This is a genomic window from Methylobacterium sp. V23, assembly GCF_002917135.1.
GTDB lineage: Bacteria > Pseudomonadota > Alphaproteobacteria > Rhizobiales > Beijerinckiaceae > Methylobacterium.
The window spans coordinates 57,672-115,342 of the sequence record NZ_PDHT01000002.1 but is presented as its reverse complement, the minus strand read 5'-3'; the positions used below and the strand labels follow the sequence as shown (position 1 = coordinate 115,342).

Below are 57,671 nucleotides of genomic sequence, written 5' to 3'. Positions count from 1 at the left end.
GTCTCGATGCGCTCGGCCAGGGCCGAGCCGTGCTGGTCGAGACCGTTGGCGAGGCCTTCCACCGAGCGGAGGAGGTCGTCGCGCACGCCGCCGGCGCGGTTGCCGAAGGTCTCCACGATGGCGCTGGCGGCGAGCGCCAGGGCGGCCTGGGCCTCGCGGCCCGACGCGTCGATGCGCTCGGAGACCGATCCGCCATGGACGTCGATCGTCTCCCGCAGGCGGTTGGCCGCGGCCTCGATGCGCTCGGCCAGGGTGCCGCCGCGCTCGTCGAGGCGGGTGGTCGCGTCCTCGACCGAGCCGATCAGGGTCTCGCGGAGGGCGTCCGCGCGGGCGCCGAAGCTCTCGATGATCGCGCTGGCGGCCAGGGCCAGACCGGCCTGGGTGTCGCGGCCGCGGGCCTCGAACAGGTTCGAGACCTCCGCGCCGTGGACCGTGATGGTCTCGTGCAGGTGGGCCGCGGCGGTCTCGATGCGCTCGGCCAGGGCGCCGCCCTGGGTGTCGAGGCCGGAGGCGATGCCGTCCACCGAGCGGATGAGATCCTCCCGCACGCCGTCGGCGCGGGCCGTGAAGGTCTCGATGATGCTGCCGGCGGCGGCGGCGAGACCGGTCTGGGCCTCGCGGGCCCGGGCCTCGATGAGGGCGGACACGCCGGAGCCGGCGGTCTCGATCTCGCTGCGCAGCGTATCGCCGCGGGCGGAGATGTCGTGGGTGAGGGCGGCGCCGGTCTCGGCGAAGTGGGCGCGCAGGGCGTCGCCCGTCTCGGCGAAGTGGGCACGCAGGGCGTCGCCCGTCTCGGCGAAGCGCGCGGTGATCTCGCCGCCCGTGGAGGAGAACTGGGCCGTCAGCTCGGAGCCGCGGGCCAGGAAGGCCTCTTCCAGGCCGCGCGTGGACTGCTCGAAGGTCTGGCGGACGTCGCCGCCCTGGCGGTTCAGGGCCTCGATGACCTCGGAGCCGGTCTGGGCCAGGGTGCGCGCCACCTGCCCGGCATTCTCCGCCAGGGTGGTGGTGAGGATGCCGCCGGTGCGCTCGAAGGCCCGGGTGACCTCGTCGGCCCGGGTCTCCAGGGACAGCGTGAGGGCGCTGCCGACCTCCGCCAGACTGCCGCGGACTCCCTCGCTGGTGGAGGCGAGGCGCTGCACCAGGTCGTCGCCGCGGCCGGAAACCAGCTCGACGACGCGGTCGCCGGCCTCGCCGAGGGCGGCGGTGATCGCGTCGCCGCGGTCGCCGAGGGCCGACGTGATGGCCTCGCCGCGGGCGTCGAGGGCGCTGGTGACCCGGTCGCCGGCGCCGTTCACCGCCGAGACGATGCGCTCGGCGGCGCCGTCGAGCTCGGCCGTCAGGCTCTGATGGGTGCCCGTGATGGCACCGCGGACCCGCTCCGCATTGGCGATGATCGACTCGCGCTGGGCGACGAGCTCCTCGACGAGGGAGCGGATGCGGATCTCGTTGTCGGAATAGGCCCGCTCCAGGGTCGCGATCTCGCCGCGCACCAGGGTCTCGAGTTCGCCTGCCCGGGCCAGCGCCCGCTCGACGCCGTCGCCGACGGCCGCGACCTCGCGCCGGACGGTCTGCGACATGGTGAGCACCGCGTCGGTGGAGAAGTTCTCGGGCTCGGCCAGGCGGATCGCCACCTCGCCCACGGCGCGGGCGACGAGGCGCATCTCCTGGGCACGCACGGCGAGCATCCCCATGATGGCGAACAGCACCACGGGGCCCACGAGGGCGGTCGCCGCCACGGCGCCCTGGATCGCGCTCAGGCCCTGGAAGAAGCCGCGCAGGTCGCCGGAGGACTGCACCCAGGCCAGGGCGAGGAGGCCGGCGATCCAGAGGCCGCCGGCTGCGGCGGCGATGAGGTAGGGCGTGCGCGAGGGGCGGACGCGCAGGGTCTGCTGCAGGATGCCGATGTTCTGGCGGTCGTCGTTGGCCACCATGGAGCGGTCGGGCGGCAGGAGGCCACCCTCGCGACGCGGGCGGTTGCGGTCCGGCGGCGGCAGGTCCGAGGCGAGGGGCTGGTCGAGATCGAGGCGCGGCGGCGCGAGGCGACCGCTGGGATCGCGGAGGGGATCGCCGTCGCCGACATCCGGAAGGCGGGGTTCCGCCCGCAAGGCCTCGTCGCCCTGAGCGAACGCATCGAGGTTGAGAGCCTGCTCGATCGCCGACAGAGCCGCCTCGGCCGGATCCTTGAGCTTCTTTTCCGTGGCCATACAACGCCTCGTTACGCGTATCCCGATCGTCGGCCGCGCCCGCCGATCAAGGTTACTTTTACCAATTTACCAAGGAACTTTAGACTTCGGCACGAGGCTCCGATACCCGAGCCCGCCGCAGCGCCCAAAAAACCTTAACGGAATGGTTACCAAGCCGAGGGCCGGTGCCGCTCCGTCGTCTTTCTGCATGATGCCTCAACGCGTAGACGGAAGCGAACGATGGCGGGGCTCAGCTGTGGATAGCCAGGATGGCCGTGGCCCCAGGCGCGAGGATGTTTTGCCAGATCCCGATTCCCGAGACCCGTCGGAGGCGGTGCTGTTCGACGCCGACCACCTCTCGCGCCAGACGTTCGGCGACGCCGCACTCGCCGCGGAGCTGCTCGGACTCTTCGCCGACCAGTGCCGCCGCCTCCTGCCGGGGATCGTCGATCCGGACCTGGCTCCCGCCGCTCGGGCGGACCTCGCCCACACCCTGAAGGGGTCCGCACTCGGGATCGGTGCGGTCCGCGTCGCGCGAATCTCCGCTGCGATGGAGGACGGACTTCGTACGGGCGGCACGGCCGCCCCGGCTGAAACGCTCACCGTCGCCGTCGCCGAAACCCTCGCGACCTTGACACGACCTCTCTGAAATACCGGGCTCGGACGTCGCGTCGCGGTTCGTCGATGGAACGGCACGGCCGCTGCGGCGTAAGCGCAGGAAACATCGCCCGGTCGGCGAGCGCGCTTGCATTCGGAGGCCTGCCCCTTCAAGGCAGGCTTTGCGCCGCACAACCGGCCGTTCTACGCGTTGTCCGAGCCCGGAGTCCCCGATGCCCAAGATCACCTACGTCGACCACGCCGGAACGGCCAGGACCGTGGAGGGCGACGTAGGATCGACCGTGATGGAAGCGGCGATCCGCAACAACGTGCCGGGGATCGATGCGGAATGCGGCGGCGCCTGCGCCTGCGCGACCTGTCACGTCTACGTCGATGCGGCCTGGGCCGAAGTCGTCGGGCCCGCCGAGGCCATGGAGCAGGACATGCTCGATTTCGCGTCCGACGTGCGTGCGACCTCGCGGCTCTGCTGCCAGATCCGCATCACGCCCGAGCTGGATGGGCTCAGCGTCACGACCCCGGCGCGTCAGGGCTGAGCAGGTCGCGCTCGGGGCCCCGGATGGCGCGAGGCGCCTGAGAGACCGGCCCCCGAACGTCGAGGGCGCTGGCGAAGCCTACCGGACGAGCGCCCGCATGGCGCCATCGATGCCTTCCAGGTTGAGCGGGAACATCCGCTCCCCCATCAGCCGGCGGACCATCCCGATCGACTGGGTGTAGGCCCAGTGGTCCGCTGGAACGGGGTTCAGCCAGACCGCTTTCGGAAACCGCTCGAGGATCCGCGTCAGCCAAGCCTCGCCCGGCTCCTCGTTCCAATGCTCCACCGATCCGCCCGCCATGGCGATCTCGTAGGGGCTCATGGAGGCGTCCCCCACGAACACCACGCGATAGTCCGGCGGGTAGGTCCGCAGCACGTCGAGAAGCGGCAGCGTCGCGTCGTGCCGGCGCCGGTTCTCGCGCCAGACGTGCTCGTAGGGGCAGTTGTGGAAGTAGAAGTGTTCGAAGTGCTTGAACTCCGAGCGCGCAGCGGAGAACAGCTCCTCGGCCAGCGCCACGTGGAAGTCCATCGAGCCGCCGACGTCGAGGAACAGCAGCACTTTCACGGCGTTTCGCCGCTCCGGCCGGAGTTTGACGTCGAGATAGCCCTTCGCCGCCGTCTCCCGGATGGTGCCGTCGAGGTCGAGTTCCTCCGCCGCGCCCGTGCGAGCGAAGCGGCGCAGGCGGCGCAGAGCTACCCGCATGTTGCGGGTGCCGAGTTCGACCGAGTCGTCGAGATCGCGAAACTCGCGCTTGTCCCAGACTTTTACCGCGCGGAAGTTGCGGTTGCCGTCCTGGCCGATCCGGATGCCCTCCGGGTTGTAGCCGTAGGCCCCGAACGGTGAGGTGCCGCCGGTGCCGATCCACTTGTTGCCGCCCTGATGGCGCTCGCGCTGCTCGGCAAGGCGCTGTTTCAGGGTTTCGAAGAGCTTGTCCCAGCCGAGCGCCTGCAACTCCGCCTTCTCGGCATCGGTGAGGTACTTCTCGACGAGCTTGCGCAGCCATTCCTCCGGGATCGCCGTCGGCGCGGAGGCCTCGCCCAGGGTCTCGATGCCCTTGAACACGGCACCGAACACGCGGTCGAACCGGTCGAGGTTTCGCTCGTCCTTCACCAGGGCCGTGCGGGCGAGGAGGTAGAACTCCTCGATCCGCTTCCCCGCGAGATCGCGGTCGAGCGCACCCAGGAGCGTCAGGAATTCCCGCAGCGTGACGGGGATTTTGGCCTCGCGCAGGGCGGTGAAGAACTGGAGCAGCATGGCGCGACAACGCGGGAAGCCGGTGCCGGGGTCAAGGCCCGTCCTGGCCCCGACGCTCGGCAGAGTCACATACGTTAATCTGGGTATAACCCTGGATTTCTGTTGATATCGCCACTCCACCATTATTCGGGCGGACAGGACTTGTCATCTGAATCGAACATCTTAGCCGCACGGTCTCGTGCAAGTCAGGACAAGTCGTCAGGGCGCATGGTCTTCGGGTTGAGTTAGGAGTGACCAACATGGCGCTCGCGTTGCGCTCGTTGAGCGATTTCAAGCGGTTCCTCTCTGAGCCGGGCGCGACGATTCAGGTGGTGCGCAACACCTTCATCGACCGTCAACCCGCCTCCTTCGCGGACGCCTACCGAGCCAAGGGGATGTACGAGCCGCGCACCATTCGTGCGGTCTCGAAGAAGGCAGCGATCTTCTCGATCCAGGGGCATCCCACAACGATCTGGCTGTACTGGGACAAGGGCACACGCAAATGGCGCTTCAACGACGATACGGTGACGATCCCGCTCGACACCGGCCTCGGTCCGCCGGACGAGATCGTCTACCGCTGTAGCTACGCGCCCGGCATGGATCCGGCCGCCCATTCCTCCATCCGCCGGGCCAAACCTCGAACGCCAAAGCCGCCCGATGCGCTCAAGCCAGTATCGTCGAAGCCGCCACCGGGGCTGAAGGCTGGGCGAGGCGGTACGGTCCCCGTTTCCTCCAAATCATCCGCCTCGAGCTCTCTCGCTGCGCCCGTGATGCCGGCCCGCGGCCAGGGCCGGCTACTCTGACGCGGTCTAGTACGTTCCTCAGGCGGTCTTGCTGACCGGTTTGGACTCGTCTCCTGGCGTCGCGTCCCGAATTTCGACGCCTTTGCCGACGGTGCGGCGAGCACGAAAGGCCGGCCGAACTTCGGTCTCCTTCTTCTTCAGCATCGCACGATACTCGTCGCGCCGCTCGTGGATCGAGGCGATGACGAGGCCCATCGGCACTCCGACATCGACCAGGACGGCCTCCGAGAGCTGGAGCGATGCCTCGATGGTTTCAGGAACCGCATCATCGACGCCCATCTCGTAGAGCGCAGTGGCGTGACGGGCATCGCGCGCCCGCGCCACGATGGTGATGTCGCGCCGTTCGGCACGGGCCGCTTCCACCACCGCCTCGACCGCCCTGGGATTGTCCAGAGTGACGACCAAGGCCCGGGCGTTGGCAATATCGCAGCGGCGCAGCAACTCGGGATTGGCCGAGTCTCCGAAATAGACAGGATTTCCGAGCCGGCGATGTTCCGAGACCCGGGCTGCATCCGCGTCGAGCGCGAGATACGGGATCTTGTGGCGAACCAGCATCTCGCCCACGAGTCGTCCGACGCGGCCGTACCCTGCGATGATCACCCGGTTCTGTTGACGGTCCGGCCCCGGCTCCGCCCGCGCGCGGCCGAGTTGGGCGCTGGAGAACCGCTTGCCGAGGCGTCGTGCCAGCACGGCGAGGGCTGGGATCGCGATCATGGTCACGGTAGTGACGATCAGGGCGGCCTGCCCGACCTCTTCGGGGACGAGGCCGCCTGCCAGGGCGCCGCCGATCAGCACGAAGGCGAATTCACCGCCGGGGCCCAGCAAAAGCGCCGCCTCGATGGCCACTGATCGCGAGAGCTTCAAGAAGCGCGCGGCGATGACGATGACGGTGCCCTTGATGAGGATTAGGATCAGGGCGAGGCCCAGCACTGCGCCCGGTGCCGACATGAGGTGGGCCGGATCGAGGTTCATGCCCACGGAGACGAAGAACACGCCGAGCAGCAGGCCCTTGAACGGGTCGATCGTCGCCTCGATGGCACGGCGATACTCGGTCTCCGCCAGCAGCAGCCCGGCCACGAAAGCGCCGAGGGTCATCGAGAGGCCGGCGGCGGCAGCCGTCACAGCGGTGCCGATGATGACCAGGAGGCAGGCCGCCATGAACAGCTCGGGCGAGCGCGTCCGGGCTACCAGTTGGAACAGCGGGCGCAGTGCGACGCGTCCGACCACGACGATCACCACGATGGCGACCGCCGCCTGACCGAGGGCCAGGGCCAGGGCGCCCCCCACATCGGAGCCGTCGTTCCGGCCGAGCACCGCGATGGCGAAGAGGACCGGGGCTACCGCAAGGTCCTGGAACAGCAGGACCGCGAAGCTGGCGCGCCCCGCCGGGGTATTCAACCGTTTCTGATCCGCCAGGACCGGCAGCACGATCGCGGTCGAAGAGAGGGCGAGGGCCAGTCCGACGATGATCGCGGCGGCGAGTGGCACCGAGAGAGACAGGAGGATCAGGCCGATGACGACCGAGGAGGCGAGGACCTGGATCGAGCCGAGTCCGAAGACGAGGCGACGGAGCGTTCGCAGACGCTCCCATGAGAGCTCGACGCCGATCATGAACATGAGGAAGATGACGCCGAACTCGGCGAGGTGCGCGATCTCCGCGCGATTGGCGATGGTGAAGGTTGAGACCCAGTGGTGCGTCTCGGCGAAGCGCCCGAGACCGAAGGGACCGAGCAGTGCGCCCGCGCCGATGAAGCCCAACACCGGGCTGATACGCAGCCGATGAAACAGCGGCACTACCACGCCTGCGGTGACGAGGAATAGAATCACTTCCTTGTAGGATCCGGCGTGCACGTCCGTCATCGGTCGGGGATGTCTCCTGGTGCCGGAAGAGACTGAGCGGCGCACAGGTATCGCCCGGCCTCTCCGTTCCCGACCATGGGCACCGGCGGCATCCCGGCGCAACAGCACACACGACCGGAAATTACAAAATGGTCGGCTGCGACCATTCGGATGGGGAGACCGTGCTGGTCAGCGCGCCTGATGCGGCGCAAAAACGGCACAATAGGCGCATAAGGCAAAGCCTTAACGGACGGTTAAGCGCGCAGCGTCGCGTTTCGAGATACGAGTGCCCCATGCGAAAGACGCCGCCCAACCGCGACGTGCAACGTGAAGCTCGAGAATGGCGCCGGGAGACCGACCGCTGGTCTCACGAACGGCATATCGAAAGGGGCTACCGCATCAAGTGGGGCTACGTCGCGATCGCTTATCTCGTGGAATTCATGGTCATCGGTGCCTCGCTCTGGGGTGCATGGCTGTTCGCGGGCGTCTACAGCGACGGCGACTCCCAAGCCTTCTACTTCATGCTCCTCGCGCCGCTGGTCTACGCGGCCGTGGAACTCTGCCGCGTCCCCCTTGGTATCCTGGCCCGGACGCAGCGCTCCTATTTCATCCGCGCGCTGGCGATCGTGGGCATCATCTTCGCGGCCGGCGTGACCACCAAGTCGGTGTCCCAGCTCGGCGAGATGATGTTCCATCCGCGCCTGACGGATGCCGCCAAGGCGAAGACCGCCCTGAAGGATGCCCAGGCCGATCGCGGCACCATCGACAATCGCATCGCCGCGGCGGATGCGCGGGTGGCGCAGTATACGAGCGAGCTCGATCAGATCGAGAAGCGCGCCGCCGAGAATTCCAGCCAGCTCGCCGGATTGCCGGCGCAGCGCTGCGAGCGCGTCTACGGCACCAACAGTCGCGGTCAGCGCTACTCCAACATGAAGTGCGTCACCGATCCGCGCACGGCGACCCTCAACGCAAGCGTCGCCAAGGCCGGCGCTGACCGAGGCGCCGTCACGAAGATGCTTGAGGAAGCCCGCAAGGCTCGAAGCGAACTCGACCGCGGCGCCGCGGAGCGCAAGGTTGCGGATGCCGAACAGGCCTATCGCAACTCGGTGAATCGCTCACAGCTGCATTCCTTCACCGCCATGGTGTACGGCGTCGATCCGATCGACGTCAGCGAGGCACAGGTCCACGCCTTCCTGCGCATTTTCGTGTTCGTGCCGGCACTCTGCGCCGCCTTCGCCTCCACGATCCTCGCCCTGTGCGCCGTTTCGGTGCGCAAGACCTTCATGGACGAGGACGACCTCGGCGCCACCGTCGACCCGGCCGCGACTCCCTACATGCTCGATTCGATCACTGATGCCCTGCGCGAGGAAATGGCCTTGCACCAGCCTCGAGGCGTGCCGAATGAGCCGTCGGTGGCCGCCCCGGCTCCGGCCCCAGCCGCTGCGACCGCTGCGGCGCCGGCAGCGGCCGCGCCCGGCGGCGCGGTGATCCCGATCGATCGACGCGGTCCGGCCCAGGCCGCTAGCGCGGGAGCCGGCGCGTGAGCATCCACACCTCCGGTACCCCCGAGAACGTCGTCCTCGCTCAGAGCGTGAACGGGCGCCTACGGGCCGAGGCGCGCATCGTTGCCGCGCGCGCCTTCCTGTTCCGCTCCGTCGGGGCAGGGGCTTTCCTGCTCCTCGCTGGCGCCGGGGTCGGCGCAGCGTCCTACGGCTACGCCTACATGGGCCAAGTCGACTCGGCGGCCGAGAAGATCGCGGCCGCGATGCAGGCTGCCCTGTCCGACGTGACCCTCAAGACCAAGGGCGAGGTCACACTGACGGATAACGTCTTGAAGCTTGAGGGTGGATTGCAGAAGGCGGGCGGAGCGCCGACGCCGACGAAGGCGCAACTCGGCAACGACGCAGCGCCGGCCTCCAAGGCCCCGGTGAACACCACCTTCACGGTGTTCAAGCAGGTGCCCTACATGGACGGCCAGATCGTCACCGGTTGGAACTTCCGCGCGAACGAGGACCAGCCGTTCCAGCAATACTGCTACTTCTCACGTCGCCAGAACGAGCAGAAGGGTCAGGTCGAGATCAAAATCGACTTAGCTATGGACGGAAAGACGCTGCCCCAGCCACAGAAGTCCGACGTCAACCTCGGTATCTTGGCCTCAAATTGCGTCTGGCACGACGGGAAGACGCTCTAAAACGGACTGGTCTTCGTCGGCCGCGGCCGGTGCCTTGCGGGGATCCTGGCCGCGCCCTAACCCCGGACGTTCCAGCGTCCCCATCCCGCGAGTACCGTCATGCGCTTCACCGGCACCGCCGACTACGTCGCGACCTCCGACCTGACGACGGCGGTGAACGCCGCCATCGTTCTGGAACGTCCGCTGCTGGTGAAGGGGGAGCCCGGCACTGGCAAGACGGTGCTGGCGGAGGAAATTGCCAAGGGGCTTGGTGCACCGCTCCTGACCTGGAACGTCAAGTCGACCACCAAGGCGCAGCAGGGTCTCTACGAATACGACGCGGTTTCGCGCTTGCGCGACAGTCAGCTCGGAGACCCGCGCGTCTCGGACATCGGCAACTACATCCGGCGCGGCAAGCTGTGGGAGGCCTTCACCGCGCCCGAGCGACCGGTGCTGCTTATCGACGAGATCGACAAGGCCGACATTGAATTCCCGAACGATCTCCTGACTGAACTCGACCGGATGGAGTTCCACGTCTACGAGACCGGCGAGACGGTTCGGGCTGAGCGGCGCCCGATCGTCGTCATCACCTCGAACAACGAGAAGGAGCTGCCGGACGCTTTCCTGCGACGCTGCTTCTTCCACTACATCAAGTTCCCCGACGCCGAGACTTTGAAGGCTATTGTCGAGGTGCATTATCCCGGCATCAAGTACCGCCTCGTCGAGGAGGCCCTACGCGTCTTCCTGGAGACCCGTGAAGTCCCGGGCCTGAAGAAGAAGCCCTCGACCTCGGAACTGCTGGATTGGCTCAAGCTCCTCGTTTCAGAGGACGTCACGCCCGAGACCCTGCGCGAGCGCGACGGCCGCAAGCTGATCCCGCCGCTCCACGGCGCACTCCTGAAGAACGAGCAGGATGTGGGGCTGTTCGAAAAGCTCGCCTTTCTGATGCGGCGCGAGCAACGCGGCGGCTGAACCGCACCGCTGGGCATCGGCCCTGGGGCAGGAGGGTCGACCGGACCCAGATAGAGTGGGGCTCTTGCGCAAGCCTCGTTCCCAGCAGAACGCTCGTGATGAAACTGAAGAGGCCGAGCTACGGGGTTGCCGAGCGCGGTCCGCCTCCCTGGACCCGCATCCCGTCATCGGATTGACCTGAAAGACCAAGCTCGCATGCGTCGCCTGATCCTCCTGCGTCACGCCAAGTCCGACCGTCCGCTTGGCATCGTCGATCTTGATCGCCCACTGAACGATCGCGGCAAGCGCGCTGCCCCGCAGATGGGCGCGTACCTTGCCGCCGAGGGGCTGATTCCCGAGGCGGTCGTCGTGTCTCCAGCAAAACGGACTCGCGAGACCTGGGAGGCGATTCAAAGTGCCCTGACGGGGCCCGAAGCTGAGGTCGTCCCCTCGATCTACGAGGCACCTGAGGCAGCTTTGCTCTCAATCGTGCAGACCACGCCGGATACCGCTGGGAGCCTCCTGATGATTGGTCACAATCCCGGCCTGCAGGACTTGGCGATGCGGTTGGCCGGCTCTGGTGAGAAGGCCGGGCGCAAACGGCTGTCACTGGAGTTTCCCACCGCCGCCGTGGTGGTTCTGGACTTTGAGGGCGACGCCTGGAGTACGGTTGCGGCCGGCACGGGGCGACTCGAGCGCTTCGTTGCCCCAAGGGACATCAAGATCGGGGATTGAACCCTTCGCGCTCGGACGCCGTTGCCCTGATCCCGATCAAGCTTCGCAGATCCCGTGCTCCTCACCACGCTTCTCCTTCTCACGACTCTGCTGCCGCGCCTGGAGGGGACGGTCGAAAACCTTCGACCGGACGCAACGCGCTGGCGGCTGACACTGGCGGCGCGCGACAGGAGTCCGCCGCCTGTCCCGGTCTTTCAGGCGGAGAGCCGGGCCGTGTCGAACTGGCGCTATGAAGCGGCGGAGAGCCTGCGCCCGGCTTCGCTCGCCCTGGTGGCCCGCTACAGTTCCAGCGAGCCGGCCTTCGTTGCCCGCTGCGTCAAGCTGAACAATTACTGGTGCATCAAGAAGGCACGCTGGAATGGCGAGATCGGCGCCGACAGTGAGGGCCATACGGGATTTGCCTCCGCAGCCGATGGCGCAGACGCCGCGGCACAGTTGCTTCGGCGCTACTATCGCGAATTCGGCCGCCGCTCGGCGCTCGCCATCGTGCGGCGCTGGGCGCCCGCCGAGTGCCGGACCGCCGGGTCGGTCGCACCCCTCGCGAACCGTCGAACGGGTGCAAAGATCGCCCTCGCGATCGCGCCCCGTGGAATCGGCGGCACACTCAGGGCGCGATTTCTCGCTCGCCATCCGCGCGGTGGAATCTCACGCCCGTCGAACGCGGCGCGGGGCGGCCCCCTGAGGGTTCAGCCCTGGTCACCGTTGGCCCGCATGCGGGGGCGTCCGAGCCCAGGGCGGGGGATGGTCAAAGCTCCGGCTTCAGCCCAGCCGGCAACCGTGATGGCATCAAGATCGGCCCTGCTGGTCCGGCCTTCAGAAATCCTCGTGAAGCCCTCCACCGTGATCGCCAAACCATCCGTACTGATGGTCGAGCCGAGCGCTGTTCTCGGCGCTGCATCGCCGGGCCAGCGATCTGCGACGCTTCAAAAATCCGGGTCGGCCGCGCGCTTGCAGGAGCGTTTCGTGGCCGAGTCCGCTGCCCTGCCGTCGATTGCGGCGGGTCTACCCAGCCTGCCCCTACTCGATCTCAGCGTGCCAGCGCCCTTCTGCGGCAGCGACGAGACCCGAATTCGTAATTATGCCACCCGGATCGCCGCGAGCGCGGGCCTGAAGATCGAGGACGATCTCAAACTGTTCGGACCGGATGGGCGTCCATCGCCGAACCTAGGCCCGGTCATGCTGGCGATGTCGAGCGTAGAGCTTGGAGCCCTGCGCGCCGGCCCTGCCTTGGTTGAGGCCGCCATTGTACGTCTCGACGCTACGAACCTCGCCGCCGTCAACCCACCGTGATCGCGGGCGCCTGAGCTTCGAGCCTTGCAGCGGCGCCTCTGTCGCGCCACCTCAGCGACATCGTCGCGCCGTTACGTATCACTCATCCCAGCCCGTCTCTCGAATAGGTTGCCATGAACAGCTTCGCCGCGCGTGCGGGTTCCGCGGTCAAAGCCTTCGCCGAGGCATCAAGCGACCTGCTGATTCAACCGAACCTGCGGCTCGGCGTGACCGGCCTTGCACGTTCGGGCAAGACCGTCTTCACCACTGCCCTGATCCACCATCTCGTAGAAGCTCATGCGCTCCCGGCCTTTGCCCCAGCCCATGAGGGCCGCTTGCGCCGGGCGCGCCTCGTGCCGCAGCCGGACGACGACATTCCGCGCTTTCCCTACGAGGAGCACTACGCGGCCCTGACCGAGCAGCGGCTTTGGCCACGATCGACCGACCGAATCAGCCAGTTCCGCTTGGCCATCGAGTACGAGCGATCCGGCGGCTGGCGCTCCGGTCCCGGCACACTGATGCTCGATGTCGTGGATTACCCGGGGGAGTGGCTACTCGATCTTGCACTGATCGACCAAACTTACACCGCTTGGTCGCGCGCCACGATCGCGGGTACGCGCCGGAGTGGCCGCGGGGCCATGGCCGCGCCCTGGCTCGAGACTCTGAAGCAACTGGACCCGCTCGGACCTCTCGACGAGGTGGTGGCCGAACACGCCAGCACCGCCTTCAAGACCTATCTCTCGGCCCTGCGTGCCGGTCCCGAGGCGGTGGCGACGACCCCGCCGGGACGCTTTCTCATGCCTGGCGATCTCGCCGGTTCACCGGCCCTGACCTTCGCGCCGCTCGATAGCCTGCCCGAGACGCTGGCCCCGGACACGCTCGGCGGGCTGATGGAGCGCCGCTTCGAGGCCTACAAGGCGAAGGTCGTCGAGCCATTCTTCCGCAATCACTTCCAACGGGTCGACCGACAGATCGTCCTCGTCGATGTTCTCGCTGCCGTGGATGCCGGGCCGGCTGCGCTGGCCGAGCTCGAGGAAGCTCTTGATTCCGTGCTCCTCAGCTTCCGTATCGGGCGCAATACGATCCTGTCCCGGATGTTTGCACCGCGCGCCGAGCGCATCCTGTTCGCCGCCACCAAGGCCGACCACCTGCACCAGACCAGCCACGATCGCCTCGACACCCTGCTACGGCTCCTCGTCTCCCGGGCGATGCGGCGGACGGAGGCCGCCGGTGCACGGGTCGGCACCGTCGCCTTGGCCTCGGTCCGCGCGACGCGCGAGACCACCGTGCATGACGGCGACGAAATCCTCCGTGCCGTATCCGGGACACCGGAAGCGGGTGAACGTGTCGGCGACGAGGTCTTCGACGGTTTGAGCGAGGCAGCGATCTTCCCCGGGGAGCTGCCGGAGCGTCCGGAAGCGGTACTGGAGGGTGCCGTCCCGCCGGGATCCTTACGGTTTCCCCGCTTCCGACCGCCTCTCGTGAAGCCCGACGCGCTCGGCCGCCCGGGGGACCTGCCGCAGATCCGGCTCGACCGCGCCATGCAGTTCCTCATCGGCGACAAACTCACCTAAGACCTCCGGGATCTCTCAGCCATGAGCTCAAGCAACCGCCCCCGCGCGTTCCGCATTCCGCCGAGCGGATCTGAGCCGACCGCCGACGGTGCTGCACCGCCTTCCACGGCATCGGCGCAGGTCCGCATCGTCGAGGAACCTTTCGAGATCGTCGACGCCGCCGACGGTGTCGCGGTGCCTGTCGCGCCGAAGGCGCGTGCTCCATGGCTCAGCTTGTTTCTCGTCGCTCTTGGAGGTCTTGTTTCCCTCGGCGTCGGGTTGTCGGTAGAGCGCCTGATTGCCGATCTGTTCAGCGCTGCGCCCTGGCTCGGCGCTGTCGCCCTGGTCCTGCTGGCCATTGCGGCGGTCGCATTCTTGGCTCTCGTCGCTCGGGAGCTCTCCGGGATCTGGCGCGAACGACAGATCGAGCGGATCCGCGGCAAGGCGATGGAGGCGATTGCCGCCCGCGACCATTCCGCGGCACAGGCCGTCGTCCGGGATCTGACGGGTCTCTACGCCGAGCGCTCTGCACTGGCAGCAGGCCGTGCTCGGCTCGCCACCCTCGGTGATGCAATCCTTGATGTCGACGACCGCCTTGGCCTTGCCGAGCATGAGTTGGTTGCGCCTCTCGACCGCCAAGCCCGCAACGCCATCGCGGCAGCGGCTAAGCAGGTCTCGGCGGTGACCGCCCTAAGCCCGCGTGCCATCGTCGATGTTGCCTTCGTGATCTTCGCTGCCGTCCGCCTGCTGCGCCGGATCGCTACGATCTATGGCGGACGCCCGGGCTTCCTCGGATTCCTGCGCTTGGCGCGTGCCGCTTTCGCGCATCTTACCGTGACGGGTGGGATGGCGGTGGGGGAGAGCATGATCCAGCAGGTGCTCGGCCTCGGCATCGCCGCCCGCGTCTCCGCCAAACTGGGCGAGGGTGTGCTCAACGGGCTGATGACCGCTCGCTTCGGCCTCGCGGCGATGGCCGTCTGCCGGCCCCTGCCGTTCGTGCGAGAGGCGCCGCCGCGTCTCTCGGACGTGGCGGGCGAACTGCTGAAGCCCTTAGCAGATGAGGCGAAAGGCTGACCGCTAGAGGGTCTTCATGAAGCCGGCGAGGCGCATCAGACCCTCCGGCCAGGGGCCGTGCCCACTCTCCACGTTGATGTGTCCAGACTCGCCTGCGTCGACCACGACAGCACCCCAGGCATAGGCGAAGTCCTCGGCTCGGGCGTAGCTGCAGTAAGGATCGTTGCGGCTGGCAACCACCAAGGATGGAAAGTTCAATGGATCCCGCGGCACCGGCGCGAAAGCGGTTACGCTGACGGGCAGGTTCGGCGTCGTCTCGACGTCGGGAAAGGCCACGAGGAGCGCGCCACGTACGATGCCCGGTGCGAAGCTTGGAGCGGCCTGCACCGCCGCCACGACGCCGAGGCTGTGCGCGATTAGGATCACGGGGCGGGTCGCGCTGTTCACGGCCTCGACGATCCGCCTGCGCCAAGCCTCTGCATCGGGGTGATGCCAGTCGTCCTGTACGACGATGCGGCCTGTGGAAAGTCGATCGGCCCAGCGAGCTTGCCAGTGCTCGTCTTCGGACCCGGCATAGCCCGGCAGGATCAGGATCTCGCAATCGGCAATTTTCATGGCTCTTCCGATAACGGCTGGGCTCTGCACCGTCGAGCCATCCGTGACCTTCCACGCGGAAAGGGGCGGCACGATCACGTGCCGCCCCTTCATGCCAATGATGGAAGATCTGTGTTCCGGTTCAATGAGGCTTAGGCGCGGAGGCGGGAGACGAAGCCTGTCCCTGAGCCCCGTTCCCGGGTTGCTCGCTCCCGGAAGCCCGCTGGACGGCCGCGTTGAGATTCTCCGGATCGAGGGCGCTCGCTACGAATTCGCGACCGCGATGGGTGACGTCGCGTGCGTAGCGCAGGCCCTGGTCTCGCACTTCGTCCGCCCAGGGACCGACATTCTCGTCCTCGGTACGCGTCCGCGGAAGCAAGGCGCCGATCAGGAGACCGGCCGCGAGACCGACCACGCCGACGAGCAGCGGGTTCTCGGAAACGAAGTCCTCGACGGCCGAGCGACCATCCTGAAAACGCGCGCTGCCGCGCTCGCTCAGATCGTTGATGCGACGTCGCCCTTCCTGGCGGGTGTCCGAGGCCCAGCTTCGGGCGTCGTCGTAGACATCCGAGGCGCGGTCGCGCAGGTCCTGGGCCTTGTCGGACACCTGGTCTCGAACGTCGGCTGCCGTTTCGGATGCACGGTCGCGGAGGTCGCTGGCGCGCGACTTCATTGCATCGGAGGTCGACGAAGTATGGCTTCCCTCGGTCGTGTAGATGCTGTGGGTTTGAGTGCCTGTGTGTTGAGATGTGGGGCTGGGCACATCGTGCAGAGAGCCTTCCACCTGATGGCCACGCGGCATCCCGGCGGCGAGGGCGATATCGTCCGGGAGCGAGCGGTGCTCGTCACCGGGTTTCTGGGTCGAACTCATGGGTCACTCCTGAAGGTCGCCGATGGCCACGGGGGCCGGGTCAAATCATGTGTGATCGCCAGCGAGAGCTTAAATCTGTGTCTCGCTGGCGAGATGGCTCACGGGATGCTGCGTCGGGAGGTCCGGGTCGTAGACGCGGTCTGCACCAGTTTTCGTCACAGGGAGGCCGTCGACCGCGAGACGCGCGCGTCGGCGAACCCCCGGCGTCGGCTGGTTGGTGGACATACGGTGAATGAGCCAGCCGACACCTGCAGCAATCAGGAGCACGGGAACCGGATTGCGCCGGACAGCCTCCAAAGCCCCGTCATAGGCGCCGCTGAGAGGGGTGCGCCGGGCATTACCCAGCATCTCGTCGACGATGCTGGAGACCGAGAGGCGCTCCTGAATCTGGTCGATCGTCTGGTCGAGGCGGGCGCGGCTCGCCTCGATGTCCTTCTCAAGATCGTTCAACGATTCGGTCATCCCGAGACCCTCTCAGACAACGTACGGGCGTCCTCGCGGACCTGGCGGGTCGTCCGGACGGGGGCGAGGGTCGAGAGCGACATGGCATTCCGCCCGATCAGGGCCAGGGCCACCGCAATGACGAGGAGGACACCGCCGACGATCAAGGCAGCCAGCGCTTCAGAATGAACGACGGTGGCAAGCCATTTCACCAGGGCGTCGACGAGGACGAAGAGGGCGACGACGCCAAAGACGGCGGCGCCGACGAGGAGCCCGAGCCCGATGAACAAGGCTCGGACGTTGCTGGTCATCTCGTTGCGAAAGAGAGCAATCTCTTTTCGCGCGAGTTCGTTGGTTTCCCGCAGGGCGTCGCCGATCAGGCCCTGGATGCTGGATTGCGGACCGGTGGTCATCGAACGGTCCTTAGAGGCGATGGTGAGTCGGGTAGGTATCGTTCAGGGGTGCGGCGCTCGTCGACTTGATAAAGCGGGCCACCACGAAACCGGTAAGGAAGGTCGCGACCGCAACCGCCACGGGCGCGCGCCGCGCGAACGCTTCCGCATCCTCATAAAACTCGGAGAAGCTGCGTTGCTCGATTGAGGAGCCCAGATGTTCGAGACCGTCAGCGGCACTGTCGAAGAAGGCCCGGATGTTCGGTTGTGCCTCAAACGTCTTGCTCGACTCCCGCACGGACTTGGCGAGGTCAGTCACGGACCGTGCGGCGTCACCTTTACGCTGGTCGATGTAATCCGTGGCATGTGAGCGCGCGGACTCGACGAAGCTGCGCCCGCGCTCCGCTGCGACATCCGCAATTCCTTCGACATCGCCGCGTAGGGCCTTCCAGTCGGCCGTCTGGTTCGCCGGCTCCGCGCCCATGGGGCCTGTAGGTTGGTTTGCGGTCACGGGGATACTCCTCGGCACGAGTGAAAAAGAACTGGCATTTGCGACGGTTAAACAGCAGCGGAAGAGACAGGGTTCCGCTTGCGGGCAGCGCGTCTCGACCGAGGCTTAACCCGACCCGCGTCAGCCTCCGTTCAGCCACCCATCGGTAAGCTGCAGAAGCTTGACCGCTGGACGGTCGGTGAGGTGTGAGGTTTGCAAAGTCGCGCGCTGTGATGCGACAGGACGCATTTGGAAGCGGGTTTGTTTGACGTGAACCCCACGCATTCAGGTCTTGACCCAGGTCCATCGAACGCGCTTGGCTACACCGACGGATCGCGCTCGGCTTCCGCGCGTTCACCCAATGTATCATTCTGGTCGCGCGCAATTCTGCGCGGGACCCGTGAGGACCGGAGCCGGCTTCGTGGCACGTCTCGTCATCGTATCGAACCGCGTTGCAATCCCCGAGGAAGGGGGAAAAGCCGTTGCGGCGGGTGGCCTCGCGGTCGCCGTCAAGGAGGCGTTCACCGCTTACGAAGGTCTCTGGTTCGGCTGGAGCGGCAATGTCGTCGAGAACCCCTCCAGCGAGCCGACTCTGATCGATCGGGGGCATATCAGTTACGCCGTGGTCGATCTGTCACCGCAGGATCATCGAGAATATTACAGCGGGTTCGCCAACCGGGCCCTCTGGCCGATCATGCATTACCGCCTCGGTCTCGGAGCTTTCTCGCGGTCCGATTATGCCGGCTACCAGCGCGTGAACCGCATCTTCGCCCGAGCCCTCGCAAACCTCGTGGAACCCGACGACATCATCTGGGTGCACGACTACCACCTGTTGCCCTTGGCCTCCGAGCTTCGTGGTCTCGGCATCGCCAATCCAATCGGGTATTTCCATCACATCCCGTGGCCGGCGGCTGACGTATTCAACACGCTTCCCGCCAGCGGAGACCTCCTGCGCGGCATCGCCGATTATGACCTGATCGGCTTGCAAACCGATCCGGATGTGCACAACCTGACGCGCAATCTGATCGACGAACTGCGAGCGATCCCCCTCGGTGGCGGCTCCTTGATGGTGGACGGGCGCCGCACGCGCATTCGCAGCTTCCCGATCGGAATCGATGTGGCCGGCTTCAAGGAAGCGGCCGAGAATGCCGGGTCCAACCGCACCGTGCGTGAGACCATGGCGGGTTTGCGGACACGCAAACTTCTGATCGGCGTCGATCGGCTCGATTATTCGAAGGGTGTGCCCGAGCGAATGGAGGCGGTGGACCGGTTCTTCGCCTCGAACCCGGACCAGCGCGGGAACGTGGTCTATCTTCAGATCACCCCGAAATCGCGTACTGAAGTTCCGGAATACGAGGATCTCAGCCGCGAGGTGAATGAGACCGTCGGGCACATCAACGGAACCCTGGGTGAACCGAACTGGACGCCGATCCAGTATGTTACCAAGGCTTATCCCCGCCCCGTCCTGGCGGGCCTCTATCGTGCGGCGCGGGTCGGCCTCGTGACACCGATGCGAGACGGCATGAATCTAGTCGCCAAGGAATACGTCGTCGCGCAGACCGAAGAGGATCCCGGCGTCCTCGTCCTGTCGAAGTTTGCCGGCTCGGCGCGGCAGTTGCCCGAAGCGCTTCTCGTCAATCCCTACGACCGCTTCGAGGTTGCCGAGGCGATCCGTACGGCGCTCTACATGCCGCGTGGTGAGCGCCTCGAACGCTGGAAGCCCATGGTCGAGCGCATGACGCGCGAGGACGTGGATTGGTGGGCACGCAACTTCATGGCCGAACTCGAGAATTTTCGAACGATCGAGCGGGAGCCACCCCGTACTGCAGCCGCTGCGGAATGATCTGTTGGCGTCGCCTGCCGGCGCCTAAACCCGGGACGACATCAGCTACTTGATCGCAACTGACCACATGATCGGCGTCGATGACGGCGTGCCGGCGCCGCTTGGCGCGCATTTCGACGGGCGCGGTGTCAACTTCGCGCTGTTTTCGCAGAATGCCACGGCCGTCGACCTCTGCCTGTTCGATCAAGGGGAGCGCCATGAAACCCGGAGGATCCGCCTTCCCTGCCGTACCGACGACGTCTGGCACGGCTACCTGCGCGGCGTATTCCCGGGCCAACTCTACGGCTACCGCGTCCATGGTCCCTGGGATCCGGCCCAGGGGCACCGCTTCAACCCTGCCAAACTGTTGCTCGACCCCTATGCCCGCGACATCCAGGGGCGCATCCGCTGGCACGACTCCCTGTATGGCCATCGCCGCGGCCTGCAGCGTGCTGACCAGATCGACCGGCGCGATAGTGCCGCCTTCATGCCACGCGGCATCGTCACGCCGCCGGAGGTGCCTGATCTTGCGGTGAGCCCGGTCCGTCGACCCTTGTCCCAGACGGTGATCTACGAGGCGCACGTCAAGGCCCTGACGCAGACACACCCGGACGTGCCGGAAGCGGCACGCGGCACTTATGCAGCACTCGCCCATCCGGCGATCATCGAGCATCTTCTGAAGTTGGGCGTCACCGCCATTGAGCTCCTGCCGATCCAGTCCTTCGCCGACGACCGCTTCCTCGTCGACCAGGGCCTCGTGAACTTCTGGGGATACTCACCGCTGAACTACTTCGCTGCCGATCCGCGCTACCGTGGGCCGGCCGGAATCGGTGGTCTGCGCGCGGCCATCCGGGAGCTTGCCGCCGCTGAGATCGAGGTGATCCTCGACGTCGTCTACAATCATACGGCGGAGGCCGATCACGCCGGCCCGACCCTATCGTTTCGCGGCATCGACAACGCCAGCTACTACAAGCTCAAACCGGACAACCGTCGCGAAGAGATCGACTGCACGGGCTGTGGCAACACACTCGACCTTGACCATCCGCGCGTCATGCAGATGGTGCTCGACTCTCTGCGGCACTGGGTGACGGCCTACGGCGTCGCCGGTTTCCGCTTCGATCTGGCGACAAGTCTCGGTCGCAACCCCCATGATTTCTGCCCCAAGGCCGCCTTCTTCCAGGCCGTCGCGCAGGATCCCGTTCTTGCCCCTGTGAAGATGATCGCCGAGCCCTGGGACATCGGCGCCGGGGGTTACCAGCTCGGTGGCTATCCCCGCGGCTGGAGCGAGTGGAACGATCAGTTCCGCGACAGCATCCGAGGCTTCTGGCGCGGCGATCGTGGCACCCTGGCCAAGGTCACGCAGGGGCTCTCGGGTTCACGTGAAATTTTTGCGGCCTCCGGGCGGTGGCCCCTGTCGAGTATCAACTTCGCTGCCTCCCATGACGGCTTCACGCTGGCGGACGTCGTGGCCTATGAAGAGAAGCACAATCTCGCCAATGGCGAGGACAATCGCGACGGGCATGGACACAACCTCTCGCGCAATTACGGCGTCGAGGGGGACACCGCCGATCCCGTCGTCCTCAACCTGCGAGCCCGCCAGAAGCGCAATCTCCTGGCTACGGTGTTCCTGGCGCAGGGTGTGCCGATGCTGCTCATGGGCGATGAGCGCTCGCGGAGCCAGCGCGGCAACAACAACGCCTACGCCCAGGACAATGCCATCAGCTGGATGGACTGGGAGAACGATCCGGATCTCAGCCTCGCGACCTTTGTCGGCAACCTGACGCGCCTCCGCCGCGAGCAACCCGCCCTACGTCGGCGCGACTATCTCACGGGCGCTCTGGTCGATGATGGGCCTCTCCGAGACGTTCACTGGCTCGCCCCGGGGGGGACTGAGATGGACGATGGAGACTGGGCGGATTCCGACCGGCAAGCCTTCGGTATGCAGATCGGCAATGATCTGCCGCAGGCGGATCGCCTGCTCATCCTCATCAATGCGGCCGAACAGCCCTGCGATTTCACCCTGGCGCCGATCATCGGAGGCCCTTGGACGCTTGTTTTCGACACGACGAAACAGACCGGTTCTGTGCCGGCCGGACAGGCCCTATTTCCACCCGGCGCGGGCGTTCGCCTCGATGCACAAGCGATTTATGTCCTGCGCGCGAGGCCGGCCTCGGCATATCGGGGATAAGCAGAGAGCAGGTTGAGACCCCGGCCGGGCCTCGAACGGCGTTCACCCCGTCGATCCCTCGGTGCGCAATTCATGTCGCGCTTGTTCGAGGAACTCCTCGCGTTCAGCATCCGAAAGGGGCAACAAAGGGCATTCGGAGGTCGGGTGGTCGTCGGCGCCGGCGGCGTCCCAGCAACGCTCTCCGTGACTCTTTCGTGCGAAGTTCAGCTTGGCCCTCGCCAGGACCAGCACCGCATCAGCTTCTTCCATCTTTAACCCTACAGCGCGGGGAACCGGTCCGACCCGCTTGAGGCAAGAGTCGGACCGAGCCGGGATCGACTCGGAGGAGTCGGTGCGGCGCACAAAACTCTTTCGGCCAGTGGTTGTCGCCGCCAAACCACGCCTTACCTCGACGATGATCCCACAGGGAACAACATGGTGCGCGCCGGCTTCTGCAAGGTGCGACGGACGCTCACGTCCCCAAGACGAATTCAGCAGACGGATGATGGTGGCTTGATGCGGCGCGCCCACAGCATGGTTTTCGGCAGCGAAGTGGTGAAGGACGGAGTTCGCTTCGCGTTCTGGGCCCCGACGGCCCAAGAGGTGAGCTTGGTCCTCGACGGAGCGGACCATCCGATGCCGGACAGCGACGAAGGCTGGCGCCGGCTCACCGTTGCAGGAGCCGGCGGTGGTGCACGCTACGGCTATCGCATCGACGGCGACCTGATCGTACCGGATCCGGCATCACGGTTTCAGCCAGAAGACGTCTCAGGTCTGAGCGAGGTGATCGATCCGCGCAGTTACGATTGGGCCGACGCCACTTGGACCGGACGCCCCTGGGAGGAGGTCGTGCTCTACGAACTCCATGTCGGGACGGCGACGCCAGAAGGCACTTACGCAGCGCTGGAAGGTAAGCTCGAGGACCTGCGTGACCTGGGAATAACCGCCATTGAATTTCTTCCGCTCGCGGACTTCAAGGGTACGCGCAACTGGGGCTACGACGGTGTCCTGCCCTACGCGCCGGACAGCGTTTACGGTCGACCAGACGACTTGAAGCGCCTCATCGACAAGGCGCACTCCCTTGGGTTGATGGTCTTCTTGGACGCGGTCTACAACCACTTTGGCCCAGCCGGGAATTACCTGAACGCTTACGCCAAGACTTTTTTTACAGAGCGACATCAGACGCCCTGGGGCGCCGGGATCAACTACGACGGCGAGACCAGCGGGCGAGTTGTCCGCGATTTCTTCATCGAGAATTCATTGTATTGGCTTGAGGAATTTCACTTTGATGGTCTGCGCTTTGACGCAGTCCATGCGATTCTCGATGATTCTGAGAAGCACTTCATCGGAGAGCTCGCCGAAACCATCCGCGCGAGACTTCCGGGCCGCCATATTCACCTTGTCCTTGAGAACGAGGCGAACCAGGCACGCTGGCTCGAGCGCGATACGCAGGGGCAGGCGATCCAGCATAATGCGCAATGGGCCGACGACCTGCACCATTGCTGGCACGTGCTCCTCACCGGCGAAGATGCCGGCTACTATGCGAGCTTCGCTGACAAGCCAGTCGAGCACTTGTCCCGCTGCTTGTCGGAAGGTTTTGCCTATCAGGGCGAGCCCTTCCCGACCCTCGATAACCATCCTCGCGGCGAGCCGTCCTCCCATTTGCCGCCATCAGCCTTCGTCACGTTCCTGCAGAATCACGATCAGGTCGGAAACCGGGCGCTGGGTGAGCGGCTGAGCGCTCTCTCTGATCCGAAGAAGCTTGCGCTCGCCCGGGCCGGGCTGCTCCTCAGCCCTCAGATTCCGATGCTTTGGATGGGCGAGGAGTGGTCGTCGACCGCGCCCTTCCTCTTCTTCGTGGACTTTGCACCGGACGAGGAGCTGAACAAGGCTGTTCGCGAGGGACGCCGCCGGGAGTTCAAGAGCTTCGCAGCCTTCGCCGACGATACGTCGGTGATCCCAGATCCTACTGAAGCGAAGACGTTTACAGATTCACGGATCGACTGGGCCGAGCGCTCGGAGGCGGCTCACCGCGCGGTGCTGACGGACACGCGCAATCTGCTTCAGATCCGGCACCAGAGCGTGGTTCCCCTGACGAAGACCCGATATGTCGGCGCACGGTCGACCCTACCGCGGCCCGATGTCGTAGACTGCACCTGGACCTATGCGGGCGGCTGGCTGCGTTTCGTCGCCAATGTCGGCAACGCTGATTTCACCGTCGAGCGCGGTGGCGGCCAGGTCATCTGGTCGAGCGGTTCGGGCAACGGATCAATCCAACTTCCGTCTTGGACGGGTGTCTTTCTGACGGGTGTGAATTGATGAGCCGCGACCTCGAACGCCTCGCCGACCTCCTCGGCGTCGCCGCCGGCTATACCGATGCCTTCGGGCAGCCCGTAGAGACCGCTCTCGAGGTTCGGCGTGGGATGATCGCTGCCCTCGGCTTTGCCGTCGAAACCGACACGGACATCGCCGCGAGCCTCGCCGAGGTTGCGGCCGTGCGAAGCGGGCTCATCCCGCCGCTCCTGCCGGCCGAGGCCCGTCGCGCCACAACTGTCCCGATTCAGGTGGCAGGCGCCAGCGGGACATTGTCCTGGCGTTTGGTCGACGAGCGAGGACATCACCGCGAGGGTCGTGTCGCGGTCACGGGCTCCAGCTTCGAGTTGCCACCGCTTACCCCAGGCTATCATCGCCTCTCCGTCACCCTCGGTGAACATCGTTCGGATTCCTGGGTGATCTCGGCGCCGCAGCGCTGCTGGCGCCCGCGGGCCTATGCGGATGAGGGCGCCCGCGACTGGGGTCTCGCGGCACAGCTCTACGGCCTGCGCTCGCCCGACAACCTCGGGATTGGCTCCTACGCCGATGCGGGGCGGGCGGCGCGGGATGCGGGCCTGCGCGGCGCGTCCTTCCTGGGCCTCAGCCCCGTCCACGCTCTGTTCGCCACCGATCGCACGAAGATCTCGCCCTACTCGCCATCGTCGCGGCTCTTCCTCGAAATCCTCTTCATCGAGCCCGGTGCCCTGCCGGGCTTCGCGGGCTCGAGGGCGGCGGCACTGCTGGCCTCCATGGAAGATCGGGTGGAGAGTCTGCGCGAGGCCAAGCTCGTCGAGCATGCCGGCATCTGGGCCGTGCTGTCGCCCGTGCTGCAGGCTCTCTGGCAGGATTCTGCGGCGCGCGCCGGGATGGATGCGGACTTTGCCGCCTTCCGAGCCACCGGCGGGGAGGACCTTGAAGCGCACGGAACCTTCGAGGCGCTCGCCGAGCACTATCAGGCACAGGGCGCCCAGTGGCTCGGCGACTGGCCGGAGGAGATGCGCCGCAACGGAACGCAAGCCGTGCGCGCCTTCGGCGAGGCCCATGCCGAGACCGTGACCTATCACATCTGGCTGCAGTACCTTGCGGACCGCCAGCTGGAAGACGCGTCCAACACCGCGCTCGCCACCGGCATGCGCCTCGGACTCTACCGCGACCTCGCCGTCGGTGCCGACCGGGGCGGTTCGGAAATCTGGTCGCATCCCGAACGGTTCGCCAACGGTGTCTCCATCGGGGCGCCGCCGGACCTCTTGGCTCCGAAGGGGCAGGATTGGGGCCTGCCAGCCTTCCATCCCCTCGAAATGGAGCGCGACGGGCTTGCCGCCTTCCGTGCCCTGGTGGTGGCCAACATGCGCCATGCGGGCGCGATCCGAATTGATCACGCCTTTCAGCTTGCACGCCTGTTCCTGATCCCGGTTGGGCGTTCGGCGAAAGAGGGGGCTTACGTGGCGATGCCCTTCGAGCCGATGCTCGCGGTGCTGCGCCTCGAAAGCCACCGCGCGAAGTGCCTGGTGATCGCGGAAGATCTTGGGACCGCCCCGGAAGGCTTCTCCGACGCCCTGATGCAAGCTGGCATCCTCAGCTACCGGATCCTCGCCTTCGAGCGCGAGCAGGGCGCTCGCTTCAAGCCGCCTGCGGCCTATCCTCGGGATGCCCTCACGGCCATCACCACCCACGATCTGCCGACTTTCGTCGGATGGTGGCGGGGCGTCGACACCGACACGCGCCAGGCGCTGGGGCTCTACGATTCCGAGCGCGCCGATGCGGAGCGCCGCGAGCGCGTCGAGGAGCGCACCCGTCTCACCGAAGCGCTCGCCTCGGAGCAGTTGCTGCCGAGCTACGATCCGCCCGAGGCTGCCCCGTTCGAGGCTGCGGCCCGTTATCTCGGGCGTGCGCCCTCCATGCTGACGGCTGTCCAGTATGAAGACGTCGTTTCCGAACTGTCCCAAGCCAATGTGCCGGGCTCGACGGAAGGCTACCCGAACTGGCGTCGCAAACTCGATCGCACCCTGGAAAGCATCGCCGCCCCCGGGGGACCCCTCGCCAAGCTTGCGGCCTCCCTCGCCGCCGAGGATCGCGGTCCGCGCTCGGGAGCCGCCCGCCTCGCATCGGCTCCGCCCCGATCGACTTATCGCCTCCAGTTCCACAAGGACTTCACCTTCGCGGATGCGGAGAAGATCGTTCCGTACCTCGCCAAGCTCGGCATCAGCCACGTCTACGCTTCGCCGATCCAGAAGGCCCGCCCCGGCTCGACGCACGGCTATGACATCGTCGATCACTCGACGATCAACCCGGAACTCGGCGGAGAAGAGGGCTTCGCCCGCTTCTCGGACGCGCTGCATGGGGCCGGCCTGAAGCTCCTCCTCGACATCGTGCCGAACCACATGGGCGTCGGCGGCGCCGACAATCCCTGGTGGCTCTCAGTGCTCGAATGGGGCGGGCTCTCGCCCTCGGCCGAAGCCTTCGACATCGACTGGTCGCGGCTCGGCGCCAAGAACAAGCTCGTGGTGCCGTTCCTCGGCGACCGCTACGGCGAGGCTTTGGAGAAAGGGACTCTGGAGCTGAAATTCGATCCCGAAAAGGGCGCATTCAGCATCTGGCACTACGAGCACGAATTTCCGATCTGCCCGCTCCAGTATCCGACGATCCTGAACCGCTCGCTCGCGGCACTCGGCGACATCGAGGACGCGGCGGCGCTCGAGGTGTTGGGCATCTCGGAGCGCCTGCGCCTCATGGGCGAAGAGACCAGCGACGAGCGCCGTCGTGCTTTCCCGGCGGAAGCCGAAGAACTCAAGGACCGCCTCGTCGAGGCCGTCGAAGCCTCTCCGGCCATCGCGTCCGCAATCGGTCGCACGCTGAAGCTCCTTAACGGCGCCAAGGGGCACCCTGACAGCTTCGGTCCGCTGCACCGCCTTCTGGAGCAGCAATCCTATCGCCTCGCCCATTGGCGGATCGCTGCGAGCGACATCAATTACCGCCGGTTCTTCGACGTGAACGGCCTCGCAGGCCTGCGTGTCGAGAAATCCGACGTGTTCCAGCGCTCGCACGAGACGATCTTCCGCCACATCGAAGCCGGGCGCATCGATGGTCTACGCATCGACCACATCGATGGTCTCGCCGATCCGCTCGGCTATGCGCGCGCGTTGCAGGCTGCCATCGGCCCAGGCTTCTACGTGGTGGTGGAGAAGATCCTCGAACCCGGCGAGCGCCTGCGTCCCTGGCCCGTGGCGGGCACGACCGGGTACGACGTCCTCAATCAACTCGACGGCATCCTCGTCGATCAAGGCAAGCGCGCCGAGATCCGCAAGCTCTACGAGAGCCGGACGCAGTTCGACGAGCCGTACAAGTTCATGCTCCGGGCGGCCAAGGCCGAGATCTTGGAGATTAGTTTCGCCTCCGAGCTCGAGGTGATGACCTCCGACCTCAAGGCTGTGGCGGATGCGGACCGACGGACCCGTGACTTCTCGGTCAATGCCATTCGTCGGGCCCTGATCGAGATCATTGCCCGCTTCCCGACCTATCGCAGTTACCTGCCGGGCGACCTCGACGAAAGCGATGTCGAGGACGAGGATATCCGTCTCATCGAGACGGCGGTGAAGAAGGCCAAGCGCTGGAGTGCGTTGCCGGACCGTTCCGTGCACGACTTCGCCGCCGACGCCATGCTCGGCCGCATCGACGTGACGGGACCGGGTCGGCCGGACCCGGAGGTGATCCTGCGTTTCCGCCGCCGCTTCCAGCAGCTCACCGGTCCGGTGATGGCCAAGAGCCTGGAGGACACACTGTTCTATCGCTTCGCCGAGCTCCTCGCCTTGAACGAGGTCGGGGGCGATCCGGGCGAGTACGGCCTCGACGCGGAGCATTTCCATGCGCTTCAGGCGGCGCGGGCTCGCGACTGGCCGAATGCGATGATCACCACCGCGACCCATGACACCAAGCGCGGCGAGGATGCCCGCTCGCGCCTGCTCGCCCTGTCGGAAATCCCGCAGGATTGGGCCATTGCCTGGGACACCTGGACGAACCTCGCCCAGCCCCATCTGACGGTGATCGACAAGGAGCCGGTGCCGGACGCCAATGACCAGTGGATGTTCTTGCAGGCTATCCTCGGTGCATGGCCGCTCGAACTGCTGGAGGCGGACGATCCGACCGCGATCGAGGATTTCCGTAGTCGCCTCGATGCCTATGCCGATAAGGCCTTGCGCGAATCGAAGCGGCGGTCGAGTTGGGTCAACGTCGACGAGGAGTACGAGGGCGCGGTTCACACGCTCTTCGGCGGCCTCATCGCACCCGGGTCCGCGTTCCTGGCGCAACTGCGCCCGTTCGCAAAGCGCCTCGCTCATCTCGGCATGATCGCCGGTTTGGGACGAACGGTACTGAAGGTGACGCTGCCGGGCCTGCCCGACACGTACCAGGGCACCGAGTTCTGGGATTTCTCGTTCGTAGACCCCGACAACCGCCGCCCCGTGAACTACCCGGCCCTGACCAGGGCCCTGGAGGAGGGCTTGCCGACCGCCGATCTCCTGGCACACTGGACGGATGGACGCGTGAAGCAGGCGACCCTTGCTAGGCTCCTGGCAGATCGCGCCGCCCGGCCGAGCTTCTACGCCGACGCCGATTATCAGGCGCTTCCGGCGTCCGGTCCGCAGGCAGGGCATGTCATCGCATTCACACGTTCGGATGCGACGACGGGCGAGGGCGATCTCGTGGTTGCGGTCCCGCGACTCGTCTCAGGTCTCATCGGTGACGCCATCTGGTCGAGTGAAGCCTTCGCCGGGACGAGCGTGGCGGTGATGCCAGGCTCAGCCTGGATCGATCTCGTCACCGGCGACGAAGTTGTTTCCGAGGACGGCCGGATCGAACTCGAACGGGCCTTCGCGCGTCTGCCCTATGCCGTCTTGAAGCGGATCCGCTGACGGCGCGCCGACACGATCGATATGGGGAAGGGATCGACCTTCCTCGACACGGCTGACCCTCTTCGGGACAGCCGCTCGCCGGCTCAGGCGGCCCCTGTCGGGGTCCCGATCCGTGCACGCACAGACGAAATGGAGCTCGCATGAACGCACCCAGCCCCGCAACGACCGCCGCCCAGCGGACCGCAGCCGGTCAGGTGCCGCTTCCCGCTACCCTCGCGCCCCGCGCTGAGGGGCCGCGTATCTACAACCTCTTCCCACTTCTCGTCGGCCGCGTGTCTGCCTGGACCGCTGAATTGCCGAGGATCGCTGCCCTCGGCTTCGACTGGGTCTATCTCAATCCCTTCCACCAGACCGGTGGATCGCGCAGCCTCTACGCCGTGGCCGATCCGGACCGCCTGGACGAGCGCTTCCGCGACCGGGACGGCACTTCGGACGATGAGCAGATTCGACGTTTCTGCGCCGCCGCCGCATCGCATGGTCTCAGTGTGATGACGGATCTCGTCATCAACCACACCGCCATGGACGGTCCGCTCGCCGCTCAACGCCCGGATCTGTTTGTGCGGGATTCTGAGGGCCAGATCGAAAGCCCCTATGCGGTCGATCCGGACGATCCGTCGATCCGTACGGTTTGGGGCGACCTCGCCGAACTCGACTATCATTCCGAAGGCGCGCGCCAGGAACTCACCGCCCTCTGGTCGGGCTACGTCAACCGCCTGCAGGATCTCGGCGTGCAGGGGTTCCGCTGCGACGCCGCGTACAAGGTCCCGGCCACGGTCTGGCGCGACCTGATCGGTGCGGCCAAGGCACTGGAGCCGGATTGCCTGTTTGCGGCCGAGACCCTTGGCTGCACCTTCGAGGAAGCCCAGTCCACCGCGGGAGCCGGGTTTGACTACCTCTTTAACAGCTTCGCCTGGTGGGACCTCAAGGCCTCCTGGGCGCTCGACCAGTACGAGCGCCTGCGCGTTATCGCGCCCTCCATCGCCTTTCCCGAGAATCACGACATGGCCCGCTTGGCCGCCCACCTCGACGGCGACGCGGCCGCCATCGCCCGTCACCTGACGGCACGCTACGCCTTATCCGCCTTCTTCTCCGCTGGTGTGCTCATGCCGATCGGGTACGAGTGGGGCTACCAGCGTGCGCTGCACGTGGTCGAGACGACGCCGGAAGCACGCGAATCAAATACTGGCGTCGACATCTCGGCTTCGATCGCGGCGATCAATGCCCTGCGGGCCGAACTGCCGGCCGCCAATGTCGAGGGTGCCCAGGCGCGGATTTCGTCACCCGACGCGGCCTACACGGCTCTGCTGCGCTTCGACACCGGACATGGCGCCTCCGCGCGCAGCGCCACGCTGGTGCTGTACAATCCGACAGAGGCATCGGTGCCGGTGGCGCCGGAAGCCCTTCTGGCCCGGACAGGTGGCATGCTCGGTGACTTCATCGATCGGACGCCGGAGGCGGAGCCCATCCAGTTTCGCCCAGGCGTTGCCCTTGCCCTGGCACCGGGAGAAGTCCGCATCCTCGCCGCGGAAAGCTTAGGCGTGAAGGCGATGCCGAAGCCGAGCACACCGACGGGTGAGGGTCGCGTCGTCATCGAGGCGGTGATGCCGGAGCTCGATGGCGGCCGGTCGGCGGTCAAGCGTGTGGTGGGCGAAAGCGTTCACGTTACCGCGGACATTTTCAGCGACGGCCACGAGATCATCGACGCCGAGATCCTGTCACGGGTCGTGGGTGAGACCGAATGGCGGTCCGACCGCCTGGTATTCATCGACAACGACCGCTGGGGCGGTCACTTCCCGCTCCTGCGCAATGCCCGCTACGAGTTCACGATCCAGGCCTGGCGAGACGGGTATTCATCCTGGGTGCGCGACACCCTGAAGAAGCGCGATGCCGGGGTCGACGTCCGACTGGAGACCATCGAGGGTGTTGCCTTCGTTCTGGGGGCGGCCGAGAATGCGGCGGATTCGGATCGCGGCCGCCTGAAGGCCCTCGTCGGCGACCTCGAGGCTCAGCCGTCCGGCTCGGCGAGCCAACTCGACGTGATGCTCGCACCTGCCAACGCGCATCTGATCCGCCAGCATGCCCCGCGCATCAACCTCTCGCGTTATCCGGTCAACGTGCCGGTCATCGCCGATCGTCTCGCGGCCCGTTTCTCGGCTTGGTACGAGATCTTCCCGCGTTCCCAATCAATGGACGTCAACCGCCACGGCACCTTCGACGACGTCATCCGGCGTCTGCCGGAGATCCGCGAACTTGGCTTCGACGTTCTGTATTTCACGCCGATCCATCCTGTCGGAAAGACCAACCGCAAGGGCAAGAACAATACCCTAAAGGCGCTGCCCGCGGATGTCGGCTCGGTCTACGCAGTCGGTTCGGAGGAGGGCGGACATGAGGCCGTTCATCCGGATCTCGGCACCCTCGACGACTTCCGACGTCTCGTTGCGGCGAGCCACGCCTACGGCATGGAGATCGCCCTCGATTTCGCGATCCAGTGCTCGCCGGACCATCCGTGGATCAAGAACCACCCGGAGTGGTTCGAGTGGCGTCCCGACGGCACCCTGAAGTTCGCCGAGAACCCGCCCAAGAAGTACGAGGACATTTCCAACGTCCATTTCTACGGTGGCGCGCTGCCATCCCTCTGGATCGAGCTGCGCGACATCGTCATGGGCTGGGCGGAACTGGGCGCCCGGATCTTCCGGGTCGACAATCCACACACCAAGCCGATCCCGTTCTGGGAGTGGATGATCGCCGAGGTCAATGCCCGCTACCCCGACGTGATCTTCCTCGCTGAGGCCTTCACCCGGCCGAAGATGATGAAGAAGCTCGCCAAGGCGGGTTATCAGCAGAGCTACACCTATTTCACTTGGCGAGACACCAAGGCAGATCTGATCGCCTATTCGACCGAGTTGGCGGGAGAGATGGGCGACTATTATCGTCCCAACTTCTTCGCCAACACGCCCGACATCAATCCGATCTACCTGCAGACCAGCGGACGGGCGGGCTTCGTCGTACGCGCAACCCTTGCCGCTACGCTGTCGAGCGTCTGGGGCATCTACAACGGCTTTGAAATGTGTGAGGCCGAGCCTTACCCGGGCAAGGAAGAATACCTCAACTCCGAGAAGTACGAGCTGAAGGCCTGGGATTACCACCAACCCGGCAACATCCGTGACCACATCATCAAGCTCAATCAGATCCGGCGCGACAACCCGGCCCTGTGGGACTTCCGCAACGTCGTCTTCACCGGCGCCTATAACGACCAGATCATCGGCTACGCGAAGGTGACGCCGGACGGGGACAACTGCATCTTCGTGCTGGTCAACCTCGATCCGCGCAACCGGCAGGAATGCACCTACGAGGTGCCGCTGTGGCTGCTCGGCCAGCCCGATGACGGGGCTGTCGAGGTCGAGGACCTGCTGCTCGGCTACAAGTTCGAGCTACGTGGGAAATCGCACCGCATCGCCCTCGATCCTGCGGAGCGCTCGGCGGTGATCTGGCGCCTTCGCGCCCCGAGCCGGGTTGCGTAAGCCGCGTGCCCGTGTCAGCAAAAAACCCGGCGGCCCAGGCGGGCCGTCGTCGTGTCGCCCGATTGTCGGCGCCTACCGAGCCGACGGACGCCGTACTCGCCAGTCTCATCGCTGTGAGTGGTACGGATGCCCCGGACACGCCCTTGAACTCGACGCATGAGGCAACGACGCGATGATCGATCGCAGCGATCCGCAATGGTACCGTGACGCCATCATCTACCAGATCCACGTCAAGTCGTTCTTCGACTCCAACAATGACGGGATCGGCGATTTCGAGGGCCTGACGCAGAAGCTCGACTATGTCCGCGACCTCGGTGTCACGGCCATCTGGCTGATGCCGTTCTATCCGTCGCCCCTGCGGGACGACGGCTACGACATCGGCGATTATCGGGACGTCAATCCGTCCTACGGCACGATGGAGGAGTTCCGGAAGTTCGTGGACGCGGCGCACGAGCGCGGCCTGCGGGTGATCACCGAGCTCGTCATCAATCACACCTCCGACCAGCATCCCTGGTTCCAGCGAGCCCGCGAGGCGCCGGCCGGTTCGCCGGAGCGCGACTTCTATGTCTGGTCGGATACCGATACGCCGTACTCGGACACGCGCATCATCTTCCTCGACACCGAGGTCTCGAACTGGACCTGGGACCCGGTCGCCAAGCAGTACTTCTGGCACCGCTTCTACAGCCACCAGCCCGACCTGAACTTCGACAATCCGGCCGTGCTCGAGGCGGTCATCGAGGTGATGCGCTACTGGCTCGACATGGGCGTGGATGGCCTGCGCCTCGATGCAATCCCCTACCTGATCGAGCGAGACGGCACGAACTGCGAAAACCTGCCGGAGACACACACGGTCATCAAGGCGATCCGCGCAGCTCTGGATGCGAGCTATCCCGACCGGATGCTGCTGGCTGAGGCCAATCAGTGGCCCGAGGAGACCGCGCAGTATTTCGGCGACGGCGACGAGTGCCATATGGCATTCCACTTCCCGCTGATGCCGCGCATGTACATGGCGATCGCCCGCGAGGACCGGCACCCGATCACCGACATCATGCGCCAGACCCCGGAAATTCCCGAGGGCTGCCAGTGGGCGATCTTCCTGCGCAACCATGACGAGCTGACCCTCGAGATGGTCACCGCCGAGGAGCGCGACTACCTCTGGTCTTTCTATGCCGCCGAGCGCCGCGCCCGCATCAACCTCGGCATCCGGCGCCGCCTCGCGCCCCTGTTGGAGAACGATCGGCGCAAGATCGAGCTGATGAAGTCCCTCGTCCTGTCGATGCCCGGCACGCCGGTGCTGTATTACGGCGACGAGATCGGAATGGGCGACAACATCTACCTCGGTGATCGCGACGGCGTGCGGACGCCGATGCAATGGTCGCCGGACCGCAACGGTGGCTTCTCGCGGGCCAATCCACAGAAGCTCTTCCTGCCTTCCGTGCAGGACCCGATCTACGGCTTCGACGCGATCAACGTCGAGGCACAGACCCAGTCGCAGACCAGTTTGCTGAACTGGACCCGGCGCATGATCGCAATCCGCAACAACTCGGTGGCGCTCGGCCGGGGCGGCATGCAGTTCCTCTATCCCTCGAACCGCAAGGTCCTCGCCTGGATCCGCGAGTTCGAGGGCGAGCGGGTCCTCTGCGTCGCCAATTTGTCCCGAGCGCCGCAGGCGGTGCAGCTCGACCTGTCGGAACTGCGCAGCGCCGTGCCGATCGAGCTGACCGGGGGCTCGGAGTTCCCGGCCATCGGCGATCTGCCATACCTGCTCACCTTGCCCTCCTACGGCTTCTACTGGTTCTCCCTAAGCGCGGCGAACACGGGCAGCATCGGCCCGCAGCCCGAATTGCCGGAACTCTTCACCCTCGTTCTCACGGGTGGCATCGAGACCTTGATGGCTGGGCGTGAGCGCACGGCCTTCGAGCGCACGGTCGCGCCGCGCTTCATTGCGACCCGTCGTTGGTTCGCCGCCAAGGGCTCGCGCATCAAGTCGGTGCAGGTCACCGACAGCGCGGCGCTGAAGGACAGCACCGGCGAGTCGAAGTTCCTCCTGCCCCGGGTCGCTGTTCACCTCTCCACGGGCGAGCGCCAGGACTATTTCGTGCCGGTGGCGGTCGATGAAGGCCGCGAAGACGAGGCCATGCTTCAGCATGCCGTGGCGCGTGTCCGCCGGGGTCCGCGCACCGGGCTGCTGCTCGGCGCGGCTGCTTCGTCGAGCTTCGCCGTTGCGATGGTCGAGAGCATGCGCGAGGGTCGCGAGATCGCCACCGAGACTGGGCGCCTCGTCTTCTCCACCACCTCCGCCTTCGATCGCGAGGTGGTGGTGGAGCCCGGCGAGATCCGGTCGCTGAACGCTGAGCAGAGCAACACCTCGATCGCCATTGGCTCGAAGATGATGCTGAAGCTGCTGCGCCGCCTGCAGACCGGGACGCATCCCGAGATCGAAGTCGGGCGCTTCCTTACTGAGACCGCGCACTTCCACAACACGCCGGCGCTCCTTGGCGTTCTTGAGCACGTCGACGCCAAGGGCACCCGTACAGCGCTCGCGGTGCTGCAGAAGTTCGTGCCGAACCAGGGCGATGCCTGGACGCTGATGCTGGAAGGCCTGCGCCGCGACTTCGACACGGTGGTGTTGGCGCCGGAGAGCGAAGCGCCGTCACCCGCGGAGGCGTTCGAGACCCACCTGCGCTGGGCGATTCTGCTCGGGCGCCGCACGGCCGAAATGCACAACGCGTTCGCGGTCGAGACCGACGACCCGGCCTTCGCGGCCGAGCCCTTCGACCACGCCGACCTATACGCCCTCGGCGACGACACGCGCCGCCAAGCGGAGCGGGCCTTCCGCGGGCTCGACGGCCTGGCAGGCCGCGGCTCCAATGCTGCGAGCACCGAACTGGCGGGCCGCCGCCACGAGGTCGAGGCGGCGATCGAGACCCTCACCGCCAGGGCACCACAGGGCGCTACGAAGACCCGCATCCACGGAGATTATCACCTCGGGCAGGTGCTGGCGGCAGAGGACGATCTCATCATCGTCGACTTCGAGGGTGAACCCTCGCGGCCGGCCGACGAGCGTCGGATCAAGTCGACACCGTTGCGGGACGTCGCCGGTATGCTGCGCTCCTTCGCGTACGGCGCCGAGACCGTCACTCGTGGGATCGCCGCGCGCTTCTCGGATTCCGAGGAGCGGGCCCGGCGGGCTTCGATCGCCTGGCGCGGCATGATCGATGCCGCCTTCCTCGACGGCTACCGCGAGGCCGTCTCGGTGAGCCGGGCCGCCGTGACCGATCCGGAGACCGAGAGCCGTCTTCTCAGGCTCTCATTGCTGACGAAGGCGCTCTACGAGGTCGATTACGAAGCCAACAATCGACCCGACTGGATCGAAATCCCCGCCCGTGGGGTTCTCAACATTCTGGATGAGATCAAGAGAGGCGTTTGAATGATGGGCATCGACGAGACGTTCGCGAGCAGGACCGGCCAAGCGTCGGGCACCTCCGGATCGGCGGACGTTACGCCCGTTGCCACCCGGGCGCCGCAATCCGCGGCGCCCGAGACCGGTTCGCTTCACCCCGACGTCATTGCCGCAATGATGGCGGCGAACCATGGCGATCCCTTCTCGGTGCTGGGTCCTCATGAGGTGGGGCCGGGTCAGTGGGAGGTACGCGCCGTGCTGCCGGAGGCGAAATCCGCGAGCCTGCTCGTGGGCAGCCAACGCATTTCCTTCGAGCGAAAACACCCGGACGGCTTCTTCGTCGCGCGCCTGCCGAGTGAGGGGCGTCCGCTCTATGAGCTATCCGTCGAAACCTGGGACGGCGTCGAGCGCTCGCGCCACGATCCGTACGGGTTCGGCTCCTCCCTGCGCCAGGAAGATATCGACAATCTGCGCGAGGTCGGCAGCAACGTCACCTATCGCATCCTGGGTGCGCAGCATCGCCCGGTCGACGGGATCGACGGTTTCCGCTTCGCGGTCTGGGCACCGAATGCCCGCCGAGTCAGCGTCGTCGGCGACTTCAATAACTGGGATGGCCGTCGCCATCCCATGCGGCTCTGGCAGAGTGGCGGCATCTGGGAACTGTTCATCCCCGGGTTGAAGGCTGGTGCGCACTACAAATACGAGATCCGTGGCGCCGACGGATCATTGCTGCCCCTTAAGGCCGATCCGGTCGCTTTCGCGGCCCAGAAGCCGCCGGAGACCGCCTCGGTTCTCCAGGGAACGAACGATCCTGCCTGGCATGATGAAAAGTGGATGGCGACGCGGGGTGAGAAGGACCCGCGCCACATTCCGATCTCGATCTACGAGGTCCATCTCGGTTCCTGGGCGCGGGTCGCCGAAGAAGGCAACCGTTACCTGACGTACCGGGAACTGAGTGAGCGCCTGATCCCCTACGTGAAGGAGATGGGCTTCACGCACATCGAGATGCTGCCGATCACAGAGTTTCCCTTTGACGGATCCTGGGGCTACCAGCCGGTCTCGCTCTTCGCGCCGACGAGCCGCTTCGGCACGCCGGACGACTTCGCTGCTTTCGTCGATGCGGCCCACGTGGCCGGCATCGGCGTGATGCTCGATTGGGTGCCGGGCCATTTCCCCCTCGACGCGCACGGCTTGGGTCAGTTCGACGGGACGCATCTCTACGAGCACGCCGACCCTCGTCAGGGCTTTCACCAGGATTGGGGCACCTACATCTATAATTTCGGTCGGACGGAAGTCTCCAGCTTCCTCGCCGCCAATGCTCGGTTCTGGCTCGAGCATTATCACCTCGATGGCCTGCGCGTGGATGCCGTCGCGTCGATGCTCTACCTCGACTACTCGCGTCGTCAGGGCGAGTGGATTCCGAACCGTTATGGTGGCAACGAAAATCTCGACGCCATCGAATTCCTACGCAAGACCAACGAGGCGACCTACGCGCACGCACCCGGCACACTGACCGTGGCGGAGGAATCCACCTCCTGGCCGGGAGTTTCGCACCCAACCTATACGGGTGGCCTCGGTTTCGGCTTCAAGTGGAATATGGGGTGGATGCACGACACCCTGAATTTCGTTTCCAAAGAGACGATTCATCGCCGCTACCACCACCACGACCTGACCTTCGGGCTGCTCTATGCCTTCTCGGAGAACTTCATCCTTCCGCTGTCTCACGACGAGGTGGTGCACGGGAAGGGCTCGCTCCTCGGCAAGATGCCCGGTGACCGTTGGCAGAAGTTCGCGAATTTGCGCGCCTATTACGGCTTCATGTGGGGGCATCCCGGTAAGAAGCTGCTCTTCATGGGTTGCGAGTTCGGCCAGGAGAAGGAATGGAACCACAACCAGAGCCTCGATTGGCACCTTCTGGAAGACGGGATGCATCAGGGCGTCAAGGATCTGATTCGCGACCTCAACCACCTCTACAAGGCGACGCCAGCCCTCCATAGCCGGGATACCGAGGCTGCCGGGTTCCAGTGGCTGGTGGCCGACGACCAGGACAACAGCGTCATCGCCTGGGCCCGGAAGGGTCGTGAGCCGGATGAAATTGCCGTGGTGGTCGCGAACTTCACGCCGGTGCCGCGGGAGAGTTACCGGATCGGCGTTCCGGTTGCCGGTTTTTATCGGGAAGCCATCAACTCGGACGCGGAGCGCTACGGGGGTTCGAACGTCGGTAATATGGGCGGCGTTCAGGCCGAAGCCGTGCCGAGCCATGGTCAGCCCTACTCGGTGTCCATGACGATCCCACCCCTGGCAACGACGATCTTTCTCCGCGAGGGGTAAGGTCGTACGTCGCGGGTCCCTTCTTCAGGGATGGGACCTGCAACCTGAGCAAACGAACAAAGCCGGCGGGTGACCCCGCCGGCTTTGTTCGTTTGCCGATAGGGCCATCGTGACTTTACGCAGCGCGGAGGCGCAAGCCGGCAGTGTTGCCAAAGGCGCGGGCGTAGAGGGACGCGTAGTTCATCGCGGCCTGATCCCAACCGAACGAGCGCGACATGGCGTGGCGACGCATGGCGTTCAGGCGCTTCTTCTGCGCGAAAGTATCGAAGGCGCGCCGGATCGCGTTCGAGAAGCCACGCGTGGAGGCCTCGCCGAAGGTGAAGCCGGTGACGCCGTCCTCCACCGTATCAGCAAGTCCGCCGGTCCGATGAACGATCGGCAGTGATCCGAAGCGCTGGGCATACATCTGCGCCAATCCACATGGCTCGAAGCGCGAAGGCATCAGCAGAAAATCGCTGCCCGCGAACATCCGGCGCGCATCCCGCTCCTCGAAGCCGACATGGACGCCGATGGAGGAGGGATGACGGCGAGCGAGGTCTCGCAATGCACCTTCGAAACGGCCTTCGCCCTGGCCGATCACCACGAGCTGACCGCCCTCGGCCACGATCGACTCGGCTGCGGCGATGCTGAGATCGATGCCCTTCTGGTGCACCAAACGGGAAACCACGGCGAAGAGGGGACCGCGCGAAACGGCCAGGCCGAACTGTCGCCGGACAGTCTCGGCGTTGGCACGCTTGCCCTTCCAATCATCGACCTCGAAACGGGCGGCAAGATGGGCGTCGGTCCGCGGGTCCCAGCTCTCGTCGATCCCATTGAGGATCCCGGCGAGGCGGCCTTGTGCGGCCCGTGTCCGTAGCAGGCCATCGAGCCCGCAGCCTGATTCCGGTGTGATGATTTCCCGAGCGTAGGTCTCGCTGACGGTTGTTACGTGCGAAGCGTAGAAGAGCCCGGCCTTGAGGAACGAGAGCTGACCGTAGAACTCGACGCCGTCCATCTGGAAGGCATCTTCGGGTACCCCGAGGCGCCCGAGGGACTCGCGCGGGAAAACGCCCTGATAGGCAAGGTTGTGAACCGTAAGGATGCTCGGCACTCGCAGTCCAGCCCATGCGAGATATGCGGGGGCAAGGGCAGCCTGCCAATCGTTCAGATGAAGAAGATCTGCGGCCCAAGCCGGGTCGATGCCCCGCGCGATTTCTGCAGCAGCGAGGCTTAGACGGGCGAAGCGGATGTCATTGTCGCCGAAATCGCCCTGCGCGTTGCCGTAGGGTGTCCCGTCGCGCTGATAGAGATCTGCATTGAGGACAACGTAGACTTGGAGCCCATCGCTGGTCTCTACGAGGCCAAGATCACAGGGCGGTACGCCCGCTTGGGCCGGCAACTGTGCGACGACCGGGATGTGATCGAACTGCTCGACGACCTGCCGGTATCCGGGAATGAGGACGCGGACATCGTAGTGCTTGCGTAGAGCTCGCGGAAGAGAGCCCGCCACTTCGCCAAGACCCCCCGTTTTCACGAAATCGGCCATCTCCGGCGTAGCGAAGAGAATGCGGGGCTGTAATTGGTGGCGGAAACGGGTCCCGTGATGGAAGTCTATGGGATTCTGCTGGTCCACCAAGCTCATCAATTCGTTCCCGCGTCGAGCGGTGGGCGGGAACGGAGAGCGAGAGCCCAGCATCGACGTCGACCTCGTGAACGCAGCGAGACGGTGATTGTTCCGTTGCGTTGCACAATTCAAGCCACGTTCAGAAACTTTCTTGGAAGGAGACGCTTCTGCCCGCTTTTCACACGCTGATGTGATGCTCGCTGCGACCGTCAGCTCCAGCCTCTGATGAGCATCAGGCCTTCATTGGCCTCGAGCACCAAATCGTTGGCGTGCAGGCTGCTGGCTCGGTCCGTGTGGGTGGAAAGGAGAACGGTCCATGCGCCACCATATGCCCCCGTATCGCTGACGGTTTGTGGCGATGCACTAAAGTTTAGCAGGATGCGGAGCGTCGTATCAGCGTCATGCCGCTCATAGGCAAAGACGAACGCATTCGATGAAGGCAGGCTGCGAAATCCTCCCGTCGAGAGAGCCGTATAGTCCCGGCGGAGGCGCAGGAGGCGACGGTAGAGGGTGAGGAGCGATCGGGCATCGTCGCACTGGAGCTCGACGTTCCGGGCTACCGCATCCGCGCTGAGGGGGAGCCAAGGCTCGCCCACGCTGAAACCCGCATTGGGTGAGTCGTCCCACTGCATCGGCGTGCGTTCGGGATCACGGCCGTGGCCTGGCTCGTTGCGCTCCCAGGGATCCTGGACCCGGTCTGGCGGAATGGGCACGTGGGCGAGGCCTATCTCGTCACCGTAGTAGAGCGTCGGCGTGCCGCGCAGGGTCAACAGAAGCATCGCCGCGATGCTGGCCTGTGCGGCACCGACCCGTGCCGCGATCCTGGGTTGATCATGGTTGCCGAGCACCCAATTCGGCCATCCGCCGGGGGGAAGGGCGTCCTCGTAGGCGACGACGAGTTCGGCCACCGAGCGTGCGTTCCAGGGCGTTTGAATGAGTTGGAAGTTGAAGGGCAGATCGACGCCTGCCAGATCGGCGCCATAATACGCTACGAGTCGCTCAACGGGCAGGTAGATCTCGCCGATCAGAACGCGATCACCGTAGGGTGCGAGTACGGCCCGCATTTCTGCGATGACATCGAAGATCTCGGGGCGATCCGCGGAATAGACCTGAGTGAAGCGATTGATCTCGGCCTGCCCCGAGGTGAAGCCCGGATTGGCAGGATTATCGCGGAAGCCCTCATCCTTCATCAGGTGCCAAATCACGTCGACACGGAAACCGTCGACACCGCGGTCGAGCCAGAAGCGGAGGACGTCGTGCATCGCCGCGCGAACCTCCGGGTTGCGCCAGTTCAGGTCCGGCTGCTCGCGCAGGAAGGCATGGTAGTAGTACTGCCCCGTCGCTGCGTCTCGGCTCCAGGCGGGGCCGCCGAAATTGCTGATCCAGTTGTTGGGCGGACCACCATCGGGGGCGGGATCGCGCCAGATGTACCAATTCCGCTTCGGGCTCGTGCGCGAAGCGCGGCTGTCCACAAACCACGGATGGGCGATCGAGGTGTGGTTCGGGACGAAATCGAGGATGACCTTGAGCCGCCTGAAATGGGCTTCCGCCACCAGAGCGTCGAAGTCCTCCAGTGTTCCGAACAAGGGGTCGACGCCACAATAGTCCGCGACGTCGTAACCGAAATCCGCCATCGGAGAGGGATAGAACGGCGAGATCCAGACAGCATCGACGCCGAGCCAGGCGAGATAGTCGAGACGGCGGGTGATCCCGCGCAGATCCCCGATCCCGTCCCCGTCGCTATCCTGGAAGGAGCGCGGGTAGACCTGATAGACGGTGCCGCTCTTCCACCAGACCGTATCCGCCATGCAATCCTCCGCCGACGCGCCCCGGTCGCGTTCGGGTTGGACCCTAGCTGCAGACGGCACTTCGCGCGACCCGCTCGGATTGAGAGGCGTTCAGACAATATTCGAACGTGGTGTGGTCTCATTCCCGAACGGTTTGGCTGGGACTGTCGGACACCATGACGCAGGTTTGTGTTCCAGGGGAGCTCTGTGGTCTCGATGGGGCGCCAGTAGGGCACGCTCGGGCAAGCAAAGTACCCCATCCTAAAGCGGTACCGAATTCGCAGCATTGGTGGAGTGCGAGAATGGGGCTCCGGGGCGAGGATCGAACATCAGACTAGAGAAAGATCGCGAGCTCGGTACGGCCCATGCTGCACCGGTTGGCGAGACGAAACGAAGGGGACCGAGCCGAACGCAGAACTGGAATGCTCGAGAGCATGATAGCCCCAGGGTTGTCATCCTGGCGGCGGCTTCCAAGTCTGACGGCCGAGAAGGGGGGACTAAGACGTGCTGAACGACAAACTCATCGGACGAGACAATTCCGACGTCACCACATCGATGGAGGCTTCGGAGATGACTCTACGAGGGCCCTCGCCAATGTTGCGAGAACGCACCCGACCACTGCACAAGCCGTCCGGCGATGATGTAGCGGACCTGCGGGAGGCCATCCTGGCCAAGCTGGTCTATGCCATCGGAAAGACGCCCCGGACTGCACGTGAGCGTGACTGGTTCGCCGCGACCGCCCTCGCCCTGCGTGACCGGGTCGTCGATGCTTGCCACGATGCGGATGGGTCGATTCCCAACAAGCGGGTCTATTACCTATCCCTGGAATTCCTCATCGGTCGTCTTCTCTCCGATGCCATGAACAATCTCGGCCTCGTCGAGACCACCCGGACGGCCCTGCGCGAACTTGGCGTGGAACTGGGCAACGTGGAGGCGGCGGAGCCGGATGCCGCGTTGGGGAACGGCGGCCTCGGACGTCTCGCCGCCTGCTTCATGGAAAGCATGGCCAGCTTGTCGATCCCCGCTATCGGATACGGGATTCGCTACGATCACGGCCTCTTCCGGCAATCCCTGGAGGACGGATGGCAGAAGGAAGCCCCGGAGACCTGGCTCGCCGAGGGCAACCCTTGGGAATTTCCGCGGCCGGAGGCGACCTACACGATCGGTTTCGGTGGCCACGTCACCATGTCGTCGGTCTCCGAAGGCGTGATCCGTCGCCATTGGCATCCGGCCGAAACGGTACGGGCGGTGGCACATGACGTGCCGGTCGTCGGGTGGCGCGGACGCCATGTGAATACGCTGCGTCTCTGGAAGGCCGAAGCCCACGTGCCTGTCGAGCTGGCTCAGTTCAATGGCGGAGACCATGTGGGTGCCGTTTCAGCGCGGGCTCGCGCTGAAGCAATCTCTCGCGTGCTTTATCCGAGCGACTCGTCCGCCGAGGGCCAGGAGCTGCGCCTGAGGCAGGAATACTTCTTCACCTCCGCCTCGCTGCAGGATCTGGTGCGCCGGCATGCAGCCGAGCGCGGCGATTTGCGTTCGCTGCCCGACCATGCCGCAATCCAGCTCAATGATACGCATCCCGCCATCGCGGTGCCGGAGTTGATGCGCCTCCTCCTCGAGGATCATGGCTTCAACTGGGAGGATGCCTGGCACGTCACGACGCACACTCTCGGCTATACGAACCACACGCTTCTTCCCGAGGCGCTGGAGACTTGGCCGGTCGAGTTGATGGAGCGCGTGCTGCCGCGGCATATGCAGATCATCTACCTAATTAACTGGATGCACCTTGAAGAGCAGGGCAAGCAGGGCCGTGGTTCTGCCGAGAAGCTCGCTGCCGTGTCACTCATCGACGAAACCCATGGCAAGCGGGTCCGCATGGGCCATCTTGCATTCTTGGGAGCCCGCCGCGTGAACGGCGTGTCTGCGCTGCATACCGATCTGATGCGCTCGACGGTGTTCAAGGAGCTCCACGCCCTCGACACGGACAAGATCGTCAATAAGACGAATGGGATTACCTTCCGGCGCTGGCTCCACAACGCCAATCCGGAACTCACAGCCCTCGTTGTCGAGGCAGTCGGGCCTGAGGTGCTCGATACGCCCGAACTGCTCACCGGCTTGGCCGATGTCGCATCCGATGCGAACTTCCAATCCCGCTACGCGGCGATGCGCCGTGCGCGGAAGGCGGCACTCGCGCAGGTGGTGGCCGATCGCACTGGTGTCGCGATCGATCCGTCGGCCCTCTTCGACGTACAGATCAAGCGCATCCACGAGTACAAGCGCCAGCTCCTCAACGTGATCGAGACCGTTGCCTTGTATCAGGCGATCAAGGCTGACCCGACGGCCGACTGGACGCCGCGCGTGAAGATCTTTGCCGGGAAGGCGGCACCGAGCTACGTCCAGGCCAAGCTCATCATCAAGCTCGCCTGCGACGTCGCCAAGGTGGTGAACGCCGACCCGGACGTGGCGGGCCGCCTGAAAGTGGTCTTTCTGCCGAACTACTCTGTGAGCTTGGCGGAGGCGATCATCCCCGCGGCCGACCTCTCCGAGCAGATCTCTACGGCCGGCATGGAGGCCTCCGGTACCGGCAACATGAAGCTCGCCCTCAACGGCGCGGTGACGATCGGTACCCTCGATGGCGCCAACATCGAGATCCGTGACCATGTGGGCGCGGACAACATCTTCATCTTCGGCCTCGATGCGGCCGGGGTGCAGGCTCGGATGGCGGAGTCGAACTACGCTGAGGCGGCTATCGCCGCTTCGCCCCGCCTGAAAGCCGCCCTTGACCTCATCGAGGCTGGAGGCTTTTCGCCCGAGGAGCCAGGCCGTTTCGGACCGATCGTCGATGACCTGCGCCACAACGATCGTTATCTCCTCACCGTCGATTTCGACGATTACTGGCGCGTTCAGCGCTCGGTCGATCAGGCCTGGAACGATCCGAAGGCTTGGTGGCGTACGGCCATCCTCAACACCGCTCGGATGGCGTGGTTCTCATCCGACCGCTCCATGCGGGAATATGCAGAGGAAATTTGGCGGGTTCGGCTCAGCTGATCTGCCCAGTGCGCCCGGCTCCCGAGATGGGGCCGGGCAGGTCGCGGCTGCAATCTAGAAATGACTGAGCCGCATCCCCGGGGGAATGCGGCTCATTTCGTTTGATCGCCTCAGCGGGGTCGGGGGCCAAGCTAGATCCCGGCGTCGATCAGGATCGGATGGCACCGGGCCCCGGTGGTGGCGGCGAGTACCTCCACGGCTCCGACGGTCGAGGCATCCCCCGCGACGTGAACCACGTCTGTGCTCCGCAGTGATGGCAGGTGTGCTGTGAGGGGCCCCGGGCGAACTTCGGGCGGACGTTGACGGGTGCGGTCGGAGACGGTGACGATTTTGGTGACGCCGGTCGCGCGCAACCAATCGAGCGCCGGTCGCATGTAAAGGTCGAGTGGATTGCGCGCCCCGACCACCAGGATGATTTCACGGGCCGGTTCGATGTAGCGCGCTGCATGGGCAATGGACCAGATCGGTGCAAAGCCGGTCTCGGAAGCAACAAGAACGAGGCGTCCGCCCCCTGCACGGTAGAAGCCGCGACCGACGGGCCCTTTCACCTTCACCGGGTGATCGCACGCGAGAGCTTCCACCAATTCGTGGCCGAGACCGAAGCCGTCGCGGTCCTGGCGCAGGTGGAACACCAACTCGTTGAGTTCCGCCGATCCGTCGACGCGCAGGGTCGGGCTCAGGGTGACGGGCGCGAAATTTTCGAATGTGACGTCGAGCCCGTGACCCGGTTCCAGGGCAAGCCGACGGGTGATCGTCACGACGACTTGGAAGGTATGCGGACCAAGGGGGGTGATCTCGGTGACCGTGCCGGTCCGCTTCTGCACGGCGGTCGGTCGACTCGGCAGCACCAGGCGAGAGGGTGGATCGATGGCAGCTGCGCGAGGCAGCGAAAGCTTGATAGCCTCACCACGATGGGCGCGGCTCTGAGCCCGGCGTGGGGCAGGGCCAGCGCCCTGGCCACCGGCTCCAGGCGTGGCAGCGATCATCCCATCGGCAAGAGCGGCTTCCAGCGGGGTGTCACCGGTGGAAACGCGCACGGACTTGCCGTTGACGACGAGCGAGCAGCGGGTGCTCATGGTCGTCCTTCAGGTGTGGGGAATGGAGTGGGTGCGTCGCGGAGGTGTCGCTGAGCGACGCCTCGTCTCAGCGCGGTTCGTGGAGCAGATGGTCGACCAGGGCGGCCCAACGGTCGCGGACCGCCTGTGCCTCCGGCGACAGTGGCTCGGCGCCATCGATCCGGCTGATGCAGGCGCGGAGCCGGTCGACCTCGCGACGTTCAGCCCCCAGTACGGCTTTCATGACCGCAACCTCGGCCTTGAGCCGCGACACCTCACCTGCCGGTGCCGTACCGGACGTCGCGACTGCGATGGGTGCGGCAGCCGGAACCTCAGGAACCACCGCGACATCCGGCGCCGCGCGAAGCGGACGCGCCATCAAGCGTCGGACCAGACCGGTGTCGATCTCGTCGTCCACGATCCGCAACGCAGCCTGCGCCATGACCCCATCTCCCTCGGCCAGCGCGTTGCGCTTTGCCGCCCGCACATCAACTCGAAGCTGAGGATGCCGGATCATGGTTAAGGGAGGTTTAACTGGATGCGATGGTTTGCACGCATCCGACTAATCTGACTCAGGCAGCTTCGGGCGCCGCACCGAGCAACTGCCGAGCTTGAAGCATCGACATCGGTTCGCCGAAGGCGAAACCTTGCGCATATTCACAGCCCAGTTCGAATAGGATCTGTGTGTCGACTTCCGACTCGGCGCCTTCCGCAATGATCGACAAGCCGAGTTCCTGTGCCATCTTGACGATCGATCGTAGGATGGCGGTCTGACCCGTCGCGATCTGGCGTACGAAGGATTGGTCGATCTTGATCGTGTCGAAGGGGAAGCGCTGCAGATAGGAGAGGGCCGAGTAGCCAGTGCCGAAATCATCCAGGGACAGGCCGGCTCCAAGGTCGTGAATGCGGTGAAGCATCTGCGCTGCGTATTCCGGATTCTCCATCACCAGGCTCTCGGTCATCTCCAGCTTCAAAGAGCGAGGGATAACTCCTGAACGGGCGAGGATCGTTTTCACGTCATGCAAGAGGTCGTGGCGGAGGAGCTGTCGTGAGGAGATGTTGACGGAGGCGAAGATCGGCGGTTCCACATCGAGGGAACGCTGCCAAGCTGCCAACTCGAGAGCGGTTCGCTCCAAGGCGAAGATACCAAGATTGACGATGAAGCCGCTTTCTTCCGCGATCGGCAGGAAGGTCGCGGGACCAATGCGGCCGAGCTTCGGATGGTCCCAGCGCAGGAGCGTCTCGAAACCCGCGACGGTGCGGTCCTCCAGCCGGACAATCGGCTGGAACAGCACCTTCATCTCGTTGCGATCCAGCGCCCGGCGCAGATCGGCTTCCAGCATCAAGCGATCGCTGCGCTCGTTACGCATGGTGGCGCGGAACACTTCGGTGCGATCCCCACCGCCGCGCTTGGCTTGGATCATCGCCATCTCGGCGTTCTTGAACACCTCTTCCCGCTTCAGATTCGCACCACCCTCGTAGAGGGCGAGACCGACAGAGACCGTCAGAAAGATTTCGCGATCCGCATAGGTGATTGGTGTCGCGATCGCTTTGCGGATCATCTCCGCGAACGCGAGAATGCGGTCCGGCTCGCGTTCGGAGATCAGGATCAGGGCGAACTCATCGCCCGCGACACGGGCCAGGGTATCCTGTGGGCGGAGGAGGCGTCCGAGTCTACGCGACAGTGTCAGAAGGATCGAGTCACCGGCCGACAGACCGATGGCGTCGTTGATGGCCTTGAACCGATCGATGTCGAGGACGATCGTCGTCGGCCGTAACCGGGCATCCTGGCTGGCGAAAGCCAGCGCCGCATCGAGGCGATCATAGAAGAGTTCGCGGTTCGGCAGACCCGTGAGGCTGTCATGCACCGCATCGTGGAGAAGCCGCTCCTCGGCCGTCTTCACCTCGGTGACATCGCTGATCGTGCCGACGACCCGGATCACCTCTCCGTCCGAACCAATCACGGGCCGTGCCTTGAGGCGATACCAATAGTACGGGCCGGCCGTCGAGCGCAGGCGGAAATCGTGTACGATACGGCCACGGCGTTCCTCGATGACTGTGTCGAGGGCAGCCGAGTAGCGCTCGACGTCGAACGGATGGACCAAGCTGAGCCAGTTGGCCGCAGGGCCTTCGAGGGCACCGCGTTTCAGACCAAGCTGTCCCTCGATTTCCTGACCGGCAAAGACCCGGTCACCCGGTACGTCCCAGTCGAACACCACGTCCCCTGCGCCGGTAAGGGCCAATGCGCGACGCTCGGTGTCAGAGACAAGAGCGTGGGTCAGGCCACCGCCGGCGAACGCATGCTGCATCACGGTGAAGCCGATCAGCATGACGATCAGTACGAGGCCGCCGATGAGGGCCGGTTGTACCAGGTCGCTGCTGATCTGCCCCGTGATCGCGAACCCTGCAGCCACCACCCAGACGAGAAGCAGGCACCAAGTAGGCACCAGCAGGATGGCGCGGTCATAACCGTTGTGCGCTGCGAGATAGACGATCAGCAGCAGGCCGACCCCGGCCACCGCCGCAATGGAAATGCGGGCGACACCCGCCGCCACAGGCGGATCGAAGACTGCGAGGCCCACCAAGCACGCCAGGAACAGAAGCCAGATGATCGCCACGTGGCTGTAGCGGACGTGCCACCGGCTGAGATTCAGATAGGCGAACAGGAAGACCAGCAGCGTCGCGCCGAGAACCGCTTCCGTCGAGGCGCGATAGACACGCTCGGCAACCTCGGTGATGGGAAACACGCGCTGCAGGAAACCGAAATCGATCGACGCGTAGGCCAGCACGGCCCAAGCCAGGGACGCGGCGGCAGGAAAAATGATCGCGCCCTTCACGACGAAGATGATCGTCAGGAAGAGGGCGAGGAGACCCGCAATGCCGATAATAATGCCCTTGTACAGGGTCAGGCCGTTGGCCTTCTTGCGATAAGCTTCCTGATCCCAGAGGTACACTTGTGGGATGTTCGGGCCTCGGAGCTCGGCCACGTAGGTTACCGTCGCACCGGGATCGAGGGTGATGACGAACTGATCGGCTTCCGGGTTCTCGTCGCGCTCCGGCCGAATGCCCTGGCTCGCCGTGATGGCGGCGATGCGCGAGCCTCCGAGATCGGGCCAGACAACACCCGAACCCACGAGGCGAAAATGCGGGGCGACGAGGACTCGATCCACCTGCTCGTCGGTATCGTTGGTCAGGGCGAACACCATCCAGTCAGGGCGGGCGCCCGTCTCACGGGCCTTGACCACGATGCGGCGGACGATCCCGTCCTTGCCCGGAGCGGTGGAGATCTGAATCAGGTCGCCATCGGAGCGATAGCGCTCGATCATCGGTGTGAGATCGATGACGGGCGCGTCGAGCGTGACGCGGACCGCCTCGACGGCCTGCGCCGGTCCTCCGACGATCAGGGCACTGAGCAGTGCCGCAGCGAGGGCGGCTAGGACGAGGGCGAATCTACGCAACGGGCGAGTGTTCCGGCCGGGCGAGGCATGATCGATGGAAACAGGCGACGGGAGACGGCTCAGCTGTGCATCCAGTCGTATCGGTGGGGGCCTCGACGAGCAAGGCAAACGGTTGCCTTGCGCGACGGCGTTCACCGGTTGTGAACCGTGGCGCCGACGAGGTTCGATCGCCCGCCTTTGCGGCCAAAACAAGCCGCAAAGGCCAAGCTCACGCCGCCTTCAACGCCGCTGTGATGCGGTCGAGCGTCGGAAGCTTCTTGATCGGGCCGATGGCGGCGAGGGTTGGGGCGCCCTTCAGCAGGCGTCGGCCAGCTTGGCGGACGTCGTCGACGGTGACCGCGTCGACCTTCGCGATGACCTCGCTGGCTGGAATAACCCGGCCCCAGGCCAGGATCTGTCGGGCGTTGCGTTCGATTCGGCCACCAGGGGTCTCCAAGGCGGAGAGCAGCGCGACCTTCAGCTGGGCCTTCGCCCGCGCGACTTCGATCGTGTCGGCATCCGCCGCGGCACGGATCGTGGCGTCCAGCGTCACGTCCATCAGCTCGGCGAGGTCACCCCCGGATGTACCGGCGCCAATTCCGAACACACCACAATCGTAGAACGCCCAATGAAAGGATTGGATCTCGTAAGCCAGGCCTCGCGTTTCGCGCACCTCGTGCCACAGCCGCGAGGTCAGGCCGCCACCGAGCACCTGTGCGAAGATGTGAAGCGCGTAGTAATCGTCGTCGCGAAACGACAGGCCTGGCAGGCCGAGCACGACGTTGGCTTGCTCGAGCTTCTTCGGCAGCCGCTTCTCGCCACCGCCATAGACCCCCGGGACTGCTTCCGGCGGCTGCGTCGGCTTCAGATCACCGAAATAGCGTGAAGCCGATTCGACGATCTGGTCATGGCCGATGGCGCCCGCCGCCGCCAGGACGATGCGGTCGGGGGTATATTCCCGCGCGATGTAGGCCTCGATCGCTGCTCGGTCGAAGCTGTTGATCGTCTCGGGCGTGCCAATGATCGGCCGCCCCATTGGCTGATTCGGAAAGGCCGCCTCGGTGAACGCCTCGTAGACGACGTCGTCGGGGGTATCCTCGATCGCCGCGTATTCCTGCAGGATCACGCTCTTCTCACGCGCAAGTTCGCCGGAATCGAAGACCGAATTGGTGAGGATGTCTCCGATCACGTCGAGGGCAACGCCTGCATCTTCGCCAAGCACCCGCGCGGTGTAGCTCGTTCCCTCGGCACTCGTTGCGGCATTGATGTCGCCGCCGACATTCTCGATGTCCTCGGCAATGCGGCGGGCGGACCGGGTCTTCGTACCCTTGAAGGCCATATGCTCGATGAGGTGGCTCAGACCGCCCTCGTCGGCGCGTTCGTGGCGCGAGCCGGCTCCGACCCAGACGCCAAGCGTCGCCGTCGCCACGCCCGGCATCGCCTCGGTGACCACGGTGACACCGTTGTCGAGCTTGGTGATCTTGAGATCGGGCGAGGCGCCGTGGGTGGCGAAATGTTGGTTCATGAGCGATTACGCTCCCTTGGTGATGCGGGCGCGCTCGCGGATGAAGGTTTCGACCGCCGCCTGATCGTTGGCAACGCGCGAAAAGGTCTCCTTGCGATCCATCAGGTCGGCGAGGTGCGGCGGAAGTTCAGGCCGCCGCCCGCCGATCGCCTTGGCGACGGCGTCGGGGAACTTGGCAGCGTGAGCTGTGGCCAGCGCCACAACCGGCGTGTGTGGGTCCTGACGCAGGAGCTTGCGCGCTGCATGAATGCCGATGGCGCTGTGTGGATCGATGACGTGTCCAGTCTCCGCATGGGTGCGGGCGATCTCAGCCATGACCTCAGGCTCGGAGACGGCAGCGGCATCGAACTCGCCGCGTACGGTCTCGAGGACGGACGGATCGAGATGGAAGCCGCCCGACTGCTTTAGCCCGGCCATGAGCCGCGCAAGGCTCGTAGAATCGCGTCCCAAGGCTTCGAACAGCAGGCGCTCGAAGTTCGAGGAGATCTGGATATCCATCGAGGGCGAGGTGGTCGGTTGCACCCCGCGGACCTCGTACGCGCCGTGCTCGAGGGTGCGAGCCAAAATGTCGTTGGCATTGGTGCCGATCATGAGGCGCTCGATCGGCAGGCCCATGCGCTTGGCGACCCAGCCGGCCAGGATGTCCCCGAAATTCCCGGTCGGGACCGCGAAGGAGATCGGACGGTGAGGAGCGCCGAGGGCCACGGCCGAGGTGAAGTAGTAGACCGCCTGTGCGGCGACTCGGGCCCAATTGATCGAATTGACGCCCGACAGCCGAACGTCGTCGGCAAAATCCGCGTGTTGGAACAGGGCTTTGACGATGTTCTGACAGTCGTCGAAATTGCCGTCGATGGCAATGGCGTGGACGTTGTGTGCCCCGACCGATGTCATCTGACGACGCTGGACCTCGGACACGCGCCCTTCTGGGAACAGGATGAAGATATCGACCTGATCGAGGCCGCGGAACGCCTCGACCGCGGCGCTGCCGGTATCGCCCGATGTGGCGCCGACGATGGTAGCCCGTGCGCCGCGGGCACGCAGGACATGGTCCATCAGGCGCCCGAGCAGCTGCATCGCGACGTCCTTGAACGCGAGCGTCGGGCCGTGGAAGAGCTCCAGCAGAAACAGGTTGTCGTCGAGCTGGGTAAGGGGGCAGACGGCCGGGTGCCGGAAGGTCGCGTAGGCCTCCTCGATCATCCGATCGAGGTCCGCATCGGCGATCTCCCCGTCGATGAGGGGGCGCAACACGGTCTTGGCCGCATCGGCATAGCGCAGGCCTGCCAGTGCGGCGATCGTCGGTTTGGCGATCTGCGGCCAGCTTTCGGGCACGTAGAGGCCGCCGTCGCGGGCGAGGCCGGCGAGAAGGGCATCGGAAAAGCTGAGGGGTGCCGCGGCGCCGCGGGTCGAGACGTGAAGCAAGGGGGCCTCCGGGAAGGCGCCCCGTCTACACGATGTCGGCGGGCGTGTCGAAAGTCTCGGGGCGGGTCAGGCTTTGCTGCCGGGCGCCTTGACCAGACGGCATCCCGTGATTCGCCAGGCGCCGTCCGACTGTTTCTCCAAGCTGTAGAGAGCAGCCCAGTCGGCCCCGTCCTCGTCCTGCAAGGTGACGCCGAGGGCCACGCCGTCGTCACCGGCATCCTCGATGCGATCCACACTAAATCGCCGGTTTCGGTAGACGGCGCCGTATCCCTGTTTGACCATCGCGATGAAGGTTTCGGGTGAGGGAAACAGCCCCTGGATCGCAGGGGCGGCCTGAGCATAAGCGGTGGCCGCATCGTCTCGACGGAAGGCGTCGATCTGGCGTTCCACCGTGGCCTTTGCCGCATCCCGCGCGGCGGCATCCACCGCAATAGCGGCCGAAGGCATGAACATCAGAGTAAAAAACAGCAGGACGGTGCGCATGGGGCCCACTCCGTATCGTGACCGTTCACCCGGAGGCTAGCGGGATCACCGGCGCAGCTGAAGCAAGTACTCGGCCGCATGCGTCACGATTGCGCGGGTGGCAACTCGTCGTGAAGTCGACGCCAAGCGAAGACACTGAACACGCCGACGAGGCAGGCTGCAATTCCAAACCACGTGAAAGCGTATTGCAAATGGTTATTCGGAAGATCGACCCGAAGCTGCCCACCCTTCGGCCAGCCGCCGGGATTTGGCGTGGCATCTGCTTCGACGAGGTAGGGTCGAGGGTCGGTGAGACCGCGGGAAGCGCTGATCCCAGCGATGTCGCGGTTGAACCATTCATTCCGCACCGGATCCGGCGCCGGCACGAACATCGTCCGTGGCTCTGATCCGCGAAGTATCCCAGTCACGGTGGTGATGCCGTCGACCTGGCCGGCCGCGCGATTCGCGGGCGCCTTCAACTCGGTGGGCACGAAGCCGCGATTGATCAGGATGGAGCCACCATTCTCAAGGAGAAAGGGTGTCAGGACGTAGTAGCCCTGCAGCGCCCGTCCTGGCACCTCGCCCGCGGCGAGCCCGTGGACCAGCGTCTCGGCTTCGTGCCGAAACCGCCCCGTGACACGGACACGTCGAAACTCGTCCCGGGCTTGATCCCAACTCTGCGTCGGGGGAAGCGCGGCTGGCGGCTCAACCTTCGATCGCGCCAGGATGCGGGAAATCAGGGCTTCCTTCTCTCCCTTGCGCTCAAGCTGCCAGACTCCAAGACCGAGGAGGATCGCGAGGCAGATCAGTGAGACGAGGCCGGGCGCCAGGATACTGCGCCAGGCGCCGGGACGAAGTGTCGGAGCCATGATTAGCGGAAGCGCCCTTGCTCGGCCTTATTGGTAAATTGCAGGGCCGCGAGGACACCCTTGAGTGGCCGCACCAGCAGAAGACTGAGTCCGATCGACAGGGTGCCCGCCACCAGGGCATGCACCCAGATCGGCGGCTCATAGGTAACCTCCATCCAGAGCGCGAGCCCCACGACTACGATGCCGACGATCGACATCACGAAGAAGGCCGGCCCGTCTCCCGAATTAAAACTGCCGTAGTCGAGACCGCAGACCTCGCAGGATGGGCGGAACGTGAGGAAGCCGTCGAACATGTGCCCCTCGCCGCAACGGGGACAACGGCCGCGCAGGCCGGCGGATATGGGGGAAGGCTTCGGCCGCGATGGGTCCAAGATCGATCACTCCTCGTACGGCGCTGCGCCGTGCCACTCCATATGGGCATGGACTATGTGCGCGGCAGGCGCGACCATGAAAAAGGGCGGCTCACGCCGCCCTCTTCAACACTGCCCTACGGACCAAGCCGGGCTCAGTGAGCTGCGTGACCGACCCCCGCACCCCAGACATAGATCGACGCGAACAGGAACAGCCAGACTACGTCAACGAAGTGCCAGTACCAGGCGGCGAACTCGAAGCCGAGATGCTGGCGGGTGGTGAACTGACCGAGATAGGCGCGGTAGAGACAAATCGCGAGGAAGATCGTCCCAATGATGACGTGAAAGCCGTGGAAGCCTGTCGCCATGAAGAAGGTCGACGAGTAGATGCTGCCCGAGAAACCGAAGTGGGCGTGCGCGTACTCGTAGGCCTGGCAGGCGGAGAACAGGACGCCGAGGATGATCGTCAGCCAAAGGCCGTACTTCAAGCCCTTCCGGTCATCGTTTAGCAGGGCGTGGTGCGCCCAAGTGATCGTCGTACCGGAGGTGAGAAGGATTAGAGTGTTGAGCAGCGGCAGGTGCCACGGGTCGAACGCCTCGATACCCTTCGGCGGCCAGGTACCCCCCGTGAAGTCGACGCGCGAGGCCTGGATCGGATCGGCGGCATAGAGCGCGGCTTCGAAATAGGCCCAGAACCAAGCAACGAAGAACATCACCTCGGAGGCGATGAACATGATCATGCCGTAGCGGTGGTGCAGCTGAACGACGCGGGTGTGGTCGCCCGTGTTGGCCTCATGCACGACGTCCTTCCACCAAGCGAACATGGTGTAGAGCACGCCGAGGAGGCCGGCGCCGAAGATGTAGGGGCCAGGGGTGAGCGTGCCGATCTGAAGGCTCTTCATCCAGAACACGGCGCCGAAGGCCATCAGGAAACCCGAGAAGGCACCGATCAGCGGCCAGGGACTGGGGGCCAGAATATGGAAGTCGTGATTTTTGGCGTGCGCCTCGGCCATTGAACTCTTCTCCTACCCCCGACCTCCGGACCGTCGCCGGCCCTCGATCCACTGATTGCGTCTTCCCGACCGGGTTGCCCCGGATTGTTGTGGCAAACCCTTACCCAGGGTCGTGCGCTGTTGTCACGCTTGTGCCATCAAAAATTCGACTTCGTCCCCGTGCCGCCCGTTGTCGCAAGCGCGGCCGTGGGCTGACCGTTCTTCGAGGCGAAATACGTGTAGGAGAGCGTCATCTCAGACAGATGCGCGGTATTCGAGTCCTTGCGGACCTCAGGGTCAATGTAGAACACCATGGGAAAATCCATCGTCTCACCCGGCTGCAGGGTTTGCTCGTTGAAGCAGAAACACTGCACCTTGACGAAGAAGCTTCCCATGAGACCCGGCTGCACGTTGAAAGTGGCGATGCCTGTAGAAGGCGTGCTACCGGTGTTCTTCACGCGGAAAAAGACGGTCTTCGTCTCGCCGAGTCGGGCTTCGACCTTCGGCGACTCGGCCTGGAAGCGCCAGGGCAAGCTCGACGACACGTTCGTGTCGAAGTGGACCACCATGCTGTCATCGATCGCCGCAGCAGTCGGAGCAAGACCTGTACGCGGCGTGCCGTCATAGCCGGTCGCCTTGCAAAACATGTCGTAGAGTGGCACCGACGCGAACGCGAGCCCGATCATCCCGAAGGCGAGGCCCGCACAGGCGAAGGCCGTCACGCCGGCCTTGCGGCCAACGCCACGCGGCGGTGCATGTCTGGGGTCGACCATCAGAAGCGTCTCCGTTGTCCGGTGCAATCAGATCGGACGGTTGAGGACCTGTGGCCCAAGCTTCGCGATCGTCAGCACGTAGAAGATGGTCACCAGCGCGAACAGGACGGTCGCGATGGCAATGGAGCGCTTGCGCCGACGCTGCGATTCCGCGGGCGTCAACGGTCGTGGCGTTCCGGGAAGGCCAGGGCGATCGCTCACAGGCTCACCGCGCGGAAGAGGCCGAGGCTCTGCTCCGCGAGCAGGGCCGCGAACATCAGGAAGAGGTGCAAAATCGAAAATCCGAACATGCCCATGGCGGCCTTGCGCTCCGGCTCGCCCTCGCGATTGCGGAAGACGTGGACGCTGAAAGCCAGCATCCCGAGACCGCCCAGCAGCGCGGTGATCGCGTAGAGCCATCCGCCGAAACCGAGGGCGACAGGCGCGAGTCCGAGGGGGAAGAGCAGCATCGAGTAGCCGATGATTTGACGACGCGTTGAATCCGGGCCGGCGACGTTTGGCATCATGGGGATGCCCGCCTTGGCGTAGTCGGCGGACTTGATGAGGGCCAGAGCCCAGAAATGCGGCGGCGTCCAGATGAAGATAATCATGAAGAGGACCAGCGACTCGACGCCGATGGTGCCGGTGACGGCCGCCTGACCGACCATCGGGGGGAGGGCGCCGGCAGCACCTCCGATGACGATGTTCTGCGGCGTCGCGCGCTTCAGCCACATCGAATAGACCACGGCGTAGAACACGATGGTGAAGGCTAGGAGCCCGGCCGCCACCCAGTTGGAAGCGAGACCGAGGACCAACACCGAGCCGACAGACAGCACGATGCCGAATGCCAACGCCTCATCCGGTCGGATGCGCCCATCCGGGATCGGACGCTTTGCGGTCCGGGTCATCACCGCGTCGATGTCCGCGTCCCACCACATGTTCAGGCAGCCCGAGGCGCCTGCGCCGACAGCGATCATCAGCAGTGAGATGGAGCCGACCACCGGCTGGATATGGACGTTCGAGACCACCATGCCGACGAGCGCGGTGAAGATGACAAGGATCATCACCCGCGGCTTCAGCAGGGCGAAGAAATCCGACACCTCGCCGCCAACCGGCGACAGAACTTGCGGCTCGGCGCCAGCGGATAGGCTGTTCGACACGCTCGTCATGGGGTCCCGATACGGTTTTCGTGTTTGGTGGGGCTTCAGATCGCGCCGCGTGGCGCCGCCCTTTGCGGGAGACCTCAGCACACTCGAGGAGCGAACTCCCGAAGCTTGACCGGGGCCTCCGGGAAAGAGCGAGGACCGCTCGCGCGGTCCTCGCAATCCTCGAAGCTGGTAACCTGTTCAGTGGTGACCCGGCTCTTCGACGATCCGGGGCAGGGTCTCGAACTGGTGGAAGGGCGGCGGAGAGGACAGGGTCCACTCCAGGGTGGTCGCACCCTCACCCCACGGATTGTCGGCGGCGCGCTTGCTCGAACGGAAGGCCAGAACGACACCGATGAAGAACACCACCATGCCGAGGGCGAAGATGTGTCCGCCCCAGGTAGAAACCTTGTGCCAGCCGGCGAAGGCTTCCGGGTAGTCGGCGTAGCGGCGCGGCATGCCGGCCAAGCCGAGGAAGTGCATCGGGAAGAACAGGACGTTCGCGCCGATGAAAGCGAGCCAGAAGTGCAGCTTGCCGGCCCACTCGGGGATGATGTGACCGGTCATCTTCGGGAACCAGTAGTAGACACCGGCGAAGATGATGAACACGGCACCGAGCGACAGGACGTAGTGGAAGTGCGCCACGACGTAATAGGTGTCGTGAAGGTACTTATCGACCGCCGAGTTTGCGAGGACAACGCCGGTGACGCCGCCAACCGTGAACAGGAAGATGAAGCCGACCGCCCAGTGCATGGCAGCGGTGAAGCGGATCGAACCACCCCACATCGTCGCAATCCACGAGAAGATTTTCACGCCGGTGGGCACCGCGATGACCATCGTTGCGAAGACGAAGTAGGACTGCGTCTGGAGGGACAGGCCGACCGTGTACATGTGGTGCGCCCACACGACGAAGCCGACGACGCCGATCGCGACCATGGCGTAGGCCATGGCGAGGTAGCCGAAGACCGGCTTGCGCGAGAAGGTCGAGATGATGTGCGAGACGATGCCGAAGGCCGGCAGGATCATGATGTACACTTCGGGGTGACCGAAGAACCAGAACAAGTGCTGGTAGAG

Annotated in this window: 41 protein-coding genes and 1 pseudogene (2 of these 42 cut by a window edge); 18 read left to right on the top strand and 24 right to left on the bottom strand. The window is 65.1% G+C overall.

Translation table 11 applies throughout. The features are described 5' to 3' along the window. Nucleotides 1-2,204, bottom strand: the beginning of a protein-coding gene (locus CRT23_RS03620; RefSeq protein WP_103708644.1) for a hypothetical protein. Its footprint begins 5,698 nt before the window's first position; 2,204 of the gene's 7,902 nt are visible here — the first part of the coding sequence; the start codon lies at nucleotides 2,202-2,204; its stop codon lies beyond the left edge, outside the window. Nucleotides 2,205-2,481: 277 nt separating this feature from the next. On the opposite strand from CRT23_RS03620, the gene CRT23_RS03615 reads away from it, so the two are divergent. Beyond that, nucleotides 2,482-2,832: an Hpt domain-containing protein gene (locus tag CRT23_RS03615; protein ID WP_245435946.1), complete on the top strand. Its 351-nt coding sequence runs from the start codon at nucleotides 2,482-2,484 to the stop codon at nucleotides 2,830-2,832. Nucleotides 2,833-3,013: 181 nt separating this feature from the next. Continuing rightward, entirely contained in the window at nucleotides 3,014-3,334 is a 321-nt protein-coding gene (locus CRT23_RS03610) for a 2Fe-2S iron-sulfur cluster-binding protein (RefSeq protein ID WP_055954982.1), read from the top strand. A 78-nt stretch (nucleotides 3,335-3,412) separates the two neighbouring features. On the opposite strand, the gene CRT23_RS03605 is transcribed toward CRT23_RS03610, so the two are convergent. Then, a complete protein-coding gene (locus tag CRT23_RS03605) occupies nucleotides 3,413-4,588 on the bottom strand; it encodes a VWA domain-containing protein (protein ID WP_103708643.1) in 1,176 nt (391 codons plus the stop codon). A gap of 239 nt (nucleotides 4,589-4,827) precedes the next feature. Here CRT23_RS03605 and CRT23_RS03600 point away from each other — a divergent pair. Beyond that, a pseudogene (locus CRT23_RS03600) lies at nucleotides 4,828-5,151 on the top strand (hypothetical protein); the annotation flags it as partial. 237 nt (nucleotides 5,152-5,388) lie between these two features. On the opposite strand, the gene CRT23_RS03595 reads toward CRT23_RS03600, so the two are convergent. Beyond that, complete coding sequence (locus CRT23_RS03595; RefSeq protein ID WP_103708642.1) at nucleotides 5,389-7,230, bottom strand: cation:proton antiporter; 1,842 nt, start codon at nucleotides 7,228-7,230, stop codon at nucleotides 5,389-5,391. A gap of 272 nt (nucleotides 7,231-7,502) precedes the next feature. Here CRT23_RS03595 and CRT23_RS03590 point away from each other — a divergent pair, with 272 nt between their 5' ends. The 7 genes from CRT23_RS03590 (at nucleotide 7,503) to CRT23_RS03560 (ending at nucleotide 14,961) form a co-directional block, all read left to right on the top strand. Further along, nucleotides 7,503-8,753, top strand: coding sequence for an ATPase (locus CRT23_RS03590; RefSeq protein ID WP_245435960.1), 1,251 nt, complete (start codon nucleotides 7,503-7,505; stop codon nucleotides 8,751-8,753). After that, on the top strand, nucleotides 8,750-9,400 hold the full coding sequence (locus CRT23_RS03585) for a hypothetical protein (RefSeq protein WP_103708641.1): 651 nt from the start codon (nucleotides 8,750-8,752) through the stop codon (nucleotides 9,398-9,400). The genes CRT23_RS03590 and CRT23_RS03585 overlap by 4 nt, the downstream gene beginning before the upstream one ends. A 99-nt stretch (nucleotides 9,401-9,499) precedes the next feature. After that, nucleotides 9,500-10,351 carry a MoxR family ATPase gene (locus CRT23_RS03580; protein WP_103708640.1) on the top strand — a complete coding sequence of 284 codons (852 nt, stop codon included), beginning with the start codon at nucleotides 9,500-9,502 and terminating at the stop codon, nucleotides 10,349-10,351. A 195-nt stretch (nucleotides 10,352-10,546) separates the two neighbouring features. Next, a complete protein-coding gene (locus CRT23_RS03575) occupies nucleotides 10,547-11,065 on the top strand; it encodes a histidine phosphatase family protein (protein ID WP_103708639.1) in 519 nt (172 codons plus the stop codon). A 54-nt stretch (nucleotides 11,066-11,119) separates the two neighbouring features. Then, nucleotides 11,120-12,355, top strand: a complete 1,236-nt coding sequence (locus tag CRT23_RS03570; RefSeq protein ID WP_103708638.1) for a hypothetical protein — start codon at nucleotides 11,120-11,122, stop codon at nucleotides 12,353-12,355. Nucleotides 12,356-12,468: 113 nt separating this feature from the next. Next, complete coding sequence (locus CRT23_RS03565; protein ID WP_103708637.1) at nucleotides 12,469-13,908, top strand: YcjX family protein; 1,440 nt, start codon at nucleotides 12,469-12,471, stop codon at nucleotides 13,906-13,908. 21 nt (nucleotides 13,909-13,929) lie between these two features. Continuing rightward, entirely contained in the window at nucleotides 13,930-14,961 is a 1,032-nt protein-coding gene (locus tag CRT23_RS03560; RefSeq protein WP_103708636.1) for a TIGR01620 family protein, read from the top strand. A gap of 3 nt (nucleotides 14,962-14,964) precedes the next feature. Here the strand turns inward: CRT23_RS03560 and CRT23_RS03555 are convergent, their stop codons facing one another. The 5 genes from CRT23_RS03555 to CRT23_RS03535 all read right to left on the bottom strand — a co-directional run bounded on the left by CRT23_RS03555 (nucleotide 14,965) and on the right by CRT23_RS03535 (nucleotide 17,710). Beyond that, a complete protein-coding gene (locus CRT23_RS03555; protein WP_103708635.1) occupies nucleotides 14,965-15,516 on the bottom strand; it encodes an alpha/beta hydrolase in 552 nt (183 codons plus the stop codon). Between the two features lie 121 nt (nucleotides 15,517-15,637). Next, on the bottom strand, nucleotides 15,638-16,102 hold the full coding sequence (locus CRT23_RS29735; protein ID WP_348628833.1) for a hypothetical protein: 465 nt from the start codon (nucleotides 16,100-16,102) through the stop codon (nucleotides 15,638-15,640). Between the two features lie 333 nt (nucleotides 16,103-16,435). Beyond that, nucleotides 16,436-16,828 carry a DUF3618 domain-containing protein gene (locus CRT23_RS03545; protein ID WP_103708634.1) on the bottom strand — a complete coding sequence of 131 codons (393 nt, stop codon included), beginning with the start codon at nucleotides 16,826-16,828 and terminating at the stop codon, nucleotides 16,436-16,438. Further along, the gene (locus CRT23_RS03540; RefSeq protein ID WP_055954947.1) at nucleotides 16,825-17,220 is read right to left on the bottom strand and encodes a phage holin family protein; all 396 of its coding nucleotides are present in this window, start codon (nucleotides 17,218-17,220) and stop codon (nucleotides 16,825-16,827) included. The genes CRT23_RS03545 and CRT23_RS03540 overlap by 4 nt, the downstream gene beginning before the upstream one ends. Before the next feature lie 10 nt (nucleotides 17,221-17,230). Then, a complete protein-coding gene (locus CRT23_RS03535) occupies nucleotides 17,231-17,710 on the bottom strand; it encodes a hypothetical protein (protein WP_103708633.1) in 480 nt (159 codons plus the stop codon). A gap of 400 nt (nucleotides 17,711-18,110) precedes the next feature. Here CRT23_RS03535 and CRT23_RS03530 point away from each other — a divergent pair, with 400 nt between their 5' ends. Further along, nucleotides 18,111-19,532, top strand: a complete 1,422-nt coding sequence (locus CRT23_RS03530; protein ID WP_055954941.1) for a trehalose-6-phosphate synthase — start codon at nucleotides 18,111-18,113, stop codon at nucleotides 19,530-19,532. Nucleotides 19,533-19,599: 67 nt separating this feature from the next. Next, nucleotides 19,600-21,699, top strand: coding sequence for a glycogen debranching protein GlgX (gene glgX, locus CRT23_RS03525; protein ID WP_103708632.1), 2,100 nt, complete (start codon nucleotides 19,600-19,602; stop codon nucleotides 21,697-21,699). Between the two features lie 42 nt (nucleotides 21,700-21,741). Here the strand turns inward: glgX and CRT23_RS27680 are convergent, their stop codons facing one another. Then, a complete protein-coding gene (locus CRT23_RS27680) occupies nucleotides 21,742-21,948 on the bottom strand; it encodes a hypothetical protein (protein WP_146056316.1) in 207 nt (68 codons plus the stop codon). 246 nt (nucleotides 21,949-22,194) lie between these two features. Here CRT23_RS27680 and treZ point away from each other — a divergent pair, with 246 nt between their 5' ends. From treZ to glgB, 5 genes are all read left to right on the top strand, one after another. After that, nucleotides 22,195-23,997 carry a malto-oligosyltrehalose trehalohydrolase gene (gene treZ / locus CRT23_RS03515; RefSeq protein ID WP_103708630.1) on the top strand — a complete coding sequence of 601 codons (1,803 nt, stop codon included), beginning with the start codon at nucleotides 22,195-22,197 and terminating at the stop codon, nucleotides 23,995-23,997. Beyond that, complete coding sequence (locus CRT23_RS03510; RefSeq protein WP_103708629.1) at nucleotides 23,997-28,898, top strand: malto-oligosyltrehalose synthase; 4,902 nt, start codon at nucleotides 23,997-23,999, stop codon at nucleotides 28,896-28,898. Before treZ ends, CRT23_RS03510 begins: the two co-directional genes overlap by 1 nt. 140 nt (nucleotides 28,899-29,038) lie before the next feature. Then, entirely contained in the window at nucleotides 29,039-32,419 is a 3,381-nt protein-coding gene (locus CRT23_RS03505; protein WP_103708628.1) for a maltotransferase domain-containing protein, read from the top strand. A gap of 172 nt (nucleotides 32,420-32,591) precedes the next feature. After that, on the top strand, nucleotides 32,592-35,849 hold the full coding sequence (gene treS / locus CRT23_RS03500; RefSeq protein ID WP_103708627.1) for a maltose alpha-D-glucosyltransferase: 3,258 nt from the start codon (nucleotides 32,592-32,594) through the stop codon (nucleotides 35,847-35,849). Beyond that, nucleotides 35,850-38,153: a 1,4-alpha-glucan branching protein GlgB gene (gene glgB, locus CRT23_RS03495; protein ID WP_103708626.1), complete on the top strand. Its 2,304-nt coding sequence runs from the start codon at nucleotides 35,850-35,852 to the stop codon at nucleotides 38,151-38,153. A 115-nt stretch (nucleotides 38,154-38,268) separates the two neighbouring features. On the opposite strand, the gene glgA is transcribed toward glgB, so the two are convergent. Together glgA and CRT23_RS03485 are read right to left on the bottom strand one after the other, a co-directional pair. Next, nucleotides 38,269-39,774 carry a glycogen synthase GlgA gene (gene glgA / locus CRT23_RS03490; protein ID WP_103708625.1) on the bottom strand — a complete coding sequence of 502 codons (1,506 nt, stop codon included), beginning with the start codon at nucleotides 39,772-39,774 and terminating at the stop codon, nucleotides 38,269-38,271. Nucleotides 39,775-39,965: 191 nt separating this feature from the next. Next, the gene (locus CRT23_RS03485) at nucleotides 39,966-41,564 is read right to left on the bottom strand and encodes an alpha-amylase family glycosyl hydrolase (RefSeq protein ID WP_103708624.1); all 1,599 of its coding nucleotides are present in this window, start codon (nucleotides 41,562-41,564) and stop codon (nucleotides 39,966-39,968) included. Nucleotides 41,565-42,137: 573 nt separating this feature from the next. Here CRT23_RS03485 and CRT23_RS03480 point away from each other — a divergent pair. After that, complete coding sequence (locus tag CRT23_RS03480; protein WP_245435942.1) at nucleotides 42,138-44,591, top strand: glycogen/starch/alpha-glucan phosphorylase; 2,454 nt, start codon at nucleotides 42,138-42,140, stop codon at nucleotides 44,589-44,591. A 131-nt stretch (nucleotides 44,592-44,722) separates the two neighbouring features. Here the strand turns inward: CRT23_RS03480 and CRT23_RS03475 are convergent, their stop codons facing one another. The 13 genes from CRT23_RS03475 to ctaD form a co-directional block, all read right to left on the bottom strand. Next, nucleotides 44,723-45,667: a ferredoxin--NAD(+) reductase gene (locus tag CRT23_RS03475; protein WP_103708623.1), complete on the bottom strand. Its 945-nt coding sequence runs from the start codon at nucleotides 45,665-45,667 to the stop codon at nucleotides 44,723-44,725. A 67-nt stretch (nucleotides 45,668-45,734) separates the two neighbouring features. Further along, a complete protein-coding gene (locus CRT23_RS03470) occupies nucleotides 45,735-46,088 on the bottom strand; it encodes a hypothetical protein (protein WP_103708622.1) in 354 nt (117 codons plus the stop codon). 130 nt (nucleotides 46,089-46,218) lie between these two features. Next, entirely contained in the window at nucleotides 46,219-49,104 is a 2,886-nt protein-coding gene (locus CRT23_RS03465; protein WP_103708621.1) for an EAL domain-containing protein, read from the bottom strand. 208 nt (nucleotides 49,105-49,312) lie between these two features. Continuing rightward, nucleotides 49,313-50,608, bottom strand: a complete 1,296-nt coding sequence (locus CRT23_RS03460) for a pitrilysin family protein (RefSeq protein WP_103708620.1) — start codon at nucleotides 50,606-50,608, stop codon at nucleotides 49,313-49,315. Nucleotides 50,609-50,614: 6 nt separating this feature from the next. Continuing rightward, nucleotides 50,615-52,027: a threonine synthase gene (gene thrC / locus CRT23_RS03455; RefSeq protein WP_103708619.1), complete on the bottom strand. Its 1,413-nt coding sequence runs from the start codon at nucleotides 52,025-52,027 to the stop codon at nucleotides 50,615-50,617. Nucleotides 52,028-52,093: 66 nt separating this feature from the next. After that, nucleotides 52,094-52,510 carry a DUF4864 domain-containing protein gene (locus CRT23_RS03450; protein WP_103708618.1) on the bottom strand — a complete coding sequence of 139 codons (417 nt, stop codon included), beginning with the start codon at nucleotides 52,508-52,510 and terminating at the stop codon, nucleotides 52,094-52,096. A gap of 83 nt (nucleotides 52,511-52,593) precedes the next feature. Next, on the bottom strand, nucleotides 52,594-53,358 hold the full coding sequence (locus CRT23_RS03445) for an SURF1 family protein (RefSeq protein WP_103708617.1): 765 nt from the start codon (nucleotides 53,356-53,358) through the stop codon (nucleotides 52,594-52,596). A 2-nt stretch (nucleotides 53,359-53,360) separates the two neighbouring features. Further along, nucleotides 53,361-53,729 carry a DUF983 domain-containing protein gene (locus CRT23_RS03440; RefSeq protein WP_055954894.1) on the bottom strand — a complete coding sequence of 123 codons (369 nt, stop codon included), beginning with the start codon at nucleotides 53,727-53,729 and terminating at the stop codon, nucleotides 53,361-53,363. A gap of 134 nt (nucleotides 53,730-53,863) precedes the next feature. Further along, nucleotides 53,864-54,721 (bottom strand): cytochrome c oxidase subunit 3, encoded by an 858-nt coding sequence (locus tag CRT23_RS03435; RefSeq protein ID WP_103708616.1) that lies wholly within the window; start codon nucleotides 54,719-54,721, stop codon nucleotides 53,864-53,866. A gap of 137 nt (nucleotides 54,722-54,858) precedes the next feature. After that, nucleotides 54,859-55,473, bottom strand: a complete 615-nt coding sequence (locus CRT23_RS03430; protein WP_103708615.1) for a cytochrome c oxidase assembly protein — start codon at nucleotides 55,471-55,473, stop codon at nucleotides 54,859-54,861. Nucleotides 55,474-55,500: 27 nt separating this feature from the next. Beyond that, on the bottom strand, nucleotides 55,501-55,635 hold the full coding sequence (locus CRT23_RS29555; RefSeq protein WP_280951947.1) for a hypothetical protein: 135 nt from the start codon (nucleotides 55,633-55,635) through the stop codon (nucleotides 55,501-55,503). Nucleotides 55,636-55,670: 35 nt separating this feature from the next. Further along, a complete protein-coding gene (locus CRT23_RS03425) occupies nucleotides 55,671-56,621 on the bottom strand; it encodes a heme o synthase (protein ID WP_103708614.1) in 951 nt (316 codons plus the stop codon). Between the two features lie 177 nt (nucleotides 56,622-56,798). Further along, a protein-coding gene (ctaD, locus tag CRT23_RS03420; RefSeq protein ID WP_055954879.1) for a cytochrome c oxidase subunit I crosses the window boundary here: on the bottom strand, nucleotides 56,799-57,671 show its 3' portion. Its footprint extends 759 nt past the window's final position; only the last 873 of its 1,632 coding nucleotides appear in the window; its start codon lies beyond the right edge, outside the window; its stop codon occupies nucleotides 56,799-56,801.

Coding starts and splice junctions, on each gene's coding strand:
- CRT23_RS03610 (WP_055954982.1), top strand. CDS start 3,014: ATGCCCAAGATCACCTACGTCGACCACGCCGGAACGGCCAGGACCGTG.
- CRT23_RS03605 (WP_103708643.1), bottom strand. CDS start 4,588: ATGCTGCTCCAGTTCTTCACCGCCCTGCGCGAGGCCAAAATCCCCGTC.
- CRT23_RS03595 (WP_103708642.1), bottom strand. CDS start 7,230: ATGACGGACGTGCACGCCGGATCCTACAAGGAAGTGATTCTATTCCTC.
- CRT23_RS03590 (WP_245435960.1), top strand. CDS start 7,503: ATGCGAAAGACGCCGCCCAACCGCGACGTGCAACGTGAAGCTCGAGAA.
- CRT23_RS03580 (WP_103708640.1), top strand. CDS start 9,500: ATGCGCTTCACCGGCACCGCCGACTACGTCGCGACCTCCGACCTGACG.
- CRT23_RS03575 (WP_103708639.1), top strand. CDS start 10,547: ATGCGTCGCCTGATCCTCCTGCGTCACGCCAAGTCCGACCGTCCGCTT.
- CRT23_RS03565 (WP_103708637.1), top strand. CDS start 12,469: ATGAACAGCTTCGCCGCGCGTGCGGGTTCCGCGGTCAAAGCCTTCGCC.
- CRT23_RS03560 (WP_103708636.1), top strand. CDS start 13,930: ATGAGCTCAAGCAACCGCCCCCGCGCGTTCCGCATTCCGCCGAGCGGA.
- CRT23_RS03555 (WP_103708635.1), bottom strand. CDS start 15,516: ATGAAAATTGCCGATTGCGAGATCCTGATCCTGCCGGGCTATGCCGGG.
- CRT23_RS03545 (WP_103708634.1), bottom strand. CDS start 16,828: ATGACCGAATCGTTGAACGATCTTGAGAAGGACATCGAGGCGAGCCGC.
- CRT23_RS03540 (WP_055954947.1), bottom strand. CDS start 17,220: ATGACCACCGGTCCGCAATCCAGCATCCAGGGCCTGATCGGCGACGCC.
- glgX (WP_103708632.1), top strand. CDS start 19,600: ATGATCGGCGTCGATGACGGCGTGCCGGCGCCGCTTGGCGCGCATTTC.
- CRT23_RS27680 (WP_146056316.1), bottom strand. CDS start 21,948: ATGGAAGAAGCTGATGCGGTGCTGGTCCTGGCGAGGGCCAAGCTGAAC.
- treZ (WP_103708630.1), top strand. CDS start 22,195: ATGCGGCGCGCCCACAGCATGGTTTTCGGCAGCGAAGTGGTGAAGGAC.
- CRT23_RS03510 (WP_103708629.1), top strand. CDS start 23,997: ATGAGCCGCGACCTCGAACGCCTCGCCGACCTCCTCGGCGTCGCCGCC.
- CRT23_RS03505 (WP_103708628.1), top strand. CDS start 29,039: ATGAACGCACCCAGCCCCGCAACGACCGCCGCCCAGCGGACCGCAGCC.
- treS (WP_103708627.1), top strand. CDS start 32,592: ATGATCGATCGCAGCGATCCGCAATGGTACCGTGACGCCATCATCTAC.
- glgB (WP_103708626.1), top strand. CDS start 35,850: ATGATGGGCATCGACGAGACGTTCGCGAGCAGGACCGGCCAAGCGTCG.
- glgA (WP_103708625.1), bottom strand. CDS start 39,774: ATGAGCTTGGTGGACCAGCAGAATCCCATAGACTTCCATCACGGGACC.
- CRT23_RS03485 (WP_103708624.1), bottom strand. CDS start 41,564: ATGGCGGATACGGTCTGGTGGAAGAGCGGCACCGTCTATCAGGTCTAC.
- CRT23_RS03480 (WP_245435942.1), top strand. CDS start 42,138: ATGTTGCGAGAACGCACCCGACCACTGCACAAGCCGTCCGGCGATGAT.
- CRT23_RS03475 (WP_103708623.1), bottom strand. CDS start 45,667: ATGAGCACCCGCTGCTCGCTCGTCGTCAACGGCAAGTCCGTGCGCGTT.
- CRT23_RS03470 (WP_103708622.1), bottom strand. CDS start 46,088: ATGGCGCAGGCTGCGTTGCGGATCGTGGACGACGAGATCGACACCGGT.
- CRT23_RS03460 (WP_103708620.1), bottom strand. CDS start 50,608: ATGAACCAACATTTCGCCACCCACGGCGCCTCGCCCGATCTCAAGATC.
- CRT23_RS03450 (WP_103708618.1), bottom strand. CDS start 52,510: ATGCGCACCGTCCTGCTGTTTTTTACTCTGATGTTCATGCCTTCGGCC.
- CRT23_RS03445 (WP_103708617.1), bottom strand. CDS start 53,358: ATGGCTCCGACACTTCGTCCCGGCGCCTGGCGCAGTATCCTGGCGCCC.
- CRT23_RS03435 (WP_103708616.1), bottom strand. CDS start 54,721: ATGGCCGAGGCGCACGCCAAAAATCACGACTTCCATATTCTGGCCCCC.
- CRT23_RS03430 (WP_103708615.1), bottom strand. CDS start 55,473: ATGGTCGACCCCAGACATGCACCGCCGCGTGGCGTTGGCCGCAAGGCC.
- CRT23_RS03425 (WP_103708614.1), bottom strand. CDS start 56,621: ATGACGAGCGTGTCGAACAGCCTATCCGCTGGCGCCGAGCCGCAAGTT.